This window comes from Cryobacterium sp. M23 (genome assembly GCF_002929655.1).
GTDB lineage: Bacteria > Actinomycetota > Actinomycetes > Actinomycetales > Microbacteriaceae > Cryobacterium > Cryobacterium sandaracinum.
In genome coordinates this window covers 1-55,279 of record NZ_PJJV01000065.1, presented here as the reverse complement: position 1 = coordinate 55,279, position 55,279 = coordinate 1, and the positions used below count along the sequence as shown (strand labels likewise).

Genomic DNA, 55,279 nt, shown 5'->3' with positions numbered 1-55,279 from the left:
CCGGTCTCAGCACGCGCCGGAACTCCCGCAGCGCGGCGACGGGGTTGGCGAGGTGCTGGAGCACCTGGTGCGCGTGCACGATGTCGAAGCTCGCGTCGGCGAAGCCGAGCGCGTAGGCGTCACCCACCCGGAACGACACGTTCCGCACCCCCTCATCGAAGGCCAGCCCGGCTGCGCGCCGCACAATCTGCTCCGACGCATCGATGCCGGTGACCTGACCGGGATACAGCCGGCGTGCCAGGTCGACCGTGACTGTGCCCGGACCGCAGCCCACGTCGAGCAGGGTCAGCCCGGCATCCAGGTGCGGAATCAGGTAGGCCGCCGAGTTGGCCACCGTGCGCCAGGTATGCGAGCGCAGCACGCTCTCGTGATGCCCGTGCGTGTACTGCTCCCGGGGCGCGGTCTCGGGGCGTGCCGGCTCGTCGATCATGAATCGATCCTAGGCGTGCGGGGGAATACTCCGACAGACGAAATGTGGATGAGACAGGGTGAAGGAATGAACCCCTTCGCCAGCATCAGCACGCTTCCGTTCGAGCTGCCCCCGTTCGCGCTGATTGCGGAAGAGCACTATCGGCCGGCGTTCCTGGACGGTATGTCCGAGCAGTTGGCCGAGATTGCGGCGATCTGCGCGAGCGCGGATGCCCCCACCTTCGACAACACGATGGTTCCGCTCAAGCGCAGCGGACCGTTGCTGACCCGGGTGGCCGAGGTGTTCTTCAACCGGAGTTCGTCGGACTCCAGCGACTTCACCAACGCCCTCGAGGAGGAATTGGCCCCGCTCCTCGCGGCGCACGCGGACGCCATCCGTCTGGACCCTGGCCTGTTCACCCGGATCGCCGCTCTGCAGGAGCAGCGGGACCGGTTGGACCTGGAGCCGGAGGAGCGCTACCTGATCGAGCGGTACTTCACCGAGTTCACGCTCGCGGGCGCGGGCCTCGGCGACGACGACAAGGCCCGGCTGCGTGACTACAATAAGCGGCTCTCCACGGTCACCACCCGGTTCGAGAAGAACCTGCTCGCCGACACCATCGATCTGGCACTCGTGCTCGACGACGTGAGCGAGCTGGATGGCCTCACCCCAGGTCAGATCTCCGCCGCGGCCGAGGCCGCCCACGAGCGCGGCCTGACCGGCCGTTACGTGATCACTCTGGTGCTGCCTACCTCGCACCCCTACTTGGCACAGCTGACGAACCGGGGTGTGCGGGAGCGGCTGCTGGCCGCCTCACGGTCCCGGGGCATCCGTGGCGGGCTTTTCGACAACCGCGCCCTCGTGCTGGAGATCTCGCGGCTGCGCGCCGAGGGGGCCCGGCTGCTCGGATTCGACAGCCACGCGGCCGGCGTGACCGCGGACCAGACGGCGAAGACCCCGGAGGCGGTCGCCGACATGCTCGGGCGCCTCGCGCCGGCGGCAGCCCGGAATGCGCGCGTCGAGCAGGCCGACCTGCAGGTGCAGATCGATGCAGACGGCGGGGACTTCGAGCTCGCCGCCTGGGACTGGGCCTTCTACACGGAGAGGGTGCGGCGAGTCCGCTACGACGTGGACACCGCGGCCATGCGCCCCTACTTCGAGTTGCCGTCAGGTTGATGCCGTGCGCGCCGACGACCGATCCGACCGCGGTCGCCAGACCGGAGCCGACCAGGATCGCGCAGGGCAGAGGCTGGTAGCCGAACGTCGATGATCGCGGCCACGACCATGGTCGCCGGCACCATCCACGCGCGCGCCAGCTTGAACACGGCGAGCCAGACCAGAACAACCAGCACCGCGAGCAGCGGCTGCTGCACGGCTGCCGTCACCGGGGCCGGGCAGATCGGGAACAGGATGCCGACAAGCATCGCACTGGCGATCGGCTTCGGGATACAGCACGCCGTCGATGCCGACCAGCAGGCAGAGCGCCAACAGGCCGGATGCCGCCTGCGAATCGGTCGCACCCACGGCCTGCAGCCCGGCGATGACGACCACGAATGAACCGGCGAATCCGGTGACCGCCGCAACAACGCCGACGAAGGCGGGCTGGTACACGGCGGCCCCCGGGCTCAGTTCGTTCGGGTGCCGAAGCGGGGTGAGGCCGGACGCTGAACCTAGGCGGACTTGTCGACGCGACGGGCCTTGTGCAGCACGATCGTGGGCTCGGCGTTATCGAGCACGGCGGCCCGGGTGACCACAACGCGCGCCACCTCGGAGCTCGACGGCACCTCGAACATGATCGGTCCGAGCACCTCTTCCATGATCGCTCGCAGGCCGCGCGCACCGGTCTTGCGCAGGACCGCGAGGTCGGCGATGGCCTCCAGCGCCGGCTGTTCGAATTCGAGCTCGACGCCGTCGAGCTGGAACATGCGCTGGTACTGCCGCACGAGGGCGTTCTTCGGGACAGTTAAAATCTGCATCAGGGCCACCTGGTCGAGCTGGGTGACGGTGGTGACCACGGGCAGACGGCCGATGAACTCGGGGATCAGGCCGAATTTGTGCAGGTCTTCGGGGAGCACCTCACTGAACAGGTTGACGTCGTCGCCCTTGCTGTGAAGCGGAGCGCCGAACCCGATGCCCTTCTTGCCGGCCCGCGTCGAAATGATGTCATCCAGGCCCGCGAACGCGCCGGCCACGATGAACAGCACATTCGTGGTGTCGATCTGAATGAATTCCTGGTGCGGATGCTTGCGCCCACCCTGCGGCGGAACCGAGGCCACAGTGCCCTCGAGAATCTTCAACAGGGCCTGCTGCACACCCTCGCCGGACACGTCGCGGGTGATCGAGGGATTCTCGGCCTTGCGCGCGATCTTGTCGATCTCGTCGATGTAGATGATGCCGGTCTCGGCGCGCTTGACGTCGTAGTCGGCGGCCTGGATCAGCTTGAGGAGGATGTTCTCCACGTCTTCACCGACATAGCCGGCCTCGGTGAGGGCCGTCGCATCCGCCACGGCGAAGGGAACGTTGAGGCGTTTTGCCAGCGTCTGGGCGAGGTAGGTCTTGCCGCAGCCGGTAGGGCCGATCAACAGAATGTTGGACTTGGCGATCTCCACGTCGTCGTGGATGGCGTCGGCGGCGGTGAGGGTGGAGCGGGAGCGTACGCGCTTGTAATGGTTGTAGACGGCAACGGCGAGGGCGCGCTTGGCGGCTTCCTGCCCGATGACGTATTCCTCGAGGAAGCCGAAGATCTCCTTCGGCTTGGGCAATTCGAATTCGCCGGCACCGTCTTCAGCGGTGGCTTCGGCCAAACGCTCCTCGATGATCTCGTTGCACAACTCGACGCACTCGTCACAGATGTAGACACCGGGGCCCGCAATGAGCTGCTGCACCTGCTTCTGGCTCTTTCCGCAGAAAGAGCACTTCAACAGGTCAGCGCTTTCGCCTATTCGGGCCATCCGTCAGCCTCCTCCATTGATAACTGCATCGAGCCTAGCCTGTGCCTGTGCGGCACGGGTGCAGGCTGACCGCATCTGGCGAATAACGTTCAGGCACCGTTGTGCCCGAACTCTCCGATATGCGAAACGCGACGGATGCCCGGCTCCGTTGAGCCCGGACATCCGTCGCGTTCACGGTTTCTCTCTACTACTTGACGAGCGTGGGCACGTTTTTGCGGCTGGTCAGGATCTGGTCGATCAGGCCGTACTCGAGGGCCTCGGCCGAGCCGAGGATCTTGTCGCGGTCGATATCCTTGTGAACCTGCTCCGCGCTGCGGTTGGAGTGGTGAGCAATGGTGAATTCGAGCCACTCCCGCATCCGCTGAATCTCAGCTGCCTGGATCTCGATGTCGGAGGCCTGACCTCCGCCCTGTCCGCCGGCCGAGGGCTGGTGGATGAGGATGCGGGCGTTGGGAAGGGCGAGGCGCTTCCCGGGTGTGCCGCCGGCAAGCAGCACGGCCGCAGCGGATGCCGCCTGGCCGAGGCAGACCGTCTGGATGTGCGGACGAATGTACTGCATCGTGTCGTAGATCGCCGTCATCGCGGTGAAGGAGCCACCCGGCGAGTTGATGTACATCACAATGTCCCGGTCCGGGTCCTGGCTCTCGAGCACCAGGAGCTGGGCCATGACGTCATCGGCGGACGCGTCGTCCACCTGCACGCCGAGAAAGATGATGCGGTCCTCGAAGAGCTTCGCGTAGGGGTCCTGGCGCTTGTAGCCGTAGGCCGTGCGCTCTTCAAACGTGGGAAGGATGTATCGGGCCTCGGGAGCCTGCGAAGCGCGGCCCCCGGCCTGGTGACCAAAATTCGTGAATTCCATGTCGTCTCGCCCGTCCTACTTCTTGTTCACTGAGTCGTTGGTGCCGCCGCCGCCGACCACTTCCGACGCGGAGCCGCGCAGGTGGTCGACAAAACCATAGGCCACGGCCTCGTGAGCGGTAAACCAGTTGTCGCGGTCGTTGTCGATGAGGATCTGCTCGACCGACTTGCCGGTCTGCTCTGCCGTGAGTTCGGCCATCCGCTTCTTCATATCCAGGATGACCTTCGCCTGCGTCTGGATGTCGGCGGCCGTGCCACCGAATCCGCCGGACGGCTGGTGCAACAGGACCCGGGCGTTGGGTGTGATGTACCGTTTGCCCTTGGTTCCAGAGGACAACAGGAACTGCCCCATCGAGGCAGCGAGTCCGATGCCGACGGTGACGATGTCGTTCGGAACGAACCTCATCGTGTCGTAAATGGCCATGCCCGCCGTGATTGAGCCGCCGGGCGAGTTGATGTACAGGAAGATATCCCGCTCCGAGTCCTCTGCGGCCAGCAGCAGGATTTTGGCACAAATCTCGTTGGCGTTCTCATCCCGGACCTCTGAACCCAGCCAGATGATGCGGTCTTTCAGCAGTCGGTCAAAAATGCCCGGTGTAGGTGTCATATCGGCCATGTCGCGCTCCGTTTCACTTGTCGCTTCAGATTGAATCTATAGGAGCCGACGCTCCGGAACGGCTGTGTTCGCCCTCGGCAGATAACGCGCCGCCCACGCATCCGTCGCTCCGAACCAATTCGACGGAGATTTTGCTCTCCTGGCCCCGAAAACCGTGAATAACGGCCCTAAACCCGAAAATCTCCGTCGAATTGGTCCAGGGCGGGATGCCTGAGGGACAGGGACGGGATCAGGGACATGGGCGGGGTGGGGGCGGCAGGGCAGAAACGAGGAACGGGCCGGATGTCTGTGACATCCGACCCGTACGCTCGCGTGAGCGGTCGTCGTGCTACTTCTTGGCGGCGGCCTTCTTCTTCGCCGCGGAGGCCTTGATGGCCTCGACCTCGGCGTCGACCTCGGCGGCGTCGGAGTCGTCCTCTTCGATCTCCTCGTCCTCGTCCTCGCCGGACGCCTCGTCGGCGACCGCGACGAACTCGGACAGGTCGACGGCGTTGCCGTTGGAGTCAACGACCTCGGCCTTGCCCAGTGCGATGGCGAGGGCCTTGTTGCGCGCAACCTCGGCCACCATCGACGGGATCTGACCGTTGCCGCTCAGCGCCTGGACGAATTCGCTCGGGTCCATGCCGTACTGGGCTGCGCCCTGGATCAGGTACTGGGTGAGCTCGTCCTGGCTGACCTGGACCTTCTCGGCCTCGGCGATGGTGTCGAGCAGGATCTGCTGACGGAAGGTCTTCTCGCTGGCCTCGGTGACCTCGGCGCGGTGCTCGGCGTCTTCGAGGCGGTTCTCGCCCTCGAGGTGGCGACGAACCTCGTCCTCGATGATCGCGGTCGGAATCGGCACCTCGACCGACTCGAGCAGCTGCTCGACGAGCTTCTCGCGGGCCTGGGTGCCCTGGCCGAAGACCTTGGAGCGCTCGACCTGGCCCTTGAGGCTCTCGGTCAGTTCGGCGATGGTGTCGAACTCGCTGGCGATCTGCGCGAAGTCGTCGTCGGCGGTGGGAAGCTCGCGCTCCTTGACGGCGCCGACGGTGACGGTGATCTCGGCGGTCTCGCCCTCGTGGTCCCCACCCATGAGGTTGGAGTTGAAGGTGGTGGTCTCGCCGGCGCTGAGGGAGTCGAGCGCCTCGTCGATGCCGTCGATGAGGTCGCCGGAGCCGACCTCGTAGGAGATGCCGGTGGCGTTGTCGACCTCGACGCTGTTGATGGCGGCGATCAGGTCGATCTGCACGAAGTCGCCCGTGGTGGCGGGGCGATCGACGGTGACGAGCGTGCCGAAGCGGCTGCGCAGGTTGTCGAGTTCCTCGGTGACCTCTTCATCGGACACCTCGACGGCGTCGACGGTGAGCTTCAGCCCGGAGTAGTTCGGCAGGTCGATCTCGGGGCGCACGTCGACCTCGATGGCCAGTTCCAGGTCTCCGGAGAAGTCCTTGTCGCTGGGCCAGGCGACGATGTCTGCCTCGGGGCGGCCCAGTGGGCGCAGCTTGTGCTCGGTCACGGCCGAGCGGTAGAAACCGTCGAGGCTCTCGTTGACCGCATGCTCGAGCACGGCGGACTTGCCGACACGCTGGTCGATGATGGCCGGCGGGACCTTGCCCTTGCGGAAGCCGGGAATGTTGATGTCCTCGGCGATGTGGCCGTAGGCGTGGGTGATGCTGGGCTTCAGCTCCTCGGGAGCCACCGAGATGGTGACCTTCGCGCGAGTGGGGCTCAGTTGTTCTACCGTGGACTTCACGTGGCAATCTCCTGTGTTCGACCGATGTATTTAGGGGGTGTTGGTCGGGGCGACAGGATTCGAACCTGCGACCTCTCGGCCCCAAACCGAGCGCTCTACCAAGCTGAGCTACGCCCCGGACAATTTCTCAACCCGGTGATGGCATCCGCTTGGCGCGCAGAGTTCGCGCAATTCGCGGAATGACCTCAATAAGTCTACTGCACGGTCCGGATGCCGCGGGTCGAGACGTGCAGCTGGCGACCGTCGACGTGTACTACGCTGAGTTAGTGCGCAGGGGACTGCGCCCGGGGGATGTAGCTCAATGGTAGAGCCTCAGTTTTCCAAACTGATGGCGCGGGTTCGATTCCCGTCATCCCCTCCACACCACGCCCTGGACGGACCGTCTCACACGGCTCAGTCGAGTCCGAGCCCGTTCAGCGTCGTGCGCAACGTCGCCGCCGAGTGCTCGAACAGCTCCTGCTCCTTCTCGCTGAAGGGAACCTCGATCACACGCGAGACGCCCTCGGCGTTTATCACGCTCGGCACCGACAGCGCCACGTCGCTGACGCCCCGGTAGCCGGTGAGCACCGAGCTGACCGGAAGCACGGCGCCCTCGTCGCGCAGCACGGCCTCGACGATCCGGGCCCCCGAAAGCCCGATCGCGTAGTTCGTGGCGCCCTTGCCGGCGATGACCGTGTACGCCGCGGTCTTCACGCTCTCGGTTATCGCGTCGAATTCCGCCTCCGAGAACGGCACCAGACCCTTGGGCGAGATGTCGTCCTGCACCCACTCGGCCAGGGAGATCGGGCCGATCCGGGCCTGGGACCAGAGCGGGAACTCCGAGTCGCCGTGCTCTCCGACGATCACGGCGTGCACATTGGCGATCGCGACGCCGACCCGGTGCGCGAGCATCCAGCGCAGCCGGGAGGAGTCGAGCACCGTGCCCGACCCGAAGACGCGCGTGGCCGGCAGCCCGCTGAACTGGCGGGCAGCATAGGCAAGCACGTCGCAGGGGTTGGTGACGAGCATGTAGACGGCGTCCGGGGCTCGCTCGACCAGCTGGGGCATCAGCTCCCGCAGGATCCCGACATTGACGCCGGCCATCTCGAGCCGGGACTGACCGGGGTGCTGTCTGGCCCCGGCCGTGATCACGACCATGTTCGCTCCCGCGATGGCGTCGAGGTCGCTGCCGCCGGCCACGCAGGAAGCACCCGTGAACTGGGTGCCGTGGGCCAGGTCGAGAACCTCGGCCTCCACCTTGGGCCCGTTGATGTCGTAGAGCACGACTTCCCGCGCGGACTGCCGGATCAGTGCGGCGTAGGCCAAGGACGACCCGACGGCCCCGGCTCCGATGATGGCCAGCTTGGAATTCGCGATCTCTCTCATGAGCTAATTCTGCACCCCTGACCGGGCCGGATCCGAGCATCCGGATATCCGTGGCTGAGTCAGTGCCGCCGGGTCAGTGCCGCAGGTAGGTGAGCACGGCCAGCACCCGGCGGTGGTCGGAGCCCGAGTCGTCGAGGCCGAGCTTCTGGAAGATCGAGGTGACGTTCTTCTCGACCGCGCCGACGCCGATCACGAGCTTCGCGGCGATGCCGGCGTTGGTGCGCCCCTCCGCCATCAGCCCGAGCACGTCACGCTCACGCGGGGTGAGGGCCGCGACCGGGTCGGTGCGGCGGGCCAGCAACTCGCGCACGACCTGCGGGTCGAGCACGGTGCCGCCCGCGCTGATCCGGGTCACGGCGTCCCGCAGCTCGTCGAGCGACGCCACCCGGTCCTTGAGCAGGTAGCCCAGTCCCCCGTTGCCGGCGGCGAGAAGTTCATGCGCGTAGGTGCCCTCCACATACTGGCTGAGCAGCAGGATGCCCACCGACGGCAGCCTGCGGCGCAGTTCCAGCGCGGCGCGCACGCCCTCGTCCCGGAAGGTGGGCGGCATCCGCACATCCAGCACGGCGATGTCGGGCCGCAGCGCGTCTACCTCGGCCAGAAGGGAATCCGCGTCGCCATAGGACGCGACGGTCACAAACCCGGCCTCGTCGAACAGGCGGATCAGACCCTCTCTGAGCAGCACCGAGTCCTCGGCCAGCACGAGCCGCAGGGGTGGAGCGGAGGGAGCGGCGGGAATGGCTGAGGCGAGGTCGGTCATCCGTTCAGGATACGGCGACGGCTCGCGCCGGCCGGGCCGCGGGCAGTGGGATGTGTGCCCCGATCGCGGTCGGGCCACCCTCGGGGCTCCGCACCGACAACACCCCGCGAAGGCCGTGCAGGCGTTCGTCGAGTCCCTGCAGGCCGTGGGCATCGGTCAGCCGAGCCCCGCCGATGCCGTCGTCGATCACCCAGAGGTCGAGCCAGATGGCGCCGGCGGCCCCCATGCTGGCAGGGCTGCCGGTGCTCCCGTCGTCGGGGACGGCGCGCAGGGCCAGGTGCAGACGGATGTCCGTGGCCCGCGAGTGCTTGGCGGCGTTGGTGAGCAACTCCGCGCCGACGAAATATGCGCTCCGCTCGATTTCGCTGGGCAGCCGCAGCGCCGGGTCGACCTGCAGCTCGAGCCGCACCGGGATGGTGCTACGGGCGGCCAGGGACTCGAGGCCGGCGAGGAGGCCGCGGTCCTGCAGGAGGGGCGGCACCAGACCGCGGGACAGCGCCCGCAGCTCCTCGAGGGTGTCGTGAGCCTGCTCCCGGGCCTCCACGATCAGGGTGCGCGCGGCATCCGGGTCGGTATCGAGCTTGCGCTCGGCGCTGGCGAGGTCCATCTGCAGGCGCACCAGGCGCTGCTGCGGACCGTCGTGGATGTCCCGTTCCAGGCGCCGCAGGGACTGGTCTTCCGCGGCGACGGCCGCCCCGCGCGACGCGCTGAGGTCGGCGACCTCACGCTGCAGGGCCTCGGACCGCCAGGCGCCCAGCATGCCGCGGGCCGCGAACTGGTGCAGCCGGGTGAACGCGTGCGTGATGTACGGCAGAGTCAGCAGAAAGAGGATGCCCAGGACGAGCTGGAGGAGGCTTTCGGCCAGGAGCGGGTCGATCGGGAGCGTGGTGCCCGGCAGAATCCAGTTCAGGATGATCGCGTGCAGGTCGTCGTTCCGGTCCTCGGGGAGGAAGCGGCCCCAGATCCAGTAGCTGACGCCGCCGAGGCCCACCGACAGCCAGACTACGGTGACGATCCAGCTGACAAGCCCGACCACGAAGTTCACGACCATGCCGTGCAGCAGGTAGAGCCAGTAGTGCCCGTTGACGAGCGGGCCGAGCAGGGCGCGGAGGGTGGTGGCCGGCTCCCCCGGCGTCGCCCACCGCGGCGGGGTGATGGCAGGCTGGCCGGCCCAGCGCAGGCGGGCGAGTTCGACCAGACCGATGCCGCGGGCGAGGTAGAGGGACGCCACGACGACGACGATCCCGACGACGGCGGCGAGCAGGCCGATGCCGGTGAAGAATACGGTGCTCAGAACGGTGAGGGCGATCACGACCACCGGCAGGGTCAGCAGTAGAAAGAGCAGCTCCTGCGGCACGCGCCGCCAGAGCGCGCTATACCCGGCGCCTGCGAGGGTTTCGGTCGGTGCGGTCATAGTGTCCTCCAGTAAGTCTGTCGGTACTCAGCCTGATCGCCGGGCCGGGTAGACGACATCCCGCTGCCAACCGGATCTCGCCGGGGGTAAACCCCCAGGTCAGAGGGTGGTGTGGGTGAAGCGGCCGGCGAGCAGGGTGGCGGCCACGGGCATCCGTCGCAGGTCGGGCACTGAGGCGACGAACGGGTCGATCTCGCACACCGCGAGGTCGGCGACGTCCCCCGCCAGAACGCGGTGCCGGCCGCGCGCGGACGCGGCGAGTGCGGCCTGCCGGGAGATGGCTTGCTCGGCGTGCCAGGGTTCGCGGCTGCCGCGGGTGCGCCCGACGGCGGCGGCGATGCTCACCCACGGGTCCAGCGGAGCGACCGGGGCGTCGGACCCGAGCGCGAGCGTGACCCCGGCGTTCAGCAGGCTCTTCAGCACGAAGGCCCGGTCGGTGCGTCCCACCCAGTAGCGGTCGGCGACGTCCCGGTCGTCGAGGGCGTGCTCGGGCTGCACGCTCGCTACCACGCCGAGCCGGGCGAAACGGGCGACGTCCTCCCTCGTGAGCAGCTGCGCGTGCTCGATGCTGCCGGCGCAGCCGAGCTGCTCGAAGGCGTCGAGGGCCAGCGCGTTGGCCCGGTCGCCGATGGCGTGCACGGCGGGGCGGATGCCCGCGGCCACGGCCCGGCCCAGGTGCGCGAGCAGCTCCTCCGGCGGCACGGTGAGCATCCCGCGTGACCCGGGCTGGCCCTCCAGGCCGGGGTACTCGTCGACGCAGTACGCGGTGCGGGTGTTCAGCGAGCCGTCGGTGATCACCTTGCAGGATCCCACCGTGAGCAGCCCGCCGGTGCCGTCGATGCCGGCCCCGCTCCGCAGACCGAGTGCGATGGCGCGCTCCAGGTGCTGGGTGTAGATACCGAACTCCACCCGCAGCGAGTCGGTGCCGCCCTGGATGCGCCGCAGCCAGGTGGCGAGGTTCCAGTCCATCTCCATGTCGACGATGCCCACGACCCCGCGAGTCGCCGCGGCCCGGGCCGCGCTGTCGGCCCAGCCGTCCATCACGACATCGGGCACCTCGGCGAGCGTGCGCACCACGGCGAAGCAGTCCTCCTCACGGAGCAGCCCGGTCGGGTGCTCCGTGTGACCGTGGCGGGCGAGCGCGGCCGAGTTCAGCCAGCATGAGTGTAGGTCACCGCTGATCAACACGGTCGGAACGGTGCCGGCGGCGGCGTCCAACAGGGGCCGGCTCGGGGCATCCGGCCACAGACCGTCGCGAAACCCGAACCCGACCAGGGTCTCCCCCCTCGAAACGCCAGGCACCCGGCCGGCCACCAGGTCGGCCGCGGCGGCGGCACTGCCGGTGCCGGACAGATCCAGCCGCTGATTCGTCTGCGCCCACTGGCTGAAGTGCACGTGGTTGTCCCAGAGGCCCGGAATCAACCAGCGTTCTTCCAGATCGACCGAACGGATGCCCGCAGCCGCCTGACTCAGATACCCGAGCCGGCGCACCCGGCCGTCGACGATCAGCGTGTCGACGATCTCGTCGCTTCCCGGCAGCCGGCCGTTCCGCAAGACGAGCGGAGGGGCCGCCGCTGTTGCCGGAGCGGGCGTGGACACGCTCACCGGTCGACCCCGTGCACCCGGCGCATTTCGGCTGCCAGGCCCGGGCTCGCATAGGGACCGTCTCCCTCGAGTTCACCCAGAATGCGCGCCACGGTCTCGGCCGGCTTGTTCTGGCTGAGCTTGCTCTTGGCGGTGAGGCGGTTCACCCGAAGCCGGAAGCCGACCGTACCGGCCACAATGCGGGCGGCGTAGGCGGCGTTGGCCTCGGTGCCGGACAGGCGACGCGGTTCAGGCATCCGCTCCTCGAAGCGGTCGACCAGGCGGTCCAGCACCCGCAGGTTCTCCTCGTCGCTGAGTAGTTCGGGTGTGCCGTTCAGGTGCGCGGCGACGAAGTTCCAGGTGGGAACGGCGGGCGCCGCGTCGTACCAGCCGGGCGAGATGTAGCCGTGGGGCCCCTGGATGATCACCAGCAGCTCGTGCCGGCCGAGTTCGTGCAGGGCCTCGTCGGGGCGTCCGACGTGGCTGACCAGCACGATTCCGTCGGTCTCGTCGGCCTCCTCGTCGAGCAGTACCGGGTAGTGCGAGGCCACCAGACCGGACTCGGTGTGGCTGATCAGCGTGGCCCATGGGTTCTCCCGGATGAGACGGCGGATCTCGGCCGGGTCGCCCTGCGCAAAAATGGGGTTGTGTCTCATCGGTGTCCCGTTCTGGTCGTGGATTCAGATCAGGTGAAGCAGATCAGGGCGAGCAGGTCAGGCCTGGCATTTCGGGCACCAGTAGAGCTTGCGTGCGGCCATCTCCTCGAGGGTGATGTGGGTGCCGCAGACCCGGCAGGGCAGCCCCTCGCGCTTGTACACCCAGTGCCGGTCGGCCCGTCGCCTCAGGGCGCGCCCGTAAGCCGCGTCGCCGAGGCCGTCCATGGTCATCATCTGCCCGGTCGACACGCCGATCTTCAGCAGGTGCGCCCAGTCTCGCCAGAGCGCACGGGACTGCTCGTCACTGAGCGACTTGCCCGGCGCATACGGGTTCAGGCGCGCACGGAAGAGCAACTCGGCCCGGTAGACGTTGCCGATGCCGCTGACCACCAACTGGTCCATCAAAAGGCGCCCGATCGGGGTGGGCTTCTTCCGCACCACCGTGACGAAGCGGTCCTCGGCGGCGCGGCTGTCGTCGAGCATCGGGTCCGGCCCGAGACGGTCCATCGCCACGTGCACCTCCTGAGAGTCGAGCACCACGCAAGCCGTGGGCCCGCGCAGGTCCGCCACGACGTCGTCGGCCAGCAGACGCACCCGCACCTGACCGATGGGTGCGGGCGGGAAGCCGTCGGGTTCGACGCTGACCTTCTCGTCTTCCGCCATCCGCAGCCGGGTCAGCCGGGGCGCGCCGATACTCTGCAGCGAGTCCTCCCCCGCCAGGCCCTGCATGACGTCACCCGCGCCGCGCCTGACGGTCCGGCGCCTGCGACCCTTGATGGCGGCGTCCGTACCGTGCGCTTGGATGTCCCCGGCAAAGTCCCAGGCGCCGTAGAGCCCCAGGTGCACGCGCAGCCAGAGCCCGTTGTCGAACTCGAGGAACATCTGCTTGCCGACGGCACGGGCATCCGTCATGATGTGGCCGTCGAGCATCGCCGCGCCGTCCACGAAACGGCCCTGCGGCGACGACAGTCGGATGCTTTTACCCACGAAGTTGCGGGCGAACTGGCGCGCAATGCGGTGGACGGAATGACCCTCAGGCACGGCTAGTCGGCGAGACGCGTGCCGTTGATGGTGCAGTGCGCCTCGTACTCCGCCAGCTGCAGGATGCGGCGGCAGTGGCGTTCGTCGCCGGGGAACGGCTCCGAGATAAAGGCGTCGATGAAGTCGATGGCGTCCTCGATGCTGTGCTGCCTGGCACCGATGGAGATGACGTTCGCGTCGTTGTGCTCGCGGGCGAGCCTGGCGGTACTGAGGCTCCAGACCAGCGCGGCGCGCACGCCCTTCACCTTGTTTGCGGCCATCTGCTCGCCGTTGCCCGAGCCGCCGAAGACGACGCCGAGCGCGTCGACGCCGACGGACAGGTCGGCGACGACGGCCTCGGCCGCCCGGATGCAGAAACCGGGGTAGTCGTCGAGGGCGTCGTAGACCTCCGGTCCGTGGTCCACGACTTCGTGACCGGCCAGGGTGAGGTGCGTGACCAGCTGGTGGCTGAAGTCGAGGCCGGCGTGGTCAGTGGCGATGTGGATGCGCATGCAACCGATTATATTTACTCGGCTTACTCGGCCGGTACCGTCGCAGCCGCGGCGAAGGTCGGCTCACGGGTGCGGGAGCGCTTCAGCTCGAAGAAACCGTCGTACCCGGCAACGGCCACCACACCGTCCCAAAGCTTGAGCGCCGCATCTCCGCTCGGCGCGGGCGAGATGACCGGGCCGAAGAAGGCCACGTCGTTCACGGCGATGACGGGGGTGCCGACATCCTGGCCCACCCGCTCCATGCCGTCGAAGTGGCTGGCGCGCATCTGCACGTCGTGGTGGTCGCTGTCGGCCCACTCCGCGAACGATGCCGGCAGGCCCACCTCGGCGAGCGCGGCGGGAATGACCTCGTCGGGGTTTGTGCTGCCACCGAGGTGGATGCGGGCGCCCAGGGCATCGTAGAGCGCCTTGACCGTTTTCTGGCCGTGCAGTTCCTGTGCGGCAGCAACCAGGCGGGTGTACTTGAGAGCCCGGGGGAAGAACGCGCGGTACTCCTCGGACACGTCCTGGTCCTCGTTCAGGACGGCGAGGCTCATCACCTTCCACTCGACGTCGAAACCGCGCAGGGCGGAGACCTCCTCCACCCAGCGGGAGGTCATCCAGGCCCAGGGGCAGGAGGGGTCGAACCAGAACTTCACAGAGTCAGCCATAGGGCCCAGCCTAAGTGTCTCCCGGCTGGGAAAGCGCCGACGGAGACCGAACGTAAACCCCTGTCCAGAGAGGGTATCCTCGGCAAAATGTCTGGTTGTTGCCCATTTCCGACTAAAATTATTCGTTATGCCCGAAAGCGGGCCCCTTTTTTTCGCAGCAACATGATCTCTACGAGAGAAGTTCCAATGCCCAGAACCAGCTCACTTTCCGGTGCCGACGGCACGGCGGTGAAGACCAAGAATCCGCTCCTGCAGCGCCGCTTAAAGGTGTCACACGTGAACGTGGTCGATCAGTCAAGGCTAAAGAAAGCCCTCGGCGGAACCATCGTGGGAAACACGATGGAATGGTACGACGTCGGCGTGTTCGGCTACCTCATCACGACCATGGGTCCGGTGTTCCTGCCCGAGTCCGACCCGACCGTGCAGACCCTGTTCCTGCTCGGCACCTTCGCCGCGACGTTCATCGCCCGCCCGCTGGGTGGTGTGTTCTTCGGCTGGCTCGGGGACAAGATCGGCCGCCAGAAGGTGCTGTCGATGACCCTGATCCTGATGGCGGCATCCACTTTCAGCGTGGGCCTGCTGCCCGGCTACGCCCAGGTGGGCATGCTCGCCGCCGCGCTGCTGGTCTTCACCAAACTCGTGCAGGGCTTCTCCACCGGCGGTGAGTACGCCGGTGCGACCACCTTCGTGAGCGAGCACTCGCCCGACAAGCACCGCGGCTTCTTCGCCAGCCTGCTCGATATGGGCAGCTACCTCGGCTTCGCCATCGGCGCCGCGCTCGTGTCCATCCTGCAGGTCACCCTCGGGCAGCCCGTCATGGAAGACTGGGGCTGGCGCATCCCATTCCTGATCGCCGGACCGCTCGGCCTGATCGCCATCTGGTTCCGTCTGAAGATCGAGGAATCCCCCACCTTCCAGGCCACCCTGGACGCGAAGGAACTGGCCGCGACCGACCCGTCGTTCTCCGACGAGTCCGCCCCGTCCAACAGCCCGGTCAGCATTTTCAAGAACCACTGGCGCGGCATCATCGTCGCGATGATCCTTGTCGCCGCGGCCAACACGCTCGGCTACGCGCTCACCTCATACATGCCGACCTACCTCACCGCCACCAAGGGCTACGACGAGCTGCACGGAACACTGCTCACCATCCCGATCCTCGTTATCATGGCGCTCTGCATCCCCCTGGCCGGCCGCCTGTCCGACAAGATCGGTCGTCGTCCCGTGCTCTGGATGGGTTCGCTCAGCGCCGTAGTGCTCTCCATCCCCGCCTTCATGCTGATCGGCGTCGGCGAGATCTGGACGACGCTGCTCGGCCTGGCTCTGATCGCCTTGCCCGTCACGTTCTACGTCTCCAACCTCGCCTCGGCCCTGCCGGCGCTGTTCCCGACCGAAAGCCGTTACGGTGCCATGGGCATCGCGTACAACTTCTCGGTGGCCATCTTCGGTGGCACGACGCCTTTCATCATCGCGGCGCTGATCGCCACGACCGAGAACGACATGATGCCGGCGTACTACCTGATGGGGACATCCGTCATCGGTGGAATCGCGATCTTCTTCCTGCGCGAGTCTGCCGGGCGTCCGCTGATCGGCTCGATGCCCAGCGTGGACTCGGTCTTCGAGGCCCGCGAACTGGTAGCCACGCAGGATGACAACCCTGCCCTGGACACCGACGAGATGCCGTTCGACGAGACCTATGAGCCGCCGACCTCGTCGATGGATCTCTCATCGCTCGCGACGGAGCCGGAAACCGAGCCGGAGCCGCTGAAGGTCTAGCGACACCCTGCTGCATCGACTGGTGGCCCGGCGTGCGGAGACCCTGGTCTCGGCGCGCCGGGCCACCGGTCTGTGTGCTGTGTGCACCGGGCCATCGCGGGGGCCATCGTAGAATTGTCCGATGACCACGACGCCTCCGACCGAGCCCGCTCCCGGGGCCGTGTCCACCCTGAGCATCGACCCTGCCGAGATGGCGATCGCCCTGCGCGTGCTCGCCTCGCTCAGCGAGATCGACCCCGAAGACCCCGATTTCGTCACCGTGCGGCAGGCCACCGCCAAAATGTTCAAGTCCGTCAAGATGGTGCGACGCGGCGAGAAGCGGCAGGCGATCGCGGATGCCGACCGGGAGGTCATCGCCGCGACCGCGACCGGCGCCGCCACCCGCATCGACGACGAGACCATCGGCGCCCAGCTGCGCCTGGGCACCGACCGGGCGTCGGCCGGCGAGTTGCTCGTGCCGCGGGCCTGCTACATCTGCAAGCAGAAGTACACCCTCGTCGACGCCTTCTACCACCAGCTCTGCCCTGCCTGCGCGGCGATGAGCCATGAGAAGCGGGATGCCCGCACCGACCTGACCGGCAAGCGCGCCCTGCTCACGGGCGGCCGCGCCAAGATCGGCATGTACATCGCCCTGCGCCTGCTGCGCGACGGCGCCCACACCACCATCACCACCCGGTTCCCGCGCGACGCGGTGCGCCGCTTCAGCGCCATGCCGGACTCGGCCGACTGGCTGCACCGTCTCCGCATCGTCGGGATCGACCTGCGCGACCCGGCCCAGGTGATCGGCCTGGCCGACTCCGTCGCCGCGGCCGGGTCGCTGGACATCCTGATCAACAACGCCGCCCAGACCGTGCGCCGCTCCCCCGGCTCCTACTCGATGCTGGTCGAGGCCGAGCAGTCGCCGCTGCCGGAGGGCGTCATCCCGGAGATCGTCACGTTCGGGCACACCAGTGACGCGCACCCGACCGCGCTCGCGGCATCCGTCACCAGCCACCCGATCCTGGCCGCAGCAGCCGGAGCGAGTGGCGCACTCACGGCCGACGACCTGACCGCCCTGGCGCTCGCGCCGGGCTCCTCGTCTCTCGCGCGTCTCGCCGCCGGCACCGCGATCGACGCCGGCGGGCTCGTGCCCGACCTGCACTCCCGAAACAGCTGGACCGCGAACGTGGAAGACGTCGACCCGCTGGAGATGCTGGAGGTGCAGCTGTGCAACACCACGGCCCCGTTCCTGCTGGTGAGCCGTCTGCGTGGCTCGCTCGCGGCATCCGACGCCCGCCGCACCTACATCGTGAACGTGTCGGCAATGGAGGGCGTGTTCGGCCGCGGCTACAAGGGACCCGGTCACCCGCACACGAACATGGCCAAAGCCGCGCTGAACATGCTCACCCGCACGAGCGCGAAGGAAATGCTGTCCCACGGCATCCTGATGACCAGCGTCGACACCGGCTGGATCACCGACGAGCGGCCGCACCCCACCAAGATCCGCCTCGCCGAGGAGGGCTTCCACGCCCCACTCGACCTGGTCGACGGCGCGGCGAGGGTCTACGACCCGATTGTGCGCGGCGAGGGCGGCGAGGACCTCTGCGGCGTCTTCCTCAAGGACTACAAGCCCGGCGCCTGGTAGCCGGGGCAGGTCGTCGGCGGGGTCGGCCTGCGAGTCGGCGGGTCGAGTCGGCGAGTCAAGTCGGCGCGCTGGACAGCCAGCAGGACAGCCAGCAGGCCCCTCACCAATTCGACGGAGATTTTGAGGTTTGCGCACCCAGGCGGCCGGTTGCGGCCTGGTTTCGGCAGAATCTCCGTCGAATTGGTTCGGGCGGGCGACATAGTGCGGGCCATTTTGGTGCGGCGAGCGGATGCTGCTGGGCGCCGGCACCGGGATCGCGCCCCGCCGAACCGCACCTCAGTCAGGAGCCGGCGGGGTCCAGACCCAGGGGGTCGTCGACGTGATGGCCTGAAAGCCCAGCCGCAGCAGGATCGGTTTGCTGTCGTCGGAGGCATCCACTTGCAGGTAGCGCACACCGCGTTGGTGCGCGAGCCGCGCGCGGTATACCACCAGCGCCCGGTAGATGCCGCGGCCCCGCCAGGCGGCCAGGGTCGACCCACCCCAGAGTCCCGCGAAATCAGTGCCGCGGGTGAACTCGAGCCGGCACGAGGAGACGAGCTCGCCGCCGCGCACGCCGCCGGCCTCGGCGACGAACACGAGCACGTCGCCCGGGGCATCACGCACACCGGCCTCCAGCTGGTCGGCCAGCCAGGCGTAGTCCTCGTCCCAGACCTGCGACTGCAGCGCGGCGATGCGCTCGAAGTCGGCCCGGGTGTCGACCTGCCTGATCGTGACGCCGACCGGCAGCACCGGCACGGCGTTCAGGCGTTCGGTCTCGGCGACGACGACCGTCTCCAGCTCCTCGGCCACGAAGCCGGCCGCGAGCAGGCGGTCCGGCAGATCGGCTGGCAGGTCGTGGCCGCGGGTCTTCCACTCGAAGGCCTCGCCGCGGGCAGTGAAGAAGTCGCGGTGCTCCGCGATCAGGGCGTCGAGCGCCGCGCCGGTCGCACCCACGTCGCGAGCGGTCTCGACGAGCCCCTGGTGCCGTCCCAAGATCCGCAGAACCGGGCCCGACAGTTCGTAACGGATGCCCGTGGGCCGGTCGTTCGGAACCCAGAGCCGAAGCTGTGCGTCGTAGGCGTCACGGAGCGCGTCACGGGTTGTCATCGTGGCTAACCCTAGAGCCGCCCAGCACGAATTCGACGGAGATCTTGCCCGAAACGGCTCCACGGAGGCCTTAATCGGCCCTTTTCCGCAGACCGTTTCGGTGCCGAGAGCCGGTCGATCGGAGCGGAGGTCGCCGGGTCATCCGACACTTTGTGCCCACGCCTCGTAGCAGGCGCTCATGCCGCGCGCTCCCACGTCAGCAAACTCACGGTACCGGTCGTCCGTCGCGGCCCGCGGGTCGGTGCTTACCCTCGTGCAGACACCATATTCCTTGGCTAGGCTGATTGTCGGTGCGCTGCGCCACAAACGTCGGCGCGCGTGCAGACCGCGAAACCGAGATGGAGAAACCGTTGCCCGGAGAGAACCTCACCAGGATCGAAGCCCAGGAGCGCGCCGCGCTCATCACCGTTCAGAGCTACGAGGTCACCCTCGACCTCACGACCGGACCGGAAACGTTCGGCAGCGAGACCACGGTGCACTTCACCGCGACGCCCGGCGCGTCCACCTTCATCGACGCGATCACCCGCACCGTGCACTCGGTGACGCTGAACGGCGCCGCGCTCGACCCCTCAGTCGTCAGTGACGGCATCCGGATTCAGCTCGACGGCCTAGCCGCCGAGAACACGCTCACCGTCGTCGCCGACGCCGAGTACACGAACACCGGCGAGGGCCTGCACCGCTTCGTCGACCCGGTCGACAACGAGGTCTACCTGTACAGCCAGTTCGAGGTGCCCGACTCCCGCCGCGTCTTCGCCGTGTTCGAGCAGCCCGACCTCAAGGCCACGTTCGCCTTCACCGTCACCGCCCCCGGCGCCTGGGAAGTCATCTCCAACTCCGTCACGCCCGAGCCGACGGATGCCGGCAGCGGCCACAAGACCTGGGCATTCGCCCCCACCCACACCATCTCCAGCTACATCACTGCCCTCGTCGCCGGCCCTTACGCAGTCGTGCGCAGCGAGCTGACCTCCAGCGACGCCCGCGTCATCCCGCTCGGGCTCTTCTGCCGTAAAAGCCTGTTCGAGTTCCTCGACGCGGATTACCTGTTCGAGAAGACCCGCCAGGGCTTCGCATACTTCGAGGGCAAGTTCAACTACCCGTACCCGTTCGACAAGTACGACCAGATGTTCGTGCCGGAATTCAACGCGGGCGCCATGGAGAACGCCGGCGCGGTCACCTTCACGGAGACGTACGTGTTCCGGTCCAAGGTCACCGACGCCATCAAGGAACGCCGCGTCGTCACCGTGCTCCACGAACTGGCGCACATGTGGTTCGGCGACCTCGTCACCATGAAGTGGTGGAACGACCTGTGGCTGAACGAGTCGTTCGCCGAGTGGGCGTCGACCATGGCAACCGCCGAGGCCACCGAGTGGACCGAAGCGTGGACCACCTTCGCCGTGATGGAGAAGAGCTGGGCCTACAAGCAGGACCAGCTGCCCTCCACCCACCCGATCACCGCCACGATCAACGACCTCGAAGACGTGCAGGTCAACTTCGATGGCATCACCTACGCCAAGGGCGGCTCCGTGCTCAAGCAGCTCGTGGCCTGGGTCGGCCGCGACGAATTCTTCACCGGCGTCGCCGCGTACTTCCAGAAGCACCAGTGGGGCAACACCGAGCTGACCGACCTGATGGCCCTGCTCGAAGCCTCCAGTGGCCGCGATCTCACCGAGTGGACGAAGCTGTGGCTCGAGACCGCGGGCGTGAACACGCTGCGTCCCGAGATCGCCGTGGACAAGTCCGGCGCCATCACCGGCTTCACGGTGCTGCAGACCGCCGCGGCCGACTACCCCACCATCCGCCCGCACCGCCTCGCCATTGGCTTTTACGACCGGGTGGACGGCGCCCTGGTGCGCACTCACCGGATCGAGATCGACGTCGACGGCGAGCAGACGGATGTCCCGTCACTGCTCGGCCACCAACAACCCGACCTCGTTCTGCTCAATGACGATGACCTGGCCTACGCCAAGATCCGCCTCGACCCGGCATCGCAGGAGGTGGCCCTCGAGAACCTCTCCGCGATCGAGAGCCCCCTCGCCCGCGCCATCATCTGGGGCGCGGTCTGGGACGCCACCCGCGACGCCGAGACCTCGGCGCGCGACTTCATCACGCTTGTGCTCGGCAACGTCGCGACGGAATCCGAGTCCACCACGCTGCGCACCGTGCTCGGCCAGGTTGTGCTCGCCGCCTCGTACTACGTCGCCGAGGAATTCCGCACGAGTACAGTCAAGGAGGTCGGGGACGCGCTCTGGTCCCTCGCCCGCCACGCCGACGCCGGCAGCGACGAGCAGTTCCAGTTCGTGAAGTTCTTCGCCGCCATCGCAACCACGGACAGCCAGCTGGCATCCGTTGCCGCGCTGCGGGGTGGCACGGCGCCGCTCGACGGCCTCGAGATCGACACCGACCTCTCCTGGGAGCTGCTCATCGCCCTCGTGGCCGGAGGCAAGGCCGGCGCGGTCGAGATCGACGCAGCACTGGCCGCGGACAACACCGCGACCGGCGCCCAGTCGGCCGCGCAGGCCCGCGCCGCCATCCCCACCCTGGAGGGCAAGCAGGCCGCCTGGTCGTCTCTGATCGACGTGGACACCGCGCCGAACACCATCGTGCGGGTCACGGCAGCCGGTTTCCTGCGGGCCAACGACACCACGTTGCTGGAGCCGTTCGTCGAGCAGTACTTCGCCATGTTGCAGCCGGTTTGGGCCGCCCGCAGCTTCTCCATCGCGGAAAAGCTGGTGCTCGGACTGTACCCGGCGCCGCTGGCTGACCGGGCGCTCGTCACCGCGACGCGAACGTGGCTCGACGCCAACCCGGAGCCGCTCGCGCTGCGTCGCCTGGTGATCGAGAACCTGGCCGGGGTCGAACGCGCCCTCGCCGCCCAGGCGCGCGACGCGGAGTAGCCGCGCCGAGGCATCCGCCCGCCCGCGCCGTTCGTGCCCCACGCCGCATCCGCCCTCGCCCCCGTCCCCACCCCCGCTCCCACCCTCGCCCCTAACAAATTCGACGGAGATTCTGCTCCCCGAGCCGCACAAAACCGGTTCAGCTCGTCACCTGGGCGGAAATCTCCGTCGAATTTGTTCGGGCGGGTGGCAGGGCTCAACAGGGTGCGGCTGGGTGCGGAGCCGCGGACTCAGGACTTGGACAGGACGCGGCTCTGTAGACTCGGATCGTTATGGACTTTGACGCAATCTGGCTTGAACTGATTCAATTTTTCAAAATCGACCTGTGGCTCAGGGTCATCAATATCGTCGTCATCATTGTGGCCGCGCTGGTCATCCGGTGGGTGTTGCGCTTCGTGATCGACCGCGTCGTGCAACAGATCGTCACGGGGGTCAAGAAGACCCAGAACGTGGAGGACACGCAGGCGCTGAGCGTTTCGCCGCTAGCCGCCGTGCGCGTCGTGCAGCGCACCCGCACCCTCGGTTCGGTGCTCTCGAATATCATCAACGTGACCCTGTTGATCGTGACGATCCTGCTGATCGTCAACATCATCAACAATGAAATCCTGGGCTCTTTCGCCCTGCTGACGGCCGCGCTCGGCGCCGGTCTCGGTTTCGGCGCGCAGAACATCGTCAAGGATATCCTGAACGGGCTGTTCATGGTCGTGGAGGACCAGATCGGCGTGGGCGACATCGTCGACGTGGGCTTCGCTTCCGGGGTCGTGGAGACCGTCGGCATCCGTGTCACCCAGGTGCGCGACATCGACGGCACCCTGTGGTTCGTGCGCAACGGTGAGATCCTGCGCGTCGGCAACATGTCCCAGGGCTGGGCGCGCGTGATCATCGACCTCGCCATCCCCTACTCGTCCGATGTCGAGGCGGTGCAGAACGAGTTGCTGCGCGTCGCGAAGGCGCTCGCCTCCAGCCGCAAGTGGCGGTCGGTGATATTGGAGAAGCCGGAGATCTGGGGACTCGAGTCGATCTCCGCCGAGGCCCTCGTCGTGCGCCTCGTCGTCAAGACCCGGGTGGCGGCGAAGTGGGACTTCGCCCGCGACCTGCGCCTGCACCTGAAGAAGGCGCTGGACGGGCTCGGCATCGGTCTGACTCCGCTCAACAGCGTGGTCATGGCCGGCACGGATGGCGCGGTCGCCGCCGGCTCCGACCCCGGCTCCGAGGGAACGCCCGACGCGGCCGCGGAAGCAGCCGCGGCCATGCCGGACCTCACCACCGGCCCGTTCACCGCCCCGATCCCGGTGCGGAAGAAAAAGGCTCCCCGTGCACCCCGCCGACCCAAGAACGCCGCGACCGCGCTGCCCCAAGAGGCACACCCACGCGCAGCGTCAGCGGATGTTTCCGGTACAAACCCGGCTGTGCCCACGGCCCCGACACCGAAGACCGAGGCACCCAAGGCCCCGACACCCAAGACCGAGGCACCCACTCACACGGCACCGGATCCGGAGACTCACGATGATGAATGACGCCGACGCCCCCACTCCTGCCACGCCCGGTGCGGTCCACCTGCGCGAGGGCGAGAACGGCACCGCGATCGGCCCCACGTTCTACGAGCAGGTCGGCGGTAGGCCGTTCTTCGAGAATCTGGTGAACGAGTTCTATCGCGGCGTCGCCACCGACCCGGTACTGAAGCCGATGTACCCCGAGGACGACCTGGGCCCGGCCGCCGAGCGTCTGACCATGTTCCTCGAGCAGTTCTGGGGTGGCCCGACCACCTACAGCGAGCAGCGCGGCCACCCGCGGCTGCGCCAACGGCACCAGCCCTTCAAGGTGAACCCGGATTCCCGCGACCGCTGGCTGAACCACATGCGCGCCGCCGTCGACAAGGCCGCTCTGCCACCGCTGCAGCGCGACCAGCTCTGGGACTACCTCGAGCGCGCGGCCTTCGCGATGCTCAACACCTTCGACGAGTAGCAGCGCACCCGCTCTCGGCGCACCCTTGGGACGCAGGCGCACGTTCTACCGTGCGCCCGCTTCTGCAATCTGCGCCGCGAGACACAGACCGACCGAACCAGGCCGACCGACGGATGCCGCCGCGCCTGCTTTACGAGTCGAGCTCGGCGACGATCTCCGCGGCCGTTGCGCGTCCCATCCGAATCGCGCCGTCGACGTGTTGGTAGCCCTTTCCGGCGAGGTCGCTGCAGGAGAACAGGATCGGGCCGACCGGTGTGCGCAGGTCCGCGCCGAAGCGAGCCAGCCCGCCCAGGTCGAAGCTCGCCGCGTAGGCGCCGCGGGTCCACTCTTCCGTGCCCCAGTCGCTCTCGTAGTAGACGACGGGGGTCAGTGCCTTCTCGCCGAAGTAGTGCGAGAGCGAGGTGAGGATGCGCTGCTTGCGCTCCTCCGCCGAGACGGTGAACACGCCGTCGGCGGCCTCGTCGGAGACGAAGCCGACCAGAGTGCCGCGCGGGTCGTTGAAATTGGTGTTGTCGTAGGCCTCGTGGGAGAGCTCGTAGGGGCTGAAGGCCGTGCCGGAGAGGCCGTCCTCCCGCCAGAACGGGGTCTCGTAGACCGCGTGCACCTTGATCACGAAGCCCATCGAGAGGTGCTGGTGCATCATCTGCTGGCGGCGCGGCAGCGGCGGATCGAAGGAGATCCGGGTGTAGAGCACGGGAGGAACGGCAACGATCACGCGACGCGCACGCACCTCGAGGTCGTCGGTGAGCACACTCACACCAGCGTCGCCCCAGCGCACTGTGCGGGCGGCCTGCCCGAGGAAGACGTCGTCACCGAGGTTCTCGGCCAGCAGGATCGGCACCCGCTGCAGCCCGCCCACGACCCGTTCGTCGAGGATGAAGTCGGCGTCGACGAGGTTGCTGAAGCTGCCGGCGCTGGCCGCCATCAGGAGGGCCTGCAGCGTGGAAAAAGCGTGCGCCGGCTTGGTCAGCATGGCTCCGGCGATGAAGAGGCTAATGTTGTCGCGGGCCTCCTGGTCGTCGGTCTCCTGCTCCAGCCAGCGCCGGAAGGAGATCTGGTCGAGCTCCACCGCACGCGGATGTGCCCAGGGACGGTCGGGGTCCATCTGGTCCACGAGCTCGTCGAGAGTGGCGATCAGGGCCACCATCTCGCGCTCGGTGTCGGCCGAGACCGGGAAGATCTCGCCCTCGAACCGGGTTCGCTCCCCCGCGGCGTTGATGTAGACGCTTTCGCCCTCGCGGTACCGCGCGAAGGTCTCGAGGCCCAGCTCGGCGATGGTCTCCTTGAGTGCGTCCTGATCGGGCGAAACCCACTGGCCGCCGATCTCAAGCATGGCACCGTTGATGTCGTCGGTGTGGAGGCGGCCGCCGACGCGGTCGCGCGCTTCGAGCACGGCCACGGTGAGGCCGGCCTTCCGCAGCTCGGTCGCGGCGGTCAGGCCGGATGCCCCGGCGCCGATAATGACGATGTCACGTTCGATGATGCTCAAGGAGTGCTCCATTGCGTTCTGGTGGTGGGAAGCAGGTGAAAAACGGGTACGTCGCCGGTCAGGAGACCGGGATGAGGGTGTACTTGGTGGACAGGTACTCCTGGATGCCCTCGAGCCCGCCTTCGCGGCCCAGACCGGATTGCTTGACACCGCCGAACGGTGCCGCCGCGTTGGAGACCAGGCCCGTGTTCAGACCCATCATTCCAGTTTCAAGCTTGGCGATCATCCGCTGCCCGCGGGCGACGTCCTGGGTGTACACGTAGCTGATCAAGCCATACTCGGTGGAGTTGGCCAGGCGCACGCCCTCGGCCTCGTCGGCGAAGGTGACGATGCCGACGACCGGGCCGAAGATCTCCTCGGTCAGGAGGGCGCTGGCCGGGGCCACGTCCGTCAGCACGGTGGGCTCGTAGAAGGAGCCGGCGCCTTCGGGGCGCTTGCCGCCGGCGAGCAGGGTGGCGCCGTGGGCCAGCGCGTCCTGCACGAGGGCGTCGGTGCCGGCGACGGCAGCCTCGCTGACGAGCGGGCCGATGGTGACGCCGGCTTCGGTGCCGCGGCCGATCTTCAGCGCGCCGACTCGCTCGGTCAGGCGGCGGGCGAACTCGGCGGCGACGGACTCGTGCACGATGAAACGGTTGGCCGCGGTGCAGGCCTGCCCGATGTTGCGGAACTTGGCGAGCATCGCGCCCTCGACGGCCTTGTCCAGGTCGGCGTCTTCGAAGACGACGAACGGGGCGTTGCCGCCGAGCTCCATCGAGGTGCGCAGCACACCCTGAGCCGCCTGCTGAATGAGCTTGCGGCCCACGGGGGTCGACCCGGTGAAGCTGAGTTTCCGCAGCCTGGGGTCGGCGATGATCGGCCCGGCAACGGCGGAAGAGGTCGACGTGGTGATCACGTTGACGACGCCGGCCGGTACCCCGGCGTCTTCGAGCAGCTGCACGAAGAAGAGGGTGGTCAGCGGGGTCAGCTCGGCGGGCTTCACGACGACCGTGCAGCCGGCGGCGAGCGCGGGGGCGATCTTGCGGGTGGCCATGGCCAGCGGGAAGTTCCACGGAGTGATCAGCAGGCACGGTCCGACCGGATACTGAGAGACAACCATCGTGCCGGTTCCCTCCGGGTTCAGCCCGAAGCGACCGCTGATGCGCACGGCCTCCTCGCTGAACCAGCGCAGGAACTCGCCGCCGTAGGTGACCTCTCCATTGGCCTCGGCGAGAGGTTTGCCCATCTCCATGGTCATCAGCAGCGCAAAGTCATCGCGGCGCTCCTGCAGCAGGTCGAAGGCCCGGCGCAGGATCTCGGCCCGCGTACGCGGCGCGGTAGCCGCCCACGACTCGGCCGCCTCGACGGCCGCATCGAGGGCACGGATGCCGTCGGCGGCATCCGCGTTCGCGATCCGTTTGAGCACAGCACCGGTCGCCGGGTCGGTGACCTCGATGGCCTTACCGCCGCCCTGCTGCCAGGTGCCGTTGATGTAGAGGCCGTCCGGGACGCGGGCGAGCAGTTCGGTTTCACGAGTGGACACGATGAGTCTCTTTCCGATGCGATACGGGAGATGCGAATGAGGTTTTGATCAGGGGTGGAGGCCGTGCAGAAAGGGCGTTTCCGCCACCCTCCCCGCGGCGTTCCCCCAGTATGACTGATCGCCCTGTACCCCCGTCGGGTTCGGGCAGGAGACCGCGGAGCCAGGGCTCATGCGGCGGCGAGCACGTTCGCCAGCACCTGCAGGCCCTCGACGAGGAGGTCGTCGGAGATGCTCAGAGGCGGCAGGAAGCGGATCACGTTGCCGTAGGTGCCACAAGTGAGCAGCACGACACCCAAGGCGTGAGCGGCGGCCACGACGCGGCCGGTGAGGGCGGCATCCGGGTCTCCGGTCACCGGGTCGACCAGTTCGATGGCGATCATGGCGCCGCGGCCGCGCACATCGCCCACACGCTTGTCGACGGCACGGATGGCGTTCAGCCGCCCGGTCAGGATGGCGCCGATTTCACGGGCGCGCTGGGCCAGGTTCTCGGTCTCATAGCTGCGCATGGTGGCCAGGGCCGCGGCGCAGGCGAGCGGGTTGCCGCCGTAGGTGCCGCCGATGCCGCCGACCTGCGGCGCGTCCATGATCTCGGCGCGGCCGGTGACGGCGGAGAGCGGCAGGCCGCCGGCGATGCCCTTGGCCATCACCATCAGGTCGGGCACGATGCCCTCGTGGTTGCTGGCGAAGAGGTCGCCGGTGCGGGCGAATCCGGTCTGCACCTCGTCGGCAATGAAGACGACCTCGTTCGCGCGGCACCAGTCCACCAGGGTGGGAAGGAAGCCGGGTGCGGGCACGATGAAGCCGCCCTCACCCTGGATCGGCTCGATGATCAGGGCGGCCAGGTTGTCGGCGCCGACCTGCTTCTCGATCTGGGAAATGGCGCGCCGGGCGGCCCCGACCCCGTCGAGTCCGGCGTCGCGGTAGGGGTACGACGTGGGTGCCCGGTAGATCTCCGCGGCGAAGGGGCCGAAGCCGTTCTTGTACGGCTGGTTCTTCGCGGTGAGGCCCATGGTCAGGGTGGTGCGGCCGTGGTAAGCGTGGTCGAAGGCGACGACGGCCTGCTTGCCGGTGTAGTGTCGGGCGATCTTGACGGCGTTCTCCACGGCCTCGGCGCCGGAGTTGAACAGGGCGCTGCGCTTGGCGTGGTCGCCCGGGGTGAGCCGGTTGAGCGTCTCGGCTACCTCGATGTACGAGTCATAGGGCGTCACGGTGAAGCACGTGTGCGTGAACTGGGCCAGCTGGGCGGCCACGGCGGCCACGACCTCGGGGGCGCTGTTGCCGATGCCGGTCACGGCGATGCCGCTGCCGAGGTCGATCAGGAAGTTGCCGTCGACGTCGACAAGCACACCGCCGCCGGCCGCGACGATATAGGCAGGCAGGGTCACGCCCACCCCGGCGGAGACGGCCTCGATCTTGCGACGTCCGAGCTCTTGGGACTTCGGGCCGGGGATGGCGGTGACGAGGCGGCGTTCCTGGGGAAGGGACGGTCCGCCGACCGGGATCACAGAAAGGGCGTCTACGAGGGTCATTGCTGCTCCAGTTCGCTGGCTGTTGCATCGGCGCGGGGCCGGCGACGATACCGATTCCAGAAGGCTACGCAGGGCGGCCACCCGCAACATCCGGCACCGTGTACAACGCGCGGGTGAACTTTCGCCACGTTGTACACTCGTCGCATGGCTCCGAACCTGGCCCCGCCGCTTCTGCCCACCGTGCGCCGCCTGCTGGCCCAGCCTGGCCTCCAGCTGCACCTGCTCACGGCCGAGCCGCAGCTGCCGGCACACGCGCTCGACCAGCCCGTGGAGTGGGTGCACGGCTCCGACCTGGCCGACCCGACGCCGTTTCTCTCCGCCAGCCAGGTGCTCCTCACCACCGGCACCCAGTTCGCCGACCCGATGACGGATGCCTACTACCGCGACTACGTGCGCCGGCTCACGGCCCGCGGCATCGCCTGTCTCGGCTTCGGCACGGAGGTCGTGCGCGCCGGCACGCCGGAGGCCCTCGTTGCGGCCTGCCTTGCCGAGGGGCTGCCCCTGATCGAGGTGCCCTATGACACTCCGTTCATCGCGGTGGCCCGCGCGGCCGGCGACCTGGTCGCCGAGTTGCGCTACGCCCGCAACACCTGGGCGCTGGACGCCCAGCGGGCCATCTCGCACGCGGCCCTCCGACCCGACGGCCTGAGCAACATTCTTAGCGAGCTGTCCCGGCAGCTGGGCCACTGGGTCGCGCTCTTCGACGCGAGCGGCACGCTCGACCGGGTCTTTCCCCGCGACGCGTTCTCCGGTTCCGCCTCCTCCCCCGCCCTGCCGCGGGTACAGGCGGAGGCCGGCCGGCTGCTCCGCCGCGGGCAGCGGGCCGGCACCACCCTCGACGAGGGCGGCGAGACTTTGACCCTGCAGACCCTGGGGCGGCAGGGCCAGCTGCGCGGGGTGCTGGCCCTCGGCGGCGGCACCCTGCTCGACCAGGCCAGCCAGCAGGTGGTGACCAGCGTCATCGCCCTCGCCGGGCTCGCGCTCGAGCAGAACAGCGCCCAGGGTCGCGCCCGCGGCCACCTGCGGTCCGGGCTGCTGCAGGCGCTGCTCGGCGGCGACCTGCCGCTGGTGCAGAGCATCTCCCGGGAGCTCTGGGGTGCCCTCCCGGCCGAGCCGGTGCGGGTCGCCGTCGTCTCCCCGCCGCCCGAACGCTTGGACGCTCTGGCCGAGCTGCTCGAACTGCGGGTCGAGGAACGCCCAGGGCACCTGTTCTTCGCCCGCGACGGCGGCCAGGTGCTGCTCGTCCTCGATGTCGCCGCCGATCCGGTGCTCGCCGAGCTGGTGGGCCTCGGGCTGCACGTGGGCGTCTCCGACCGGAGCGCCTACCGTGCCCTGCCGCACGCGGCGGCCCAGGCCCGACAGGCGCTCGAGCGCGCCCACGAAGGTGCAGCGGGCATCGTCGAATTCGAGGTGATCTCACGGCAGGGCGTGCTCGCGTTCCTGGCCCGAACGGATGCCTCGGAGGTCGGCCGCGCCACCCTCCGGCCACTCTCCGACCACGATGCCGCCCACGGCACGGCGCTGCTCCCCACCCTGCGGGTGTGGCTCGAGCGCAACGGCCAGTTCGGCCCGGCCGCGACGGAGCTCGGCGTGCACCGACACACCGTGCGCGGCCGGATCAGCCACGCCGAGCAGTTGCTCGGGCGGGACCTCGGCGCCTTCCACGCCCGCGCCGACCTCTGGGCGGCGCTGCTGGCGTCGGCGGGATAGGCCGGAAACACCGCACGCACGAGGCGGCTCGCACACTGTGACGTAAGCACCCACACACCGGAAAGAGACAATGTTCAGCCTGAAGGACCTTCGCATTCCGATCATCGCGGCACCCATGGCCGGTGGCGCATCCACCCCGGCCCTGGTGCGCAGCCTCAGCGCGGGGGGCGGCCTCGGGTTCCTGGCCGCCGGGTACAAGACCCCGGATGCGCTGGCCCGGCAGATCGCCGACGTGCACCAGGGCTCGCGGCCGCCGTACGGCGTGAACGTGTTCGTTCCCGGGCCGCCACTGACCGACCAGGCCGGAGTCGATGCCTACCGCCGGAGCCTGACAGCGACCGCGCTGGAACACGGCGTGGAATTGCCCCCGACACTGGCCGCGGACGATGACTGGTTCTCCGCCAAGGTGGCCCTTCTCATCGGGCACCGAGTCCCCGTGGTGTCGTTCACCTTCGGGTTGCCGCCGGCCGATACCGTGGACGGTTTGCACGCCGTCGACGCGTGCGTGATCGCCACGGTCACCTCGGTGCGAGAGGCGGTTCTCGCGGAGGAACGCGGAGTCGATGTGCTCTGCGTGCAGGGCCCGGAAGCAGGCGGACACCGGGCGACCTTCACGACGGCCGAAGAACCGGAGACCACTCCCCTGATCGAACTGGTCCGCGCCATTTCGGACCTGGCGGTTCTGCCGCTCATCGCGGCCGGGGGCATCCACTCCGGTGCCGGGATCGCGACGCTCCTGGCGGCCGGCGCGGACGCCGTGCAACTGGGCACGGCGTTCCTCCGCACCGCGGAGTCCGGCGCCCAGCAGGCGCACAAGGACGCGCTCGTCGACCCGAACTTTGATCGCACCGTGGTCACGCGCGCGTTCTCCGGGCGTCCGGCACGGGGGCTGCGCAACGCGTTCATCATCGAGCACGACGCCACCGCGCCCCGGGCTTATCCTCAGGTGAACCATCTCACCAGTGGCCTCAGGGCGGATGCGGGTCGACGCGGCGACGCCGACGGGCTCGCCCTCTGGGCGGGCACCGGCTTCCGCTCTGCCCGCGCAGAACCGGCGGCCGACGTGCTCACCCGGCTGTGGCAGGACGCCCGCGTGTCGCCGAGTCAGCGACCGGTGTCGAACCAATTCGACGGAGATTTTGATGTTTGAGCCGATTTTCGGTCAGTTTAACGCCGATCCGGCCAAAATCTCCGTCGAATTCGTTCGGGGCACGGTGCGAACACCCAGCGAATAGTCAGCGGCTCAGCGACCAGGGCTTGCGACGCACGAGGATGTGGCCGCGGCTCGTGCTCAGCCGGGTCCACAGGCCCGTCTCGAACAGGCGCACGGGCTCGTTTTTCGAAAGGAAGCCGAGGCTGACGGCCGCGAAGGCGGCGCCGGCCGGCACGATTTCCAGGCCGGAGATCGGGCGGCTCCAGACTTCGGAGCGCACCCGCTGCACGATCTGCCCGCCGGTCCCCGCCGGGATGACGGCGGCGACTTCCTCAATGCCTGCCTGCGCCGCACCGTCGAGCAGGGCGGCATCCGTTTCACCGAGCAGGGTCCAGCCGCCCTGGGGCGGCGAGATACCGGCCCAGGTCACGGTGGTCACTTCCAGCGGCACGGTTACGGTCACTGTCGCCTCGTCCTCCAGCACGGCCGCGGTGAGGCGGGCGAGGCGGTCCAGCAGGGAGCGCACGGGAACGACCGCGTCGAGCTCGACCGGTGCGGTGAGCGCGAAGGTGCGCAGGCCCAGCACGGTCGGGCTGGAGTCGAGGAGACCGCGCGGGTAGAGGATCGCGGTGTAGACAGCGAGCACCCCCGCGGCCTGAATGAGGCGCACGGAACCGTCCTCCACCCGGCTAGCGCGGGAGAGGTAGACCTGGAGGTCGCGAAGGGACAGGGACTCTGGGAGAGAAAATGATTTACTCATCTGCTCCTAAACTACCAAGGTACGGCGCGCGTCACACCGGCGCGCGCGTCTGCTCCGCCACGCGCCTGAGGAGGCCACATGGACTTGCCGATGGAGGGCCTTCTAACCGCCCTGGACCTCACCGACACGGGCGCCCGCACCAGCGAGGACATCTTCACCGGGCCGTCGCAGTGGATGCCGCTCGGCCGCGTTTTCGGCGGGCAGGTGCTCGCCCAGTCACTGGTTGCCGCGATGCGCACGGTTCCCGACGACCGCCATGTGCACTCGATGCACGGCTATTTCCTCCGCCCCGGCGACGTGGGCCAGCCGATCACCTTCTCCGTCGATCGCATCCACGACGGCCGATCCTTCTCCACCCGCCGCACGCAGGCCTATCAGGACGGGCACCCGATCCTGTCGATGATCGCCTCGTTCCAGGACGATGATGAAGGCCTCGAGCACCAGATCGAGATGCCGACCGATATGCCCGACCCGGAGTCCTTGCCGACGGCGGCGGATGCCCTGGCCCAGGTCGACCACTCCATCGCCCGCTACTGGGCGAACGAGCGTCCGTTCGACATGCGGCACCTGCCGTCGCCGATCTACCTCAAGGTGAACGGCGAGCACACCTCTCGCCAGGCCGTGTGGATGAAGACCATGGGCCCGTTGCCCGACGACCCTGACCTGCACCGCGCCGCGCTGGCATACGCCAGCGACTACTCGATCATGGAGCCTGTCATGCGCCGCCACGGCGTGGCCTGGGCCACACCCGGGCTCAAGGTTGCGAGCCTGGACCACGCCATGTGGTTCCACCGCTTCGGCCGGGTCGACGAGTGGATGCTCTACGTACAGGATTCCCCGACCGCCCAGGGTGGACGCGGACTCTCCACCGGCAGCATCTACAGCCGGGCGGGCCTGCTTCTCGCCACGGTCGCGCAGGAGGGCATGCTGCGCGTGCCCACGAACGCAGAGTAGCCTCTTTCACATGCTCTGAGCGTCTCTGAGCATCTCCGAACGTGTCTGAACGTGTCTGAACGTGTCTGAACGTGTCTGAACGTATATGAACATCTCTGAACGCCCGCCCGATCGAGGAGAACCATGACGAACGCCACCGACATCTCCCGCCGCACCGCGCTCCTGCTCGGCACCGCCGGCACCGCCGTCGCGCTGGTCGGCTGCAGCACCGACGGCGCCGAAGACTCCGGCACCGGCAACATTGGCCCGGTGGAGTTAGCCAAGCTCGCCGACATCCCCGTGGGCGGTTCGATCGAGGCCTCTCTCGATGACAAGCCCATCCTGATCAGCCAGCCCACGGCCGGCACCGTGGTGGCGTTTAGTGCGATCTGCACCCACCAGGGCTGCGTGGTCAAAGCGGTAAAGGACGAGTTCGACTGCCCCTGCCACGGCTCGAAGTTCGACCGTGCCACCGGCGAGGTTCTCGCCGGACCGGCAACCGAACCGCTGGCGTCGGTGAAGGTCACCGTCACCGGCGACGCCGTCACCGCAGGCTGAGGCGGACTGCGTCCGGGTCGGTCTACTCCGCCGGCAGGGACGCGCGCCGGGTGAATCGGATGGGTTCGTCTACGTATGGAGCCCAAGCGGCGCGCTCGACCTCGTTGATCTTGCGTGGCCGCTCTGTCGCGGCGTCCACCAACACGATTGTGGTGCTCGCCTGCGCGAAGAGAACCGCCGGCTCCAGGCCGATCGGAGTCCAGACCTCGTAGCAGACCTCGAGGCTGGCGCCGCCGAGCTTGCCGAGCCAGAGACGGATGTCCAGAGGCTGCCTCAGATACGGAATCGGAGCCAGATACTCGGCCTCCATCCGCGCGATCAGGGTCAGCGTCGCCGCGCCCGGGCGCCCGTCCAGCACGGCGGTGCCGGCGAACGTCCCGGGGCCGTCGCCGTCTTCATCCGGCCAGAACGCCTGGATGCGCGCATCCTCGAGCACACGCAACAACTCGGCGTTGTTGACGTGGCCGTAGGCGTCCAGATCCGACCAGCGCAACTTCACCGGAACGCGCAGCTTCATCGCGGGCCCTAGTCGCGGGTCAGCTTGCGGTACGCGGACCGGTGCGGTTTCGCGGCATCCGGGCCAAGGCGTTCGATCTTGTTCTGCTCGTACGACTCGAAGTTGCCCTCGAACCAGTACCAGTTCGCCGGGTCTTCGTCGGTTCCCTCATAGGAGAGGATGTGCGTGGCGATTCGGTCGAGGAACCACCGGTCGTGGGTGATGACCACGGCGCAGCCGGGGAATTCAAGGAGCGCGTTCTCGAGCGAGCCGAGGGTTTCGACGTCCAGGTCGTTGGTGGGCTCGTCGAGCAGCAGAAGGTTGCCGCCCTGCTTGAGGGTGAGCGCCAGGTTGAGGCGGTTGCGCTCACCACCGGAGAGCACGCCGGCCTTCTTCTGCTGGTCGGGACCCTTGAACCCGAATGTGGACACGTAGGCCCGCGACGGGATCTCGGTCTTGCCGACCTGGATGTAGTCCTGGCCGTCGGAGACGACCTCCCAGAGCGACTTGTTCGGGTTGATGCCCGCGCGGCTCTGGTCGACGTAGGAGATGTCGACCGTCTCGCCGATCTTCAGTTCACCCAGGTCCAGCGGCTCGAGGCCGACAATCGTCTTGAACAGCGTGGTCTTGCCCACGCCGTTGGGGCCGATGATGCCGACGATGCCGTTGCGCGGGAGGGTGAAGGAGAGATCCTCGATGAGGACCCGGTCGCCGAAGCCCTTCTTGACCTTCTTGGCGTCGATGACCTGGGCGCCGAGGCGCGGGCCGACGGGAATCTGGATCTCTTCGAAGTCAAGCTTGCGGGTGCTCTCGGCCGCTGCCGCCATTTCTTCGTAGCGGGCGAGACGCGCCTTCGACTTTGCCTGGCGGCCCTTCGCATTCGAGCGCACCCATTCGAGCTCGTCCGCGAGGCGCTTGGCCATCTTTGCGTCCTTCTTGCCCGCGATGAGCAGTCGTTCCTGCTTCTTCTCGAGGTAGGTCGAGTAGTTGCCCTCGTAGGGGTACAGGTGGCCGCGGTCGACTTCGGCGATCCACTCGGCCACGTGGTCGAGGAAGTACCGGTCGTGGGTGACGGCGAGAACGGCGCCGGGGTACTGGGCCAGGTGCTGCTCGAGCCAGAGCACGCTTTCGGCGTCAAGGTGGTTGGTGGGCTCGTCGAGGAGGAGCAGGTCGGGCTTCTGCAGCAGCAGCTTGGTCAGCGCCACGCGGCGCTTCTCACCGCCGGAGAGGTCGGCGACGGAGTAATCGCCCGGCGGGGTGCGGAGGGCGTCCATGGCCTGCTCCAGCTGGGAATCGAGGTCCCACGCGTCGGCGGCGTCGATGGCCTCCTGCAGCGTGCCCATTTCGGCCAGCAGTGCGTCGAAGTCCGCGTCGGGTTCGCCGAGCGCGATGCTGATCTCGTTGAACCGGTCGACCTTGGCCTTGATCGGGCCGACGCCCTCCTGCACATTCTCGAGGACAGTCTTGGTCTCGTCGAGTTCGGGCTCCTGCATCAGGATGCCGACCGAGTAGCCGGGCGAGAGCTTCGCCTCGCCGTTGCTGGGGGTGTCCAGCCCGGCCATGATCTTCAGAATCGTGGATTTTCCGGCGCCGTTCGGCCCCACGATACCGATTTTGGCGCCGGGGAAGAATGACATGGTGACGTCGTCGAGGATCAGTTTGTCGCCGACCGCCTTGCGAGCGCGGACCATCGTGTAGATAAATTCAGCCATAGTACTTACCAGTCTATTTGCCGGGTGGCCCCGACCAGACACGTTCCGGATGCGAGGATCGCCGTGACCGCGCTGTGGTACCCGCCCGTGGCCGGTCCGTTCTGCCCGATCAGGCATTCGCCGTTGAACCGAACGGAGAACTGGATAGAGTCCGCTGGGAGGTCGATGTTGGTCTCGTCGAAGGTAACCTCCATTTGGGCCCGGTCGAAGCCGGAGGCCCCCAGCGCGTCCACGAATGCCCGCCCGCCGGCATTCTCGTCGGCGGTGACGACCGCCGTGGCGACGCTGTCGAAGTAGGCCAGGTTCGCCGCGGCATCCTTCTCCGGCTGTAGCTGCGGCGCGGGTATGGGCGCCGCGCTCGCGGTCGGACGAGCCGACGCCGACGCCGTGGCCGTGCTCGAGGGAGTCGCGGCCGGTGCCGCCGAGCAGGCCGCGAGGCTGACCGTGACGGCCAGCCCGAGCAGCAACGCGCTACCGGTGCGTGGGGAGCGGATGCCGGTTCGACGTCTCCGGGTTTCCCGATCTGATCGTGCCGGCACGTGGTCCTTCCGCGACCGCGGTGCGGTCAGACCTCTGAGTCTGCCAGATGCCCCGTGTCCCCGAGAGTTTATTCCGGTGACTGTGCCGGTGACTGTGCCGGTGACTGTCCCGGTGACTGTGCTGGTGACCGTGCCGGACACTGTGCCGAGTTGCCGCCGTCAGGAATCGACCCCGACAAGCGCCGCGGACTCTGCCTCGTCGCGCATCGGGGGTGCGTCGTCAGTATCGGCAGGTAGGAAGCCGTCCGTGGGCTCGGTCGGATGTGGCGCCGACGCTGCGCCGGGCGGCGGCGAGCGCGTGTAGACGGTGCTGCACCAGGCCAGGTCGTGCCCGACGGTCTCTGCCTCGACCTCGACCGAGGTACCGTTGCGGTCGGCATTTTCCCACGGCCGGATGCGCAACCGCCCCGCCACGACTACGTGCTCACCCTTCTGCACCGAGCGCTCCACGTTGTGGGCGAGCTGCCGGAAGGAGGACACCGTGTACCAGTTGGTCTCGGCGTCAACCCAGGTCTGTTTCACACGGTCGAAGCGACGCTGGCTTGATGCCAGCCGAAACGACGTGATGGCCAGCCCCGAACTGGTCACGAGGTGACGGGGCGTGGTGGCCACGATTCCGGTCACGGTGATGCTGTCGCTCATTACGGTCTCCCTCATCCTGTGAGCCCCGGACGAATGCCCGGAACACGCGACCTGGAGCGACAGCTCGTGCCTGTCTCCGCCGCCCCAGATCGCGTACTCCGAGTGTGCGGCGGCAGAACGACGCCCGGCCGCGGCATCCGGAACCTGTGCCGAATGACCGCCCCCCGCATCTGGGGAGGGCTGGGCGCGCTTCTGAAGGAGAGGGTCCGGGTGCGCGCCGCGGTCGGTGTCGAACCAATTCGACGAAGATTCTCCTGTGAAAGCGCTCTTTCCCAGCTTCTAGTGCCGCTTTGGGCAAAATCTCCGTCGAATTCGTTTGGCTCCGGGTTTCCGCACGGCGGTCTCGGCGGCGCTGGCACGGCAGCTAGAAAACCCGTTCATTTCGCCGCGCTGAGCGATACTCGCCGCCTACCAATACACGAACTCGCGCTGCTAGAGGAGGTATTCGGCGTAGGACTTGCGGATCTTGTTCACCTTGGGCAGCGCGACGGCCATGCAGTAGCCCTGACCCGGGTTTTTGGCGAAGAAGTCCTGGTGGTGGTCCTCGGCCACAAAGTACTCGCCGAGCGGCTCGATCGTGGTGACGATGCCGCCGCCCCACCATTCGGCGGCGCGAGTGCGAGCGGTTTCGAAGAGCAGCTTCTGCTCGTCGTCGGTATAGAACATCGCCGACCGGTACTGGGTGCCCACGTCGGCGCCCTGGCGGTTCAGCTGGGTCGGGTCGTGCAGCGAGAAGAACACGTCGAGGATGACGCTGGCCGGGATGACCTCCGGGTCGAACGTCACGGCGATGGCCTCGGCATGGCCGGTACGGCCCGTGCACACCGACTCATACGTGGGCCGTTGAGCCGTGCCCCCGGTGTACCCGGAAACCACCTCGCTCACGCCACGCAACACCCGATACACGGCATCGAGACACCAGAAACATCCACCTGCGACCACAAAAGTTTGCACACCCCTAGAGTAACGGCATGACCTTCGTCCCAGCTGAGAACCGCTATGCCGACATGACCTACCGACGCGCCGGACGGAGCGGCCTCAAACTGCCGGCGCTGTCTCTCGGCCTCTGGCACAACTTCGGCCACGAGCGCCCGATCGAGACCCAACGCGCCATCCTGCGCCGTGCCTTCGACCTGGGGGTCACCCACTTCGACCTGGCCAACAACTACGGTCCTCCTCCCGGAGCCGCCGAGACCAACTTCGGCCGCATCTTCGCCGAAGATTTCCGGGCCTACCGCGACGAGATGATCATTTCCAGCAAGGCCGGCTACGACATGTGGCCGGGCCCCTACGGCGATTTCGGTTCTCGCAAGTACCTGCTCTCCTCCCTCGACGCGAGCCTGGGCCGGCTCGGCGTCGACTACGTCGACATCTTCTACTCCCACCGGCCGGACCCGGAGACTCCCATCGAGGAGACCATGGGCGCGCTGGCGTCGGCGGTGCAGCAGGGAAAGGCCCTCTATGTCGGCATCTCCAGCTACACCCCCGAGCAGACGCGGGCCGCGGCGGCGGCGCTGGCCGAGCACAAGATCCCCCTCCTGATCCACCAGCCGCGTTACTCGATGTTCGACCGCCACATCGAAGACGGGCTCTTCCCCGTGCTCGACGAGCTCGGCATGGGCAGCATCGTCTTCTCGCCGCTCGCACAGGGACTTCTCACCGACCGCTACCTGGACGGCACCGTTCCGGCAGGCTCGCGGGTCGCGACGAGCGATTTCCTGTCGGAGGACGTTCTCACCGACACCTACCAGGGCCGTGCCCGCGCCCTCAACGAGATTGCTGCCGCGCGCGGCCAGACGCTGGCCCAGCTGGCGGTCACCTGGATCCTGCGCCAGCCGTCGGTGACCAGTGTGCTGGTCGGCGCAAGCAGCCTGAACCAGCTCGAGCAGACCGTGGCGGCCCTGGATGCCCCGCCCCTCACCCAGATCGAAATCGACGAGATCGAACCGTACGCCGTGCACGGCACCGGTCTGGGCTGAGCGAAGTGGGCTACCTCTACGCTCTCCTCGCGTCGCTGCTCTTCGGCCTCAACGGCAGCACCACCAAGGTGATCGTGGATGCGGGCCTGTCCCCGGCCCAGCTGACCTTCTTCCGGGTCACGGTCGTCGCCCTCCTGGCCGGCGGTCTGTTGCTCGTGACCAACCGGCGGGCGTTCCGCATCAGCCTGCGCCAGCTCGCGGTAATGGCCGTCCTGGGGGTGGCCGGGGTCGCCCTGATCCAGTGGTTCTACGCAGTGGCGATCAGTCTGCTGCCGGTGGGCATCGCGCTCATGCTCGAGTACACCGGGGTGCTGATCGTCGCCCTGGTCGCCCGATTCGTCTTCAAGGAGCGGGTCAAATCCCGCATCTGGCTGGCCATCGGTTGCGTTCTGATCGGCATGGCCGTCGTCGCCCAGATCTGGGCCAGCACCCTCTCTGACCTGGGTGTGTTGGCGGGAATCCTCGCCGCAATCTGCCTGGCCGTGTACTTCCTGGTCGGGGAGCGGCAGGTCGCCGCGACCTCGCCACTGGCCGTGTCGTTCTGGTCCATGCTTTTCGCCAGCGCTTTCTGGCTCGTGTTCAGCGCCTGGTGGCAGGTCGAGCCGCAGACCCTGGTTCAGGATGTCGCGTTGAACGGCAACCTCGGGGCGGTGTCTCTCCCGCTGTGGCTGCTGACGCTGTGGAACGGCGTGTTCGGCTCCTTCGCCCCGTATCTGTTCTCGTACATGGCGCTCGGCCGACTGACTGCCACGGCGGCCGGCATCGTGTCTGCCTCGGAGGTGATCTTCGCCTTCGCGTTCGCGTTCCTCTGGCTCGGCGAGTCCCTCGACGGGCTGCAGTTGGCGGGGGTGGTCCTTGTGCTCGCGGGCATCGTCGTCGCCCAGACCGCACGTCCGAACCGGGTTGTGGACCTCGACCTGGCCAGCCAGGACATGGTTCTGCTGAACGGACCTCTGCGGTAGCGCCGAAACCACTGTCGGTGGCTCTCCGTAGCCTGAGGGAACCCTCACCCGCGTACGGTCGATCTCGGAGAATTCCATGTCCACACCAGCGTCCCCACTTCCCCGACTGCCGGTCATCCGCGGTCTGCAGTTCGTTCCCGTGAAAGACGGCCTCTGGCGGGTCTCGAACCGGTCCGGCATGGTGCTCGGGCACATCGAGCGGCGCACCGAGGTCGACGGCGACTACTTCGCCGCGCGGCGCCTGCTCGCCGCCACCCGCACAATGAACGTCGGTTCGTTCTGGCGCATCGACGACGCGGCCGACTGCTTCCGCTGACGGCGCGCACCTCTCCGCAGGGCACGCCGCGCCGCTCCCGGAGATCAGGCCGAGACGCCGGTAAAGTGCGCTCATGCAGTGGTGGAATAGTTTCGTATCCTGGCTCACGGCAGCCAGCAATCAGTCCATGGTTTTCAGCGCCGTGGTGCTCATCGTCTCGATCGTCGTCGCCAGCCTTCTGGCGGCGGTGATCTCCCGCGGGGCGATCAAACGCCTCCTGGCGCAGAACGACCGGGCTCTCAAGGCGGCCGTGATCGGCACCCTCGTGGATGCCGCGACCGAGGCATCCGTCTGGAACTCGCTCACGCCGCAGGAGCAGGTCATGGCGGACCGCGCGGTGGGCCAGGCCGACGTGCAGCTGCGCCTCCTGCCGATCAAGGGTTCGGGCGTCGCCGCGAACTGGGCCGCGCATCAACTCGCTGAGCTCAAGCGCACCTCGGCCACGTTCGGGTACCAGCTCGAGCCCGCGCTGCTCGAGTTCCGCGACCGCCTGGTCGAATGGCAGGACAAGCCGGGCCGCACCCGCAAGATCTTCCAGAGCGACCTCGACCGGTGGAAGGTCTCCAAGAACAGCACCGAGAAGAACCTCCTCGCCGAGCAGGATGCCTGGACCGCCCAGCAGCACCACGACCAGTTCACCGCCGCGCCGGCCGCGCCCGTGCCTGCCCCGCTCCAGTACGCGTCTGGAACGGCCTCGGCGTCGACGGAGACCCAGCGCCTCCTCGACGACGTGCAGGCACTGGAAGTGCGCCCCACCCCGCTCCAGAGCTAGACGTCCGTGAGCCGCCGTCGCTCTCCCGAGCGAGGCGGCGGCTCACAGCTCTCACGAGTCAGCGCCACCACTCGTCGAACATCGATGCCGGGACCTGGCGCTTGTGCTCGGTGCCGAGGTAGCGGTTCTCGATCGTCTCGGCGACGAGATCGTCGACGGGCAGCCCCTCCAGGAAGTCGTCGATCTGCTCGTACCGCAACCCCAGGTTGGCCTCGTCGGTCTGGCCGGGGTTGTCGTCGAGAAGGTCGGCAGTCGGCGCCTTGAGGTATAACCGGTCCGGCGCCCCCAGCTCGACCAGAAGCGCTCGCCCCTGACGCTTGGTCAATCCGGTCAGCGGCAGGATGTCCGTGCCGCCGTCGCCGTACTTGGTGAAGAATCCCGTGACCGCCTCGGCGGCGTGGTCGGTGCCCACGACCAGCAGGCCGGCCGAGCCGGCGAGGGCATACTGGGCGACCATGCGCACCCGGGCCTTGGCGTTTCCCTTGTCGAAGTCCGGCAGCGGGCGGCCCGTCGCATCGGCGAATTCCGCTTCGATGCCGTCGACGGCGCGCTTGATGTCGAAGGTGACGGTCGACGCAGGACGAATGAATTCCAGGGCGAGCTGCGCGTCCTCCTCGTCCCGCTGCACCCGGTACGGCAGGCGCACGGCCTGGAAGATGGCCGAATGTCCCGCCTCGGCGAGCTGCTCCACGGCCAGCTGGCACAGACGGCCGGCCAGGCTGGAATCCTGACCCCCGCTGATGCCGAGCACGAGGCCCTGTGCCCCCGTTCGGACCAGGTAGTCCGCGAGGAACTGCACTCTGCGGCGAACCTCGGAGGATGCATCGATATGGGGGGACACGTTCAGCTCCGCGATGATTCGCGCCTGTAGTTCTCGCATTTCCCGAATCTACCAAACCGAGGGTAGGGCAACAGGATTCACGGGTGTCGTGCGGTGCCCCCGGTAGGAATCGAACCTACGACAAGCGGATTAGAAGGCCGCTGCTCTATCCACTGAGCTACGGGGGCGAAGAACGATCAACGATACCGCAGACCCGGCCCGCCGGCGCTCAAACGGCCTTCGCGGCCGCCACGAGCACCTGGGCGAGTGTCGGCACACCCGTGGCCCGGAAGACCTCGATCCCGGCCGCGTCCCGGATGATCACCGTGGGGGTGATCCGGATGCCGTCGGCCTCGGCTTCCGCGACGTCCCGCACCACGTCGAGCTCACGCACGGTCGCCTGGGGCACGAGGCGTTCGACCTCGGCCAGGACCGCCCGGGTCTGCATGCAGGGCTCACAGAAGGCGGAGGAGAAGTACGTCAATTCCATGCGAGGTAGTCTACGGAGCGCACGTCTCAGTCGCACCGCTGCCGGGACCAGCGCAACAGGGCCGGTCGGCGTCCGCCGTTAGACTCGGCACATGAAAAAAAGTAGTGACCGGTTGGTATGGATTGACTGCGAGATGACCGGTTTGGACATTGATTCCGACGAGTTGGTGGAGATCGCTGTAGTGATCACCGATTACGACCTGAACATCATCGACCCGGGACTCGACCTCATCATCAAGCCGAATCAGGCGTCGCTGGAGAACATGAACGACTTCGTGCGCAACATGCACGAGACCAGTGGGCTGATCAACGAGATCCCGAACGGAATCAGCGCCGCCGAGGCCGAGACCCTGGTGCTGGAATACGTACTGCAGTTCATCCCGGCCGAGCAGAAGGCTCCGCTGGCGGGAAATTCCATCGGCACCGACCGGGCCTTCCTGATGAAATACATGCCTCGCCTCGACGCCCAGCTGCACTACCGCAACGTCGACGTGTCCTCGATCAAGGAACTCGCACGCCGCTGGTACCCGCGGGTGTACTTCAACGCCCCCGCGAAAGACGGCGGACACCGCGCCCTGGCTGACATCCTCGAATCCATCCGCGAACTGGCGTACTACCGCCAAACCGTGTTCGTGGCCGACCCCGGGCCGTCCAGCCAACAGGCGAAGAACAGCGCGGCCGAAGCCGTGAACATTTTCGCTGCGAACATGTAATACACTTGCCGAGTTGCCTTCTCTGTGGGAAAGCAGCGCATGGTGGGTATAGCTCAGCTGGTAGAGCATCCGGTTGTGGTCCGGAAGGCCGCGGGTTCAAGCCCCGTTACTCACCCCAATTGAAACACGCAGAAACAGTCCATCGAACGCGCGACCGGGCCCTCGGATCGGGCCGCGCGTTCGCATTTCCGGCATCGAAACGCCTCACCGAAACGGTGTCCTCGCCTCGGCCTCCCCGCCGATCCAACGGCGTCCGGGACAGCTGAAAGGGATCTCTCCATGCGTGCTCGTTTCGCCCTCCCCGCCGTCGCTGCGGTGGCCGCCCTCCTGCTCACCGGCTGCGTCGACAACACTGTGCCGGTTCCCGGAGCCGACGCCACCGCGCCCGCCAGTACCGTGACCGAAGATGCCGCCGCCTCGGCGCTGCTCCCGGAGAAGGTCCGCGCCTCCGACACGCTCGTGATCGGCACGAGCCCGAATTACTCCCCCAACGAGTTCAAGGACGATTCCGGCAACCCGATCGGCTGGGGAGTCGAACTCGGCGCCGCGGTTGCCGCGAAGTTGGGTCTGACTGCCGACTACAAGGTCGCGAATTTCGACACCATCATCCCGAGCATCATCGGCGGCGAGATGGACCTGGGAAACTCGTCCTTCACCGTCAACCTGAAGCGCCAGGAGCAGGTCGACTTCGTCAACTACTACACGGCCGGCATCCAGTGGGCCTCCGCCACCGGCACCACCGTCGACCCCGACGACGCCTGCGGCCTGAAGATCGCCGTGCAGTCCACCACCTACGAGGACACCGACGAAATCCCGGCCAAGAGCGCCGCCTGCGTCGCCGCCGGAAAGCCCCCGATCGACAAGCTCAAGTTCGACACCCAGGACCTGGCCACGAACGCCACGGTGCTCGGCCAGGCCGACGCCTTCAGCGCAGACTCCCCGGTCACCCTCTACGCGATCCAGCAGACCGCGGGCAAGCTGCAGAAGGCCGGCACCTCCTTCGACGAGGCACCGTACGGCATGGCCGTGGCGAAGGACTCCGGGATGGCAGCGGCCGTGCAGGCTGCCCTGCAGTCCATGGTCGACGACGGCTCCTACGGCGAGATCCTCAAGACCTGGGGCGTCACCGACGGCGGCCTGAGCACCATCACGATCAACGGCTGACCGGCTCCCTGAGAGGCTGAACGAATGTGAGATGCTGAACGGATGCCGCAGCTGACTCACGAGGAATTCGAGCGTCTCGTCGTCGACGAGCTCGACCTCCTGCCCGACGACATGGTCGACGGCCTGGACAACGTGATCTTCGTGGTCGAGGACCGACCCGAAGACGGCACGATGGACACCCTCGGGCTCTATGACGGGGTTGCCCTGACCGAGCGTGGGCAGTACGGCTTCGGTGAGATGCCGGACCGGATCGTGCTCTACCGGGAGCCGTTGCTGGAGCTCTGCGCGGATCTCGAGGAGTTGCGCGACCAGGTGCACATCACTCTGGTGCATGAGATCGCCCATTTCTACGGCATCGACGACGACAGGCTGCACGACCTCGGCTGGGGATGACCAACCACCGTTAGCCTTGCGTCATGAGTAGATCCCGGCCTGCCCGCATCATCGGCGCCACGGTCGGCGCCCTCGTCATCCTGTCCGTCGGCGTCTACGGGCCGGCCACCCTACTGGGGCCGTTGCCTGAGGCCACCGCCACGCTGGTCACGCCGGCGGCCGGCGAGTCGATTCCGTTCCCGCCCGCGCTGCCGGCCACCGGCGGCAGCGCCGTCATCGGCCTGGCCACGGTCACACCCGATCCGGCCTTCCCGGAGACGACGGCGCTGGACGCCGACGCTCTCGCCACCACCCTGCCTCTCGCCGTGGCCGGCACGGCCGAACCGCTGCCGATGGCCGCGGCGACGAAAATCGTGACCGCCCTGGTCGTGCTCGACGCGAAACCGCTGACCCTCGGTGAGACGGGGCCTCAGATCCCGATCACGGCCGCGGATTACCAGGACTACATCGACTACGGCAATTCCGGTGCCCGCACCGTCGTGGTCTTCCCGGGCGAACTGTGGACCGAGACCGAGCTGCTCCAGGCGATGATCCTCGGCTCCAGCAACAATCACGCCGACACGCTGGCGCGCTGGGCCTTCGGCTCCCTCGACGCCTACAGCGCCGCCGCCAACGCCTGGCTGGGCAAGCAGGGCCTCGACGGCACCCGTGTCGCCGACGCCACCGGGCTCAACGACGAAAGCGTCGGAACGGCCACCGACCTTGCCCGGCTGGCCGGCCTGGCCGCCGCCGAACCGGTGATCGGTGCCATCCTCTCCCAGCCGGCCTCCGCCCTGGTGGGCCAGCGCGGCGTGGACAACACCACGGCGTTCCTGGCCGAGGAGGGCGTCACCGGCATCACCCGCAGCTACACGGACGGGGCGGGCGTCTGTTTTCTCTTCACCGGCCAGGTGCAGGGCCCGGACTCGACCTACACCTTTGCCGGTGCCCTGCTCGGCGAACCCGACTACGACACCCTGACCAGTGACGTCACCGCCCTGATGGAGAGCGCCCGCGCCGGGGTACGCGAGCTGCCAACCCTCGCCCAGGGTGACGCCTACGTGGAGTTCAGCACACTGTGGGGGGCCGAGGCCTCCGGAACCGTGCGCACGGCCACGACGACGTACGGCTGGCAGGCTCAGGCGCCGGGCGACGCGGAGGTGATCCTGGAGACGGTGTCGACCGGCCGGGCGGGCAAGACTGTCGGCCGGGTCACGGTGGAGGCCGGAGGCGCCGAGGTAACGTCGACGCTGGTGCTCGACCGCACGATCAGCGCGCCGGGCCTCGGCTGGCGGCTCCTGAATCCCGCACCGATGATCTCGGCACTGTTCGCCGCTAACCGCTAACCGCGTGCGGCTCCGGCATCGGGCTGCCGGCTACTCGCCCTCGCCGGTCGACTGGTACGGGTCGCTCTCGCCCGCGTCGAACCGGTAGCGCACGTGCACGCGGCCCTGCACATCGCGCACGTCCTCCTCGTCGTACCAGAACAGCGTTTCGACCCCCTCGACGGCGGCCATCATGCTGACCCGGGCGTCATGATTGCCCTGGATCAGCACCCGGGTGTCGACCTGGCCCGCGAGGGGACCGTCAATGAATTCCGCAGTGTAAACGACATTTTCAGCACCTTGATCAGCCATACCTCCAACCTAGTCCCGGGCACCGACTTACGGGCGTCGGATGTCCGGGGTCCCGGCCAGCCGGATCGTCGCCTGCCGCTCGGGAGCCTCCCGCTCTCGGTAAGCGTCCCAGCCCGCTTCCCACTGGTCCCAGTGCGACCGGAACAGTTCGCCGTCCCGGGCGAGGGCCCGCTGCTTGCGGATGCGGTCGTCGGCGGCCAGCCAGACCCGGATGTCGCTGAGTGGCGCGTGGGCGGCCGCCAGGGTTCCGCAGCCCTCCACGATCAGCGGGCGGGCCGGGTCGACCGGGTGCCATTCTGCCGACTCGCGCCGCTCCCAGTCGTAGCGCCGCCAGGCGGCGGGCCGGCCCAGTCTTCTCGGGGTGAGCACCTGTTCGCTCAGGTGCATGACGGCGGCGTCCAGCCCCTGCCAGCCGGGGTAGATGTCGTCCAGCCGCACCAGGGTGGGCCGGAGCGGTCCCGGCCAGGCGACGACGAGCGCGTCGGCGAGGGTGCTCTTGCCGGCGCCGCTCGGCCCGTCGATGAGAACGACGGGCGCCACCCCGGCGGCGGCAAGGTCGCGGAGCACGGGGGCCAGCAGCATCCGTCGGTCACCGACCGGATCGGAGGCGGCCGGTTCGAGGGCGGCCGTGGGCAGATCAGGTGAGGACAAAGTTCCAGCTTCCCGTCGCCACGGAGACGCTCACCGAGAGCAGGGCCACGGCCAGACCGATGCCGACCAGGGCCACCTCGCGCCCCCGGAAGCTGGAGGGGCGGGCCCAGGTGCGCCGCACCGAGGCGCCGAACCCGCGGGCCTCCATCGCGGTCGCGAGTTTGCTGCCGCGCCGGATCGACAGCACCAGCAGGGCGAAGGCCTGGCTGAGCAGCCGGCGCAGGACGCCGCGGTCCGCGATGCCGCGGGCCCGCCGGGCCAGTTCGAGGGCGTGCCAGTCCTCGAGGAACAGGCCGACCAGGCGCAGCCCGGCCAGACCGCCAAGCACGAAGCGGGCCGGCAGTTTCACGACCTGGCCGAGGCCGTCGGCCAGGTCGGTGGGGTCGACGGTCACGAAGAGCACGACCGACGGCAGTCCGATGGCGAGGATGCGCAGGGTCGTGGCGATGGCCAGCTCGAGTGATCCCTCGGTCACGTTCACCAGCCCGAAGGACCAATAGACCGCCCCGGCCGCCTGCCCGTAGAGCAGGGTGGTGACGCCGGCGGTTGGTGCGGCGATCCAGACCGGCAGGGTGCGCACCGCGAAGGCCTTCAGGGACAGCCCGGCCCAGAAGAAGAGCACAAACTCGCAGGCGAGGGCGACGACGGCGGAGACCCAGTCGATGGTGAGGATGAGCACGCCCGCCAGCAGCAGCGCGGCGGCCAGCTTCGCGACCGGGTTGATCCGGAAGATGGCCTGGGTTCCCCGGGCAGGCGTCAGCACGCTCACCGGGACACCGCCGCCCGCGGCGTGACGCTGGGGCCGGCCTGCCCGGTCAGGTGGTACTCCCGGTCAGCCAGGGCGGCCACGAAGTCGGTGTCGTGCGAGACGGCGACCACCGCGGTGCCCTCCCGCAGGAGTTCGTCGAGCAGGGCCACGATCTCCCGCCAGGTGCGCAGGTCCTGGCCGAAGGTGGGCTCGTCGAGCATGAGCAGCCGTGGCTGGGTGGCCAGCACGGTGCCCACCGACAGCCGACGTTTCTCGCCGCCGGAGAGGGTGAACGGGTTCGCCTCGGCCAGGTGGTCCAGGCGCAGGCGCTGCAGCACCTCGTCGACCCGGGCATTGATGTTCGCCTTTGGCCGTTTGAGGGCGCGCGGCCCTACGGCGAGTTCGGCCCGCACGGTGGCGGCCACGAACTGGTGCTCCGGGCTCTGGAACACGGTGCCGATGCGGGTGAGCAGCTGGCGGGACTTCCAGCGGATCGGTTCCTCGTCGGCCCCGTCGGCGAACTCCGGGCTCGCGAGCACCGCTCCCCCGGCCGGTTTCAGCAGGCCGGCGAGGGTGAGCATCAGGGTCGATTTGCCGGCGCCGTTCGGACCGGTGACTGCCAGAGCGGTGCCGGCGTGCACCGTGAGGTCGATGTCCCGGGCGAGCACGTCGGCGCGCGTGCGCGCGATCGCGAGGCCGGGCGTGCGGAGCAGAGGAACCGAGCCGGGCGCCGACGCCGAGCGGGTCTCGCCCCGCGATGAAGCCAGACCGTTGCCCCGCCCGGGCACCCAGACACCCGCGGCCGCGAGCCGTTCCCCCTGCCTGGTCAGCACGTCGTCGGGATGGCCGTCGGCCAGCACTCCCCCGGCCGCGTCGAGTACGATCACCCGGTTCACAAGGTTCTGCCAGACGGCGACCCGATGTTCGATCACGATGAACGTCGCCGCGGAGTTCTTGAGCACGCGGGCAACGGAATCGCGCACATCCAGCACGCCTCCAGGGTCGAGATTCGCTGTGGGTTCGTCGAGCAGCAGCAGCCCCGGCCGCATCGCCAGCACCCCAGCGAGGGCGAGGCGCTGCTTCTGTCCGCCCGACAGCGACGACGTCGGATGGCAGAGCGGCAGGTCCAGGCCGACCATGTCCAGAGCGTCGCTCACCCGGCGCCAGATCTCCTCGCGGGGCACCCCCAGGTTCTCGCAGCCGAAGGCGACGTCGTCGCCCACCCGCGCCAGGATCACCTGGGAGTCAGGGTCCTGCAGCAGCAGCCCGGCCTGGCCTCGCGCGGCGGTCGGCCCGGCGCCGTTCACAAGCAGCTGACCGCGCTGCTCGCCCTCCTCGTCGCCGCCGAGAACCCCGGCGAGGGCGTGCAGCAGAGTCGATTTGCCGGCTCCGGAGGCGCCGAGCAGCAGCACGCGCTCGCCCGGCTCGATTCGCAGGTCGAGGCCGTCGACGGCCCAGCCCCGCCGCCCGGCATGCCGCCATCCCCAGCCGCGGGCCACGACGGACGCGCCCGAGACGGATGCCGCTGCTGCCGGTGTCATCGCCGTCCCCCTAGACCTGGGTGCGGTTCGATCGCCCGGCGGCGAACCGCGACAGAGCGCCGGTGCGGGCGAGGCCACGCATGGCCAGCCAGGACAGCAGTCCGGCCACGACAATGCCGGAGACGATCGAGGAGGCTGTGTAGATGGTGATGAAGGGAACGGCCGATCCGGGGTACCAGAGCAACAGGTCGTTGACGGCGAGGGCAAGGCCGGCGCCCGCGCCGGCGAGCAGGGCCACGACGAGGCGGTAGTTGGCGTAGAAGAACAGCGCGAAGACCAGCTCCGCGCCGAGACCCTGCACCAGGCCGGACACCAGAATGGTGGCCCCCCAGGCGGTGCCGCCGACCAGGGTCGACACGACCGCCGCCAGCAGCTCGGTGTAGAGCGCGGCGCCGGGTTTGCGGATGATGAGGCCACCGAGCACACCGGCGAACAGCCATCCGCCGCCCAGGAGAGCCTGCAGGCCCGGCAGCAGCGGAGTGAGCACGCCGCTGAGCGGGTTGTATGCCTGGTTCCAGACGACGAAAATCAGCCCGCTGGCCACGCCGATGACACTGGCGATGACGATGTCGACGACCCGCCACCGGAAGTTACGCGGCCGGCGGGACGTGGTGGAGGTGAGAAGGGTGGTTGTTGCGTGCACTTTTCGTGCCCTTTCCGTAGATGGTTCCAGGGCACGGGAACGAGAAAAGCTGCCTCCCTGCGCTGGCATGATCCAGATCAGGTTCGACGGTCGAAGCTTCAGAAGCTTCCTCTCAGCCCGGTTGACCGGACTCCCGTGTTCGTATCAAGTATAGACCTCGGCCTAGACTCGCGGGATGGAGTCCTCGCCTCGCCCCCGCATCACTGTCGGGCGCGAATGACGTTCACCGTTCCCCTGATCCTCGCCGGGCTGTTGCTTCTGTTGCTGCGCCACTTCATTTTGCGGCGACGACGGATGCGACGCGGGCTACCCGTGCGCGGACCCTGGCACATCCCCCGGAGCTGGCAAGAAGGGCCGGGCTCCCGCCAGCAGCTGAGCCGCTGGTGGCGTAGCTGGCGCGGGCGGCGTTGAGCGCCCGAACGCGGTATGCTCGGATTGGTGAGTCGGGAAGTCTGGTCGACAGCAATGTTCGTGTGCCACAAAATCCTGATTGACTGAGGCTCGTCTATGCCGAAACCATCACCTCTTCCTACCACCCCGAAACTGAACGTCTTTCGCCGCAGCAGCTATCCCGAGTACCTGCACGTCTTGACGATCCTGCGCAAAGAGACCGTGGGCGGCGCTCTCCTGCTGGTGGCGACGGTTCTCGCGCTGACCCTGGCCAACACCGGGGCCTCCGATTTCTACTATGCGGTGCGGGACTTTCAGATCGGCTACGAGCCGTGGCACCTCAATCTGAGCCTCGGCGCGTGGGCCGCCGACGGACTCCTGGCGATCTTCTTCTTCATTGCCGGGCTCGAACTCAAACGTGAGTTCGTCGCCGGCGATCTGCGCACCTTCAGCCGCGCGGTCGTCCCGGTCGCCGCGGCCGTCGGCGGCGTCATCGTTCCTGCTGTGATCTTTACCGCGATCGCGTTCAGCTCGGGGCCGGAAATGCTGCGCGGCTGGGCCATCCCCACCGCAACCGACATCGCCTTCGCCGTGGCCGTGCTCGCCGTGATCGGCTCCAAACTGCCCAGCGCCCTGCGCATCTTCCTGCTGACCCTGGCCGTGGTCGACGACCTGCTCGCCATCGCCATCATCGCCTTCTTCTATTCCGGCGACCTCCAGCCCGTTCTACTGCTGCTCGCCATCGTGCCGCTGGGCCTCTTCGCCTTTCTGGCGCACAAGTACTCCTACCTGTTCGGCACCACCAGGTGGGCCGCGGGCACCATTCTGCTGCCGCTCGGCCTCGCCACCTGGGCTCTCGTGCACGGCTCCGGCATCCACGCCACGGTGGCCGGAGTGCTGCTCGGCTTCGCCGTGCCCGTGCTGCGCAGCCGACGTGGCGGCGGACCCGACGCCGGCCCGGGCCTGGCGCAGAACCTCGAGCACCGCATCCGCCCGCTCTCGGCCGGTTTCGCCGTGCCGGTCTTCGCTTTCTTCTCCGCCGGGGTCACGATCGGCGGCGTGTCAGGCCTGACCACGGCCCTCACCGACCCGGTCGCGATCGGAATCGTCGTCGCCCTGGTGGTGGGAAAGCCGGTGGGCATCCTGCTCGCCACCGTACTGGTCACCAAGACCACCCGGGGTGCCCTCGACCCGGATCTGGCCTGGGTGGATGTGATCGGCGTCGGCATGCTCGCCGGTGTCGGCTTCACGGTGTCGCTGCTGATCAGCGAGCTGGCTTTCGGGCAGGGCAGCCCGCATGACGACCACGCCAAAGTGGCCATCCTGACCGGGTCGCTGCTGGCGGCACTGTTAGCGACCGTGGTGCTGCGGAGCCGCAACCGGCATTACGGACGCATCGCCGACAAGGAGGCGCTCGATGCTGACAACGACGGCATTCCCGACGTGTTCCAGGTTGATGCGGCTCGCAGCGAGCGGTCCGACGGGCACTGACAGCGCCGGTGCGCAGTCAGCCGCCCAACTCCCTCAGCCGGAGTGACTGCTGTTCGTCACAGGTATAACGCCGTGCCCGGCGCCGAACCAATTCGACGGAGATTCGTCGGTCAACACCCGTTTCTGAGCCCAAACGCGCCGTTGAGGGCAAAATCTTCGTCGAATTTGTTCGGGACGGATGTACCGCTGGTCCTTGGGCTCGAAAGACGCGGCGGTTGGAGTGCACGTTCATCCACCTCGTCGCTGTCCGCGCGCAAACGTGCGTCGGAATCGGGAACAAGCGCCGCAGAACCCCCGATCCGCAGACCCCCATCACCCTCGGCCATTGAGACTCACTCATCTAGCTGGCCCACGGGCACTGATAGGGCCGGAGCGCAGTCAGCCGCTCAACATCCTCAGCCGGAGTGGCTGAGCGACCGGGCGGTTGGTCGCATTCGCTGCTAGCGTTTGAGGGCGCGGACGACGCGGGAGATCGCCTTGCCGGCCACGCAGAGGAACGGGATGCCGACCGCGAGCAACGAGATGACGTTGGGCTCGAAGCGCACCGTCGTGCCCGATTTGACGTAGGCGCCGATCGGCAGGGATGCTCCGCCGCCCCCGCCGCCGGACCCGCTGCCGGTGGCGGCGGAGTCACCCTCGCCACCGCCGAAGCCGTAGTAGACGAGAGCAACGGGAATCAGGGTGACGCCGTCCACCTGGACCGGATCACCGTAGGCCGACCTGACGCCGGCGGTACGAGAGATATCTGCGAGCTTCTCTGGAAGGCTAGTCATGGATTCAGGCTACCCCCTGTCTGGTTTGCGGTTGCCTGATCAGTGGTGGCCTGGTCAGGGTTTGTCCGGATCCAGCAGCGACGCCGGGCGTACCATGCCGCGCCCAAACCTTGCGGTAACCGAGTCCACGGCCCGTTCGGCTCCCCGCCAGTCGTCGTCAGGGTCCCAGAGGCCGGCGCCACTGCCGTCGCCATCGCTGAGCTGCTCAACGCGCACGCCGATGAGGCGCACCCGGATGCCGGACGCCGCCAGCGCGTCGAAGCTGGCGGCCACCTCCTCGTAGATCCGGCGTCCGACGCTGGTCGGTTCCGACAGGGTGCGGGAGCGGGTGACGGTGCTGAAGTCGGTGTAGCGCACCTTGAGCACCACGCCGCGGCCGACGAGGCCGGCGCGGCGCAGCCGGGCAGCCACCGCGACGGACTGCCGTAGCAGTTCGCTGCGGAGCCGCGCGACATCCGTCACGTCAAATTCGAACGTGACCTCGTGGCCGACGCTCTTCTCCTCGTGTTCCACCGTGACCACCCGAGGGTCCCTCCCCCAGGCCAGCTCGTGCAGCTTGCGGCCGGCGGCCTCGCCCACGCACTTCTGCAGCACGGCGAGGGGGGTGCGGGCCAGGTCGCCGATCTGACGCAGGCCCTGCCCGACCAGCGCCTGCTCGGTCGTGGCGCCGACCCCCCACAAGGCGCCGACAGGCAACGGATGCAGGAACGCGAGGGTGTCTTCGGCGGGGATCACGAGCAGGCCGTCGGGTTTCGCCCGGCCCGACGCCATCTTGGCGACGAACTTCGTGCTCGCCGCTCCGACCGAGCAGGTGAGCCCGGTCTCGGACTTGACCCGGGCCCGGATCTTCGCGCCGATCTCGGCCGGGGAGCCGTGCAGACGGCGGGCACCCGCCACATCGAGGAAGGCCTCGTCGATGCCGAGCTGCTCGACCAGCGGCGTGAAATCTTCGAAGATGCGCATCACCCGGTCCGAGTATTCTTTGTACCGGCCCATGTGCGGTTCGAGCACCACCGCCGCCGGGCAGCGCCGCAGGGCGAGCGCCATAGGCATGGCCGAATTGACGCCGTAGCGTCGGGCCACGTAGTTCGCCGCCGTGACCACCGAGCGTCCGGACCGGTGTCCCACGATCACCGGGAGGTGCACCAGTTCGGGGTGATCGAGCAGTTCCACCGACGCGAAGAACGCGTCCAGGTCGATGTGGAGCAGGGTCGCGGAGCTGTCGTCGACCGCATCGGTCGAGACCGTGCGATCGCTGCCATCCTGCCTGCTCATGCGTCCTGCCTGCTCATGGAGAGACCCTAACCCGGACCGGCGACAGCCCGCGACCGATTCCGCGACGGGAGAACGTGAACAGCGCCGCGGCGGAATGCACGGTGACGGAATGCACGGTGACGGATGCCGGTTGTAGCGTTGCAGGGGCATCCGTTCCACCCGTTCTACCCGCTCTACCCGTTCTACCGAGGGAGTCCCATGACGTATGACTGGCTTGCGCTGCAGAAACAGGCCGCCGAGGAGTTCGGCGCCCGCGTCGACCTGATCACCGACTGGGCCGCCGCCACACCGGACACCGAGTGGACCGTGACCGAGTTGGTGCGCCACGTGGTGCTGGAACAGCAGTGGGTCCCCGCGCTGCTGCGCGGCCTCTCGGTGCTCGACGCCCGGCGCTCACTCACCCCGCTGGGCCCGGACCTCGCGAAGGAATGGGCCACCCATTCGGCGCTGGCGGCCGCAGCCTGGGCAACGACCCCGGCCGACGCACCGGTGACCCTGTCATATGACACGGTGACGGCATCCGACTACCTGCGCGAGCAGGTCTCCGACGTCACGATCCATTCCTGGGACCTGGCGCGGGCAACGGCCGCCGACGAGTCCCTCGACCCGGCCCTGATCGAGGCGGTCTGGACGGTGTTCGAGCCCCAGCGGGACACCCTCGAGGCCAGCGGCCTCTTCGCCTCCCCGGTTCCATCCGACGAGAACGCGCCGCTGCAGATTCGGCTGCTCGCCCTCACCGGCAGGGATCCGCGCCGGCCGTAGCCCGCGGGCTGCACCTGCCAGGCCTGGGGCTATCGGCTCTCCTTTCCCGCGCCGGCGATGCGTTGGGCGATGTAGATCGGAACGATCGACACCAGCACCAGCACCACGGCGATGACGTTGACGATCGGTGCCTGGCTGGGGCGAAACAGGGTGTCCAGAATCCAGATCGGCAGCGTCTTGACGCCCGCCCCCGCGGTGCGCACCGTCACCGTCTGGTAGAGCGAACCGGAGCACGGTGATGATGTTATCGAGCGTCCAGGACCGTGTGATGGTGCCCGTGAAGCTGTCGACCGTCCACAGAGAGGTGATCAGCAGGGCGGCGAGGGCAACGATGTAGATCAGGCCGAGCCAGAGCAGAGGGGTGGACAGCCTCAGCGTCAGGCGAAGCCGCGGATGCCGGCTCAGCGTGATCGAACCCCGCCGGGCGAGCGTGTCCCGGTGCGGCGGCACCGGCATCCGTTGCCCCGGCGACGCCGTGTCACCCGTCATGATTCCTCCGATTCGGCTCGGCCGGATGGGGATGCCGCGCTAACCCTTGATCTCCTGCCAGGCGGTCGTCCAGTCGGAGTAGTCGGTGCACTTCACGTCGGTGCGGCCGTCGAGGCAGTCCTCAATGGGAGTGGACCAGTACCAGATCTGCGCCGCGTACTCCTCGTCGCCGGCGTGGGAGATCTCGCACTGGTCGGGGTTCACCGTGAAGTCGCAGGCGCTCTCGTTGCCACCCAGCCCGGAGCACCCGTCGCGGCCGTAGTCGCTTAATTCGGAGATTGTCGCAACACGCCGCCCAGATCGGCTGGGGTGACCCGGTCTTTTCGGACGGGGTCCTTGGTTTCATTTTAGGCGGCGAGTGTGAGTTTGATGAGGCGTTCGGT

The 55,279-nt window shown here is 68.0% G+C and carries 56 protein-coding genes, 4 tRNA genes and 1 riboswitch (1 of these 61 cut by a window edge); of the genes, 23 read left to right on the top strand and 37 right to left on the bottom strand.

All coding sequences use genetic code 11. The features are described 5' to 3' along the window. On the bottom strand, window positions 1-430 hold the 5' portion of the coding sequence (locus CXY82_RS07085; RefSeq protein ID WP_104170292.1) for a class I SAM-dependent methyltransferase. The gene continues 404 nt to the left of window position 1, outside the view; 430 of the gene's 834 nt are visible here — the first part of the coding sequence; its start codon is at window positions 428-430; its stop codon lies beyond the left edge, outside the window. A 66-nt stretch (window positions 431-496) separates the two neighbouring features. Between CXY82_RS07085 and CXY82_RS07080 the strand changes: the two genes are divergently transcribed. After that, complete coding sequence (locus CXY82_RS07080) at window positions 497-1,585, top strand: M3 family metallopeptidase (RefSeq protein ID WP_104170291.1); 1,089 nt, start codon at window positions 497-499, stop codon at window positions 1,583-1,585. Here CXY82_RS07080 and CXY82_RS18545 read toward each other — a convergent pair. Further along, window positions 1,561-1,833: a hypothetical protein gene (locus CXY82_RS18545; RefSeq protein ID WP_369828395.1), complete on the bottom strand. Its 273-nt coding sequence runs from the start codon at window positions 1,831-1,833 to the stop codon at window positions 1,561-1,563. The two genes, CXY82_RS07080 and CXY82_RS18545, sit on opposite strands and share 25 nt — an antisense overlap. Here CXY82_RS18545 and CXY82_RS18540 point away from each other — a divergent pair. After that, window positions 1,820-1,966, top strand: a complete 147-nt coding sequence (locus tag CXY82_RS18540) for a hypothetical protein (protein WP_370443686.1) — start codon at window positions 1,820-1,822, stop codon at window positions 1,964-1,966. The genes CXY82_RS18545 and CXY82_RS18540 overlap by 14 nt on opposite strands. A 113-nt stretch (window positions 1,967-2,079) precedes the next feature. Here the strand turns inward: CXY82_RS18540 and clpX are convergent, their stop codons facing one another. From clpX to CXY82_RS07050, 5 genes are all read right to left on the bottom strand, one after another. After that, window positions 2,080-3,360: an ATP-dependent Clp protease ATP-binding subunit ClpX gene (gene clpX / locus CXY82_RS07070; RefSeq protein ID WP_104170289.1), complete on the bottom strand. Its 1,281-nt coding sequence runs from the start codon at window positions 3,358-3,360 to the stop codon at window positions 2,080-2,082. A gap of 187 nt (window positions 3,361-3,547) precedes the next feature. Then, the gene (locus CXY82_RS07065) at window positions 3,548-4,219 is read right to left on the bottom strand and encodes an ATP-dependent Clp protease proteolytic subunit (protein WP_104103356.1); all 672 of its coding nucleotides are present in this window, start codon (window positions 4,217-4,219) and stop codon (window positions 3,548-3,550) included. A gap of 15 nt (window positions 4,220-4,234) precedes the next feature. Continuing rightward, window positions 4,235-4,834 (bottom strand): ATP-dependent Clp protease proteolytic subunit, encoded by a 600-nt coding sequence (locus tag CXY82_RS07060; RefSeq protein WP_104170288.1) that lies wholly within the window; start codon window positions 4,832-4,834, stop codon window positions 4,235-4,237. A gap of 328 nt (window positions 4,835-5,162) precedes the next feature. Then, window positions 5,163-6,566: a trigger factor gene (gene tig / locus CXY82_RS07055; protein WP_104170287.1), complete on the bottom strand. Its 1,404-nt coding sequence runs from the start codon at window positions 6,564-6,566 to the stop codon at window positions 5,163-5,165. 41 nt (window positions 6,567-6,607) lie between these two features. Further along, window positions 6,608-6,684: transfer RNA gene (locus tag CXY82_RS07050), tRNA-Pro, on the bottom strand. A gap of 169 nt (window positions 6,685-6,853) precedes the next feature. Here CXY82_RS07050 and CXY82_RS07045 point away from each other — a divergent pair. Further along, window positions 6,854-6,927 (top strand) — tRNA-Gly (locus CXY82_RS07045). Window positions 6,928-6,959: 32 nt separating this feature from the next. Here CXY82_RS07045 and CXY82_RS07040 read toward each other — a convergent pair. From CXY82_RS07040 to CXY82_RS07005, 8 genes are all read right to left on the bottom strand, one after another. Further along, window positions 6,960-7,931 carry an L-lactate dehydrogenase gene (locus tag CXY82_RS07040; protein ID WP_104170286.1) on the bottom strand — a complete coding sequence of 324 codons (972 nt, stop codon included), beginning with the start codon at window positions 7,929-7,931 and terminating at the stop codon, window positions 6,960-6,962. A gap of 73 nt (window positions 7,932-8,004) precedes the next feature. Next, a complete protein-coding gene (locus CXY82_RS07035) occupies window positions 8,005-8,691 on the bottom strand; it encodes a response regulator transcription factor (protein ID WP_104170285.1) in 687 nt (228 codons plus the stop codon). A gap of 4 nt (window positions 8,692-8,695) precedes the next feature. Further along, window positions 8,696-10,105, bottom strand: coding sequence for a sensor domain-containing protein (locus CXY82_RS07030; RefSeq protein ID WP_104170284.1), 1,410 nt, complete (start codon window positions 10,103-10,105; stop codon window positions 8,696-8,698). 99 nt (window positions 10,106-10,204) lie between these two features. Beyond that, complete coding sequence (locus CXY82_RS07025; protein ID WP_104170283.1) at window positions 10,205-11,704, bottom strand: amidohydrolase; 1,500 nt, start codon at window positions 11,702-11,704, stop codon at window positions 10,205-10,207. A gap of 2 nt (window positions 11,705-11,706) precedes the next feature. Beyond that, complete coding sequence (locus CXY82_RS07020) at window positions 11,707-12,345, bottom strand: FMN-binding negative transcriptional regulator (protein ID WP_104170282.1); 639 nt, start codon at window positions 12,343-12,345, stop codon at window positions 11,707-11,709. A 57-nt stretch (window positions 12,346-12,402) separates the two neighbouring features. After that, a complete protein-coding gene (locus CXY82_RS07015) occupies window positions 12,403-13,386 on the bottom strand; it encodes an Fpg/Nei family DNA glycosylase (protein ID WP_104170281.1) in 984 nt (327 codons plus the stop codon). A gap of 2 nt (window positions 13,387-13,388) precedes the next feature. Further along, on the bottom strand, window positions 13,389-13,877 hold the full coding sequence (locus CXY82_RS07010) for a ribose-5-phosphate isomerase (protein WP_104170280.1): 489 nt from the start codon (window positions 13,875-13,877) through the stop codon (window positions 13,389-13,391). Window positions 13,878-13,900: 23 nt separating this feature from the next. Continuing rightward, a complete protein-coding gene (locus CXY82_RS07005; protein WP_104170279.1) occupies window positions 13,901-14,527 on the bottom strand; it encodes a disulfide bond formation protein DsbA in 627 nt (208 codons plus the stop codon). A gap of 186 nt (window positions 14,528-14,713) precedes the next feature. Here CXY82_RS07005 and CXY82_RS07000 point away from each other — a divergent pair, with 186 nt between their 5' ends. Continuing rightward, window positions 14,714-16,300 (top strand): MFS transporter, encoded by a 1,587-nt coding sequence (locus tag CXY82_RS07000; protein ID WP_233194182.1) that lies wholly within the window; start codon window positions 14,714-14,716, stop codon window positions 16,298-16,300. Between the two features lie 121 nt (window positions 16,301-16,421). Next, complete coding sequence (locus CXY82_RS06995; RefSeq protein WP_104170277.1) at window positions 16,422-17,924, top strand: SDR family NAD(P)-dependent oxidoreductase; 1,503 nt, start codon at window positions 16,422-16,424, stop codon at window positions 17,922-17,924. Window positions 17,925-18,200: 276 nt separating this feature from the next. Here the strand turns inward: CXY82_RS06995 and CXY82_RS06990 are convergent, their stop codons facing one another. Next, the gene (locus CXY82_RS06990) at window positions 18,201-19,010 is read right to left on the bottom strand and encodes a GNAT family N-acetyltransferase (protein ID WP_104170276.1); all 810 of its coding nucleotides are present in this window, start codon (window positions 19,008-19,010) and stop codon (window positions 18,201-18,203) included. A gap of 350 nt (window positions 19,011-19,360) precedes the next feature. On the opposite strand from CXY82_RS06990, the gene pepN reads away from it, so the two are divergent. The 3 genes from pepN (at window position 19,361) to CXY82_RS06975 (ending at window position 23,869) form a co-directional block, all read left to right on the top strand. Next, a complete protein-coding gene (gene pepN / locus CXY82_RS06985; protein WP_104170311.1) occupies window positions 19,361-21,904 on the top strand; it encodes an aminopeptidase N in 2,544 nt (847 codons plus the stop codon). Window positions 21,905-22,176: 272 nt separating this feature from the next. Beyond that, complete coding sequence (locus CXY82_RS06980) at window positions 22,177-23,421, top strand: mechanosensitive ion channel family protein (protein WP_104170275.1); 1,245 nt, start codon at window positions 22,177-22,179, stop codon at window positions 23,419-23,421. Next, window positions 23,411-23,869: a globin gene (locus CXY82_RS06975; RefSeq protein ID WP_369828393.1), complete on the top strand. Its 459-nt coding sequence runs from the start codon at window positions 23,411-23,413 to the stop codon at window positions 23,867-23,869. The genes CXY82_RS06980 and CXY82_RS06975 overlap by 11 nt, the downstream gene beginning before the upstream one ends. 130 nt (window positions 23,870-23,999) lie before the next feature. Here CXY82_RS06975 and CXY82_RS06970 read toward each other — a convergent pair whose 3' ends face one another. The 3 genes from CXY82_RS06970 to gabT all read right to left on the bottom strand — a co-directional run bounded on the left by CXY82_RS06970 (window position 24,000) and on the right by gabT (window position 28,406). After that, entirely contained in the window at window positions 24,000-25,358 is a 1,359-nt protein-coding gene (locus CXY82_RS06970; protein ID WP_241981747.1) for an NAD(P)/FAD-dependent oxidoreductase, read from the bottom strand. Window positions 25,359-25,416: 58 nt separating this feature from the next. After that, window positions 25,417-26,880 (bottom strand): NAD-dependent succinate-semialdehyde dehydrogenase, encoded by a 1,464-nt coding sequence (locus tag CXY82_RS06965; RefSeq protein ID WP_104170272.1) that lies wholly within the window; start codon window positions 26,878-26,880, stop codon window positions 25,417-25,419. Between the two features lie 164 nt (window positions 26,881-27,044). Beyond that, on the bottom strand, window positions 27,045-28,406 hold the full coding sequence (gabT, locus tag CXY82_RS06960; protein WP_104170271.1) for a 4-aminobutyrate--2-oxoglutarate transaminase: 1,362 nt from the start codon (window positions 28,404-28,406) through the stop codon (window positions 27,045-27,047). Between the two features lie 144 nt (window positions 28,407-28,550). On the opposite strand from gabT, the gene CXY82_RS06955 reads away from it, so the two are divergent. Next, the gene (locus tag CXY82_RS06955; protein WP_104170270.1) at window positions 28,551-30,116 is read left to right on the top strand and encodes a PucR family transcriptional regulator; all 1,566 of its coding nucleotides are present in this window, start codon (window positions 28,551-28,553) and stop codon (window positions 30,114-30,116) included. Window positions 30,117-30,186: 70 nt separating this feature from the next. Continuing rightward, window positions 30,187-31,266 (top strand): nitronate monooxygenase family protein, encoded by a 1,080-nt coding sequence (locus CXY82_RS06950; RefSeq protein ID WP_104170269.1) that lies wholly within the window; start codon window positions 30,187-30,189, stop codon window positions 31,264-31,266. 85 nt (window positions 31,267-31,351) lie between these two features. Here the strand turns inward: CXY82_RS06950 and CXY82_RS06945 are convergent, their stop codons facing one another. Then, window positions 31,352-32,029, bottom strand: coding sequence for a hypothetical protein (locus CXY82_RS06945; protein ID WP_104170268.1), 678 nt, complete (start codon window positions 32,027-32,029; stop codon window positions 31,352-31,354). A gap of 78 nt (window positions 32,030-32,107) precedes the next feature. On the opposite strand from CXY82_RS06945, the gene CXY82_RS06940 reads away from it, so the two are divergent. Both CXY82_RS06940 and CXY82_RS06935 read left to right on the top strand, forming a co-directional pair. Then, window positions 32,108-32,983, top strand: a complete 876-nt coding sequence (locus CXY82_RS06940; RefSeq protein WP_233199239.1) for an acyl-CoA thioesterase II — start codon at window positions 32,108-32,110, stop codon at window positions 32,981-32,983. Window positions 32,984-33,106: 123 nt separating this feature from the next. Further along, window positions 33,107-33,520, top strand: a complete 414-nt coding sequence (locus CXY82_RS06935; protein ID WP_104170267.1) for a ubiquinol-cytochrome c reductase iron-sulfur subunit — start codon at window positions 33,107-33,109, stop codon at window positions 33,518-33,520. 22 nt (window positions 33,521-33,542) lie between these two features. Here CXY82_RS06935 and CXY82_RS06930 read toward each other — a convergent pair whose 3' ends face one another. From CXY82_RS06930 to msrA, 5 genes are all read right to left on the bottom strand, one after another. After that, window positions 33,543-34,037: a thioesterase family protein gene (locus CXY82_RS06930; protein ID WP_104170266.1), complete on the bottom strand. Its 495-nt coding sequence runs from the start codon at window positions 34,035-34,037 to the stop codon at window positions 33,543-33,545. 8 nt (window positions 34,038-34,045) lie between these two features. Beyond that, on the bottom strand, window positions 34,046-35,728 hold the full coding sequence (ettA, locus tag CXY82_RS06925; protein WP_104170265.1) for an energy-dependent translational throttle protein EttA: 1,683 nt from the start codon (window positions 35,726-35,728) through the stop codon (window positions 34,046-34,048). Between the two features lie 5 nt (window positions 35,729-35,733). Next, window positions 35,734-36,267, bottom strand: coding sequence for a hypothetical protein (locus CXY82_RS06920; RefSeq protein ID WP_233194180.1), 534 nt, complete (start codon window positions 36,265-36,267; stop codon window positions 35,734-35,736). A 159-nt stretch (window positions 36,268-36,426) separates the two neighbouring features. Next, window positions 36,427-36,909, bottom strand: a complete 483-nt coding sequence (locus CXY82_RS06915; RefSeq protein ID WP_104103293.1) for a single-stranded DNA-binding protein — start codon at window positions 36,907-36,909, stop codon at window positions 36,427-36,429. A 432-nt stretch (window positions 36,910-37,341) separates the two neighbouring features. Beyond that, the gene (gene msrA / locus CXY82_RS06910; protein WP_104170264.1) at window positions 37,342-37,863 is read right to left on the bottom strand and encodes a peptide-methionine (S)-S-oxide reductase MsrA; all 522 of its coding nucleotides are present in this window, start codon (window positions 37,861-37,863) and stop codon (window positions 37,342-37,344) included. Window positions 37,864-37,880: 17 nt separating this feature from the next. Between msrA and CXY82_RS06905 the strand changes: the two genes are divergently transcribed. From CXY82_RS06905 to CXY82_RS06885, 4 genes are all read left to right on the top strand, one after another. Further along, window positions 37,881-38,888 carry an aldo/keto reductase gene (locus tag CXY82_RS06905; protein WP_104170263.1) on the top strand — a complete coding sequence of 336 codons (1,008 nt, stop codon included), beginning with the start codon at window positions 37,881-37,883 and terminating at the stop codon, window positions 38,886-38,888. A gap of 5 nt (window positions 38,889-38,893) precedes the next feature. After that, window positions 38,894-39,850 (top strand): DMT family transporter, encoded by a 957-nt coding sequence (locus CXY82_RS17005; RefSeq protein ID WP_158252140.1) that lies wholly within the window; start codon window positions 38,894-38,896, stop codon window positions 39,848-39,850. A 76-nt stretch (window positions 39,851-39,926) separates the two neighbouring features. Then, a complete protein-coding gene (locus tag CXY82_RS06890) occupies window positions 39,927-40,166 on the top strand; it encodes a DNA mismatch repair protein (protein WP_104170261.1) in 240 nt (79 codons plus the stop codon). Between the two features lie 73 nt (window positions 40,167-40,239). Next, a complete protein-coding gene (locus CXY82_RS06885) occupies window positions 40,240-40,938 on the top strand; it encodes a hypothetical protein (RefSeq protein ID WP_104103279.1) in 699 nt (232 codons plus the stop codon). 58 nt (window positions 40,939-40,996) lie between these two features. Here CXY82_RS06885 and nadE read toward each other — a convergent pair whose 3' ends face one another. The 3 genes from nadE to CXY82_RS06870 all read right to left on the bottom strand — a co-directional run bounded on the left by nadE (window position 40,997) and on the right by CXY82_RS06870 (window position 42,248). Next, on the bottom strand, window positions 40,997-41,818 hold the full coding sequence (gene nadE, locus CXY82_RS06880) for an ammonia-dependent NAD(+) synthetase (RefSeq protein WP_104170260.1): 822 nt from the start codon (window positions 41,816-41,818) through the stop codon (window positions 40,997-40,999). A gap of 55 nt (window positions 41,819-41,873) precedes the next feature. Further along, a tRNA-Arg gene (locus CXY82_RS06875) sits at window positions 41,874-41,946 on the bottom strand. A gap of 41 nt (window positions 41,947-41,987) precedes the next feature. Beyond that, window positions 41,988-42,248: a thioredoxin family protein gene (locus CXY82_RS06870; RefSeq protein WP_104103273.1), complete on the bottom strand. Its 261-nt coding sequence runs from the start codon at window positions 42,246-42,248 to the stop codon at window positions 41,988-41,990. A gap of 91 nt (window positions 42,249-42,339) precedes the next feature. Between CXY82_RS06870 and orn the strand changes: the two genes are divergently transcribed. The 5 genes from orn (at window position 42,340) to CXY82_RS06845 (ending at window position 45,842) form a co-directional block, all read left to right on the top strand. Further along, on the top strand, window positions 42,340-42,960 hold the full coding sequence (gene orn / locus CXY82_RS06865) for an oligoribonuclease (RefSeq protein ID WP_104170259.1): 621 nt from the start codon (window positions 42,340-42,342) through the stop codon (window positions 42,958-42,960). A gap of 42 nt (window positions 42,961-43,002) precedes the next feature. After that, window positions 43,003-43,078 (top strand) — tRNA-His (locus tag CXY82_RS06860). A gap of 161 nt (window positions 43,079-43,239) precedes the next feature. Further along, window positions 43,240-44,124 (top strand): ABC transporter substrate-binding protein, encoded by an 885-nt coding sequence (locus CXY82_RS06855; protein ID WP_104170258.1) that lies wholly within the window; start codon window positions 43,240-43,242, stop codon window positions 44,122-44,124. Between the two features lie 42 nt (window positions 44,125-44,166). Further along, window positions 44,167-44,517 carry a metallopeptidase family protein gene (locus tag CXY82_RS06850; RefSeq protein WP_104170257.1) on the top strand — a complete coding sequence of 117 codons (351 nt, stop codon included), beginning with the start codon at window positions 44,167-44,169 and terminating at the stop codon, window positions 44,515-44,517. Between the two features lie 23 nt (window positions 44,518-44,540). After that, entirely contained in the window at window positions 44,541-45,842 is a 1,302-nt protein-coding gene (locus CXY82_RS06845) for a D-alanyl-D-alanine carboxypeptidase family protein (RefSeq protein ID WP_104170256.1), read from the top strand. Window positions 45,843-45,872: 30 nt separating this feature from the next. Here CXY82_RS06845 and CXY82_RS06840 read toward each other — a convergent pair whose 3' ends face one another. The 5 genes from CXY82_RS06840 to CXY82_RS06820 are packed head-to-tail and all read right to left on the bottom strand — an operon-like array spanning window position 45,873 to window position 49,716. Beyond that, window positions 45,873-46,133: a hypothetical protein gene (locus tag CXY82_RS06840; protein ID WP_104170255.1), complete on the bottom strand. Its 261-nt coding sequence runs from the start codon at window positions 46,131-46,133 to the stop codon at window positions 45,873-45,875. A 27-nt stretch (window positions 46,134-46,160) separates the two neighbouring features. Then, window positions 46,161-46,784 (bottom strand): ATP-binding protein, encoded by a 624-nt coding sequence (locus CXY82_RS06835; protein ID WP_233199238.1) that lies wholly within the window; start codon window positions 46,782-46,784, stop codon window positions 46,161-46,163. Continuing rightward, window positions 46,771-47,553 (bottom strand): energy-coupling factor transporter transmembrane protein EcfT, encoded by a 783-nt coding sequence (locus CXY82_RS06830; protein WP_104170254.1) that lies wholly within the window; start codon window positions 47,551-47,553, stop codon window positions 46,771-46,773. Before CXY82_RS06830 ends, CXY82_RS06835 begins: the two co-directional genes overlap by 14 nt. Beyond that, window positions 47,550-49,073 carry an ABC transporter ATP-binding protein gene (locus CXY82_RS06825; RefSeq protein ID WP_104170253.1) on the bottom strand — a complete coding sequence of 508 codons (1,524 nt, stop codon included), beginning with the start codon at window positions 49,071-49,073 and terminating at the stop codon, window positions 47,550-47,552. Before CXY82_RS06825 ends, CXY82_RS06830 begins: the two co-directional genes overlap by 4 nt. Window positions 49,074-49,083: 10 nt before the next feature. After that, window positions 49,084-49,716, bottom strand: a complete 633-nt coding sequence (locus CXY82_RS06820; protein ID WP_104170252.1) for an ECF transporter S component — start codon at window positions 49,714-49,716, stop codon at window positions 49,084-49,086. A gap of 37 nt (window positions 49,717-49,753) precedes the next feature. After that, window positions 49,754-49,863, bottom strand: a riboswitch (TPP riboswitch). A gap of 360 nt (window positions 49,864-50,223) precedes the next feature. Between CXY82_RS06820 and nhaA the strand changes: the two genes are divergently transcribed. Then, window positions 50,224-51,597, top strand: coding sequence for a Na+/H+ antiporter NhaA (nhaA, locus tag CXY82_RS06815; protein ID WP_104170251.1), 1,374 nt, complete (start codon window positions 50,224-50,226; stop codon window positions 51,595-51,597). Between the two features lie 440 nt (window positions 51,598-52,037). Here nhaA and CXY82_RS06810 read toward each other — a convergent pair whose 3' ends face one another. Next, a complete protein-coding gene (locus CXY82_RS06810; RefSeq protein WP_104170250.1) occupies window positions 52,038-52,370 on the bottom strand; it encodes a hypothetical protein in 333 nt (110 codons plus the stop codon). Window positions 52,371-52,424: 54 nt separating this feature from the next. Beyond that, entirely contained in the window at window positions 52,425-53,645 is a 1,221-nt protein-coding gene (dinB, locus tag CXY82_RS06805; RefSeq protein ID WP_104170249.1) for a DNA polymerase IV, read from the bottom strand. A 123-nt stretch (window positions 53,646-53,768) separates the two neighbouring features. On the opposite strand from dinB, the gene CXY82_RS06800 reads away from it, so the two are divergent. After that, a complete protein-coding gene (locus CXY82_RS06800) occupies window positions 53,769-54,407 on the top strand; it encodes a TIGR03086 family metal-binding protein (RefSeq protein WP_233199237.1) in 639 nt (212 codons plus the stop codon). A gap of 29 nt (window positions 54,408-54,436) precedes the next feature. Here CXY82_RS06800 and CXY82_RS17260 read toward each other — a convergent pair whose 3' ends face one another. Then, window positions 54,437-54,610 carry a hypothetical protein gene (locus CXY82_RS17260; protein WP_158252138.1) on the bottom strand — a complete coding sequence of 58 codons (174 nt, stop codon included), beginning with the start codon at window positions 54,608-54,610 and terminating at the stop codon, window positions 54,437-54,439. Between the two features lie 325 nt (window positions 54,611-54,935). After that, on the bottom strand, window positions 54,936-55,100 hold the full coding sequence (locus CXY82_RS06790; protein ID WP_198411423.1) for a hypothetical protein: 165 nt from the start codon (window positions 55,098-55,100) through the stop codon (window positions 54,936-54,938). Window positions 55,101-55,279 lie beyond the last annotated feature (179 nt).

What these genes read in the sequence shown, in the direction of transcription:
- CXY82_RS07035 (WP_104170285.1), bottom strand. Translation starts at nt 8,691, where the DNA reads ATGACCGACCTCGCCTCAGCCATTCCCGCCGCTCCCTCCGCTCCACCC.
- gabT (WP_104170271.1), bottom strand. Translation starts at nt 28,406, where the DNA reads ATGACCCTCGTAGACGCCCTTTCTGTGATCCCGGTCGGCGGACCGTCC.
- CXY82_RS07060 (WP_104170288.1), bottom strand. Translation starts at nt 4,834, where the DNA reads ATGGCCGATATGACACCTACACCGGGCATTTTTGACCGACTGCTGAAA.
- ettA (WP_104170265.1), bottom strand. Translation starts at nt 35,728, where the DNA reads ATGGCTGAATTTATCTACACGATGGTCCGCGCTCGCAAGGCGGTCGGC.
- CXY82_RS06855 (WP_104170258.1), top strand. Translation starts at nt 43,240, where the DNA reads ATGCGTGCTCGTTTCGCCCTCCCCGCCGTCGCTGCGGTGGCCGCCCTC.
- CXY82_RS06905 (WP_104170263.1), top strand. Translation starts at nt 37,881, where the DNA reads ATGACCTTCGTCCCAGCTGAGAACCGCTATGCCGACATGACCTACCGA.
- CXY82_RS06870 (WP_104103273.1), bottom strand. Translation starts at nt 42,248, where the DNA reads ATGGAATTGACGTACTTCTCCTCCGCCTTCTGTGAGCCCTGCATGCAG.
- CXY82_RS06800 (WP_233199237.1), top strand. Translation starts at nt 53,769, where the DNA reads ATGCCGGTTGTAGCGTTGCAGGGGCATCCGTTCCACCCGTTCTACCCG.
- CXY82_RS06945 (WP_104170268.1), bottom strand. Translation starts at nt 32,029, where the DNA reads ATGAGTAAATCATTTTCTCTCCCAGAGTCCCTGTCCCTTCGCGACCTC.
- CXY82_RS07005 (WP_104170279.1), bottom strand. Translation starts at nt 14,527, where the DNA reads ATGGCTGACTCTGTGAAGTTCTGGTTCGACCCCTCCTGCCCCTGGGCC.
- CXY82_RS06955 (WP_104170270.1), top strand. Translation starts at nt 28,551, where the DNA reads ATGGCTCCGAACCTGGCCCCGCCGCTTCTGCCCACCGTGCGCCGCCTG.
- CXY82_RS06940 (WP_233199239.1), top strand. Translation starts at nt 32,108, where the DNA reads ATGGACTTGCCGATGGAGGGCCTTCTAACCGCCCTGGACCTCACCGAC.
- clpX (WP_104170289.1), bottom strand. Translation starts at nt 3,360, where the DNA reads ATGGCCCGAATAGGCGAAAGCGCTGACCTGTTGAAGTGCTCTTTCTGC.
- CXY82_RS07080 (WP_104170291.1), top strand. Translation starts at nt 497, where the DNA reads ATGAACCCCTTCGCCAGCATCAGCACGCTTCCGTTCGAGCTGCCCCCG.
- CXY82_RS07010 (WP_104170280.1), bottom strand. Translation starts at nt 13,877, where the DNA reads ATGCGCATCCACATCGCCACTGACCACGCCGGCCTCGACTTCAGCCAC.
- CXY82_RS06810 (WP_104170250.1), bottom strand. Translation starts at nt 52,370, where the DNA reads ATGACTAGCCTTCCAGAGAAGCTCGCAGATATCTCTCGTACCGCCGGC.
- orn (WP_104170259.1), top strand. Translation starts at nt 42,340, where the DNA reads ATGAAAAAAAGTAGTGACCGGTTGGTATGGATTGACTGCGAGATGACC.
- CXY82_RS06990 (WP_104170276.1), bottom strand. Translation starts at nt 19,010, where the DNA reads ATGACAACCCGTGACGCGCTCCGTGACGCCTACGACGCACAGCTTCGG.
- CXY82_RS07000 (WP_233194182.1), top strand. Translation starts at nt 14,714, where the DNA reads ATGCCCAGAACCAGCTCACTTTCCGGTGCCGACGGCACGGCGGTGAAG.
- CXY82_RS06995 (WP_104170277.1), top strand. Translation starts at nt 16,422, where the DNA reads ATGACCACGACGCCTCCGACCGAGCCCGCTCCCGGGGCCGTGTCCACC.
- CXY82_RS18545 (WP_369828395.1), bottom strand. Translation starts at nt 1,833, where the DNA reads ATGCTTGTCGGCATCCTGTTCCCGATCTGCCCGGCCCCGGTGACGGCA.
- dinB (WP_104170249.1), bottom strand. Translation starts at nt 53,645, where the DNA reads ATGAGCAGGCAGGATGGCAGCGATCGCACGGTCTCGACCGATGCGGTC.
- CXY82_RS07030 (WP_104170284.1), bottom strand. Translation starts at nt 10,105, where the DNA reads ATGACCGCACCGACCGAAACCCTCGCAGGCGCCGGGTATAGCGCGCTC.
- CXY82_RS06935 (WP_104170267.1), top strand. Translation starts at nt 33,107, where the DNA reads ATGACGAACGCCACCGACATCTCCCGCCGCACCGCGCTCCTGCTCGGC.
- CXY82_RS18540 (WP_370443686.1), top strand. Translation starts at nt 1,820, where the DNA reads ATGCCGACAAGCATCGCACTGGCGATCGGCTTCGGGATACAGCACGCC.
- CXY82_RS07065 (WP_104103356.1), bottom strand. Translation starts at nt 4,219, where the DNA reads ATGGAATTCACGAATTTTGGTCACCAGGCCGGGGGCCGCGCTTCGCAG.
- CXY82_RS06845 (WP_104170256.1), top strand. Translation starts at nt 44,541, where the DNA reads ATGAGTAGATCCCGGCCTGCCCGCATCATCGGCGCCACGGTCGGCGCC.
- CXY82_RS07040 (WP_104170286.1), bottom strand. Translation starts at nt 7,931, where the DNA reads ATGAGAGAGATCGCGAATTCCAAGCTGGCCATCATCGGAGCCGGGGCC.
- CXY82_RS06930 (WP_104170266.1), bottom strand. Translation starts at nt 34,037, where the DNA reads ATGAAGCTGCGCGTTCCGGTGAAGTTGCGCTGGTCGGATCTGGACGCC.
- CXY82_RS06915 (WP_104103293.1), bottom strand. Translation starts at nt 36,909, where the DNA reads ATGAGCGACAGCATCACCGTGACCGGAATCGTGGCCACCACGCCCCGT.
- CXY82_RS06950 (WP_104170269.1), top strand. Translation starts at nt 30,187, where the DNA reads ATGTTCAGCCTGAAGGACCTTCGCATTCCGATCATCGCGGCACCCATG.
- CXY82_RS06825 (WP_104170253.1), bottom strand. Translation starts at nt 49,073, where the DNA reads ATGACACCGGCAGCAGCGGCATCCGTCTCGGGCGCGTCCGTCGTGGCC.
- nhaA (WP_104170251.1), top strand. Translation starts at nt 50,224, where the DNA reads ATGCCGAAACCATCACCTCTTCCTACCACCCCGAAACTGAACGTCTTT.
- CXY82_RS06850 (WP_104170257.1), top strand. Translation starts at nt 44,167, where the DNA reads ATGCCGCAGCTGACTCACGAGGAATTCGAGCGTCTCGTCGTCGACGAG.
- CXY82_RS06975 (WP_369828393.1), top strand. Translation starts at nt 23,411, where the DNA reads ATGATGAATGACGCCGACGCCCCCACTCCTGCCACGCCCGGTGCGGTC.
- CXY82_RS06885 (WP_104103279.1), top strand. Translation starts at nt 40,240, where the DNA reads ATGCAGTGGTGGAATAGTTTCGTATCCTGGCTCACGGCAGCCAGCAAT.
- CXY82_RS06840 (WP_104170255.1), bottom strand. Translation starts at nt 46,133, where the DNA reads ATGGCTGATCAAGGTGCTGAAAATGTCGTTTACACTGCGGAATTCATT.
- nadE (WP_104170260.1), bottom strand. Translation starts at nt 41,818, where the DNA reads ATGCGAGAACTACAGGCGCGAATCATCGCGGAGCTGAACGTGTCCCCC.
- CXY82_RS06980 (WP_104170275.1), top strand. Translation starts at nt 22,177, where the DNA reads ATGGACTTTGACGCAATCTGGCTTGAACTGATTCAATTTTTCAAAATC.
- CXY82_RS06890 (WP_104170261.1), top strand. Translation starts at nt 39,927, where the DNA reads ATGTCCACACCAGCGTCCCCACTTCCCCGACTGCCGGTCATCCGCGGT.
- CXY82_RS07020 (WP_104170282.1), bottom strand. Translation starts at nt 12,345, where the DNA reads ATGAGACACAACCCCATTTTTGCGCAGGGCGACCCGGCCGAGATCCGC.